Raw genomic sequence first — 57,671 nt, 5'->3', positions numbered from 1 at the left:
TGGTCAGTTTTGGAGGTTAGTTCCTTGGGGGTGTTAGCCGCACTCCCTTGGAACGCTTCGCGGCATCGGAATTAGCGATAATTGAGGCTACTATAGCTGGAAAAATTTTGCAAGCGTGTAGGGCGATCGAGAACGGATCAGCTCTGCTGGCCGCGCAGCTTGCGGAACGGTATCAAACTGGGTCAAAGACGATTAAGAAAACTGAACAATTCAGCATAACCACCCTGAGCAGTACATTATGCGGCAAGATTCAGCCTATTTACCGCTACGGGACATCATACGGAAACGTTCCGTAGCGGTAAATTGTTAGCCGTTTTAGGCTTCAGCCTCGCCCCCTGTGTCCCTCTTGAAAAAATGCTGGAGTTAAGCGACAAGCTCAAGCTATCGTGATAAACTGCTGCAAGATTATTTGTTCTTGCATGATGATGGCGAATCTACCCCACTTCATTCAATATCAAGGCAGCAAAAGGAATCTGGCGAAGCACATCCTCCAGTTTTTTCCAAAAAATTTCAATAGGCTGGTAGAGCCTTTTGCTGGAACTGCTGCGATTAGTGTTGCTACATCTGCAAGTCAAATTAGCCACAGTTTTTGGTTAAATGATCTGAATAAGCCACTAATCGAGCTACTAGAACTATCTATAGAAAGACCAGACGAAATAGCAGATTCTTACTTAGAGCTATGGAATGAGCAACATACTAATTCTGTGGCTCATTATTTTGAAGTCAGGTCAAAATTCAATAAAACTAATGATCCAAAATTGTTCCTCTACCTACTAGCAAGATGCGTTAAAGGTTCGGTTCGCTACAATTCTGAAGGATTGTTCAACCAAAGTTTGGACAAAAGACGCAAAGGAACACGACCTGAAACAATGAGAAAAAATATGGCAGGTGTATCTAGTCTGCTCAGAGGCAAATGCAAGTTTACGAGTTTAGATTATCGAGAAATATTAGAGCAAGTTCAGGAAGGCGATTTTATTTATATGGATCCTCCCTATCAAGGTGTATGCGGAAATAGAGATTCAAGATATCTGTCTGGCATAAATTTCGATGATTTTGTGTTGGCTCTTGAACGGTTAAACCGAAAAGGATCTGCGTTTGCTATCAGTTACGACGGTAAATTGGGTGATAAGGCTTTTGGCAAGGTTCTTCCTAAAAGCTTAAATCTTGAAAGAATCGAAATCGAAGTTGGCAGATCCTCACAGTCTACATTACTGGGCAAGGAAGAAGCTACAATTGAGTCGTTGTACTTATCGACAAATTTATCCAAAAGCTTAATGAATACTAAAATCTGTGATTTTAGCGATATTGGCAAGAAACCAAAGCAGCTAACCCTCTTGGAAAAGCATGGAGAATTCGCAGCAGCTACCCGATGACTTCTTGGAACTTTGTCGCTCTGTAACAGCAAAGAGGCCTAAAGCGGTCATTGATCACATCTTGCAACACGGATTTGTTACGACTGAGGAGTTGAAAGAAACCTATGGTTATAACCATCCTCCAAGAGCGGCTAGAGATGTCAGAGAAAATGGTATCCCGTTAGAGACTTTTCGTGTTACTGGAAGTGACGGCAGAAAAATAGCTGCATATCGATTTGGAGATATTAGCAAGGCAAGATTCACCCGTCTTTCTGGAAGAACAGGTTTATCCAAGCAGATTAAAGAGGCGCTGATTAGCAGATACGGATGTAAGTGTTTTATTTATGTCGAAGAGGTAGATGAACGCGAGTTGCAAATTGATCATCGTGTTCCTTTTGAAGTTGATGGTGAGCCAGATCTAGCCCCAGAGAACTTCATGTTACTTTGTGGCTCTGCTAACCGGGCTAAATCGTGGTCATGCGAACATTGCGAAAACTGGAACAGCATTAAGGATAAGTCTATTTGTCTATCCTGCTACTGGGCGTATCCAGAAAGCTATGAGCACATCGCAATGCGACAGGTTAGAAGAATAGATCTGCTTTGGGAAGGAGATGAGGTTGAGATTTATGAAAGGCTCAAGCAAAGGGCTGTCAGCGTGGAAAAGGAACTGCCTGAGTTTGTCAAAGAGATTATTGAGCGCGAGATCGAACGTAATGGCGACGGCTAACACTGCGTTGGTGCGGACGGAACGTAGGTTGTCGGTGAGAGTTCGAGGTTACCTGCCGCCGCTGATTTGAGCCGTTAGCTTCCAAATTTTTTAACTGAAACGCCGCTGAAATCGATCGATTCTGCGCGAATTACAGCGGCGACAAATAGAATCATCCCAGTAGTGCGATCGCCAACTTCCACTTCTGAATCAATCGATACTGAATTTGTTTACCCGATCGCACGTGTGAGCCGTTCCTCGCGCTACACCTATTTGCCTTAGTATTGCAGTGGTGGCTTGGGTTGTGCGCTATGCGATCGTTTTGGTCAGATCCGTATCTTTGGATTCATCTTGCAGGGGTGGCAGTGCTGCCGTTGACGCTGGAGCTTTGCCTGCTGGGGCTGGCGATCGGCGACCCGATTTTTCCGCCGATTGTTGAGCGGCTGATCGTGCTGACGATTGGAATTGTGCCGATTTTTTTAATGCAGTGGCAGCGGCCTTTTTATATTTTCAGCGTGTTGCTCGTCGCGATTCGGCCAGAGTATTTAACGATCGATCAGCGACGCATCCTCAAGCGCTTTAAGACTCTGGGGCATCAGATTTTGACGCTGCTGGTGGCGATCGGGTTGGGAGCAGTGCTGCTTCAGCTTTATCAAATTGCGCCGCTCGTGCTGCAACCTGCCGCGCAGTTTCCGCAATGGCGCGGATTAGGCTTGCTGATTGCCTCCGGCGGATTTTTGCTGAGCAATTTGTTTTTGCAGGTGTCGCTGAGCGTGCTGCGCGTCTTGCTGATTAAAGAAACGGAGTTTGCTTTGATCGATGTCTATCCGATCGAGCAGATTCGATCGAACTTCTCGATTTTCGGCTGGCAAATCAAGCAAATTGTGCCGCCACTGACCGAAGCGCAAACCTTGGCGATGGCTGCTGCTGCCGCTGCTGTGCCGTCTGCTGTTCCTGCTCGTCCGCCTTCAGTCGCCGCGCCCGTTTCCGCTGCCCAAACCGAAGCGATCGCAGAGCAAGCCGACCCTGCACCGTCCATTGCAACGGACGATGAGCCTGCGCTAGCCGATTTGGTTGCTGCCGAGTTGACAGAAACCGTGACGGAAGCAACTTCAACCGACTTGGAAGAAGCGATCGAAACAGATGCGATCGCCAGCGAAGCGATCGCCGCCAATGACCCAGCAACCTCTGACGCAACCGACCAGCCGGAACAGCCGATCGTGTAATGCAGCACAGCACCCAAAAAACCGCTGCGTTATGCTAAGGAAAAAGCTTTAGCGCTATTTGAACTGGAGTATTGAAAATGGTCTCTGTCACTTCTCATGATTCATCTGAAGCTGCGGTTTGGGACAGCCTGAAGCGAGCGATCGCCCAAAGTTCCGGCTTTCAACGCTGGCAGGCCGAGCGCGAAGAGTTCCTTGCCGTCCTCAGCCTCGATCAGCGCGTCCAGCGCTATTTGCGCGAAACGCTGGAAACGCTGGCCTACTAAGAGCTACTGTTTCGCGCTAAATTCCGATGCCTTCGAGGATGGGGGCGAGGCGATCGCTCAGGTCGCGAAGCTGGTTGTAAGCCTGTACGACTCGTTCGCCGTCGATGTAAACCTGCGGTGTGGGATAGTTGCGGACAACTTCAAGAATGCTGATGCGATCGTCATCGCTCGCGGAAAGGACAAGTGCCGATCGCAGTGCGGCAGGATCGGCAGAACCCGAAGGTGGATAGATCGCTTGCGAAAGCTGATCAAGCGCGGCTTCTCCAATCGGATTGTTGAGCAGGCGATCGAGCAGACGCGGACTGATGGTGAATTCTCGCGTTAGGGTTTGCCGAATTCGCTCTGGTTGTTCTCCAGAAATGCGAATATAGCGCTGTAAGGGTCGCGCCAGTTCGCCCGTTTCGGCAAATGCTTCCAGGTCAGAAACGGCGATCGATCGCTCCAAAACGCCGTATTTCAGCACCACTTGGTCAGCCGCTTGTGCCGCAGTGGAGGTGAAGACAAGCCCTGCAACGGTCAGCAGCACGGATGTCAACGCAGCCGATGTCAACGCAGTAAAACGTGAAGCCATAGGTTCCTTTTTGTGTTTAGAGTGCTTGACGGCGATCGGCTGTTTCTGGTTCTCGGCTGTCTCTGGTTCACTCTAGCGATCGAATTTTGAGTTGAGTTCTGTCGATCGACCGATTTGCACGGGGAACTGCGATCGCGTTTGGCGGGTCTGTTGCTGCATCACTGCTATACAATTTCTTCGGTATCGATCGCAACCGTATCGGGCTGTGATCGATCGCGCTCCTCTTCACTTTTGCGGCAACTCGAACTTATGAAATTTTCACATGCGCTCCAAGCAGGGTTCGCGGCTTCCCTGCTGCTGACTAGCTGTTTGCCGCTGGCTGCGGTTGCCGTGCCTGCTGGCTCGATCGAAGTGGCGCAAGTGCCGTCAACGGCTCCGGTGATTTACGTCAATTCCAGCTTGGGAACGGATGCGCCGACGGCGGGCGGCAGCGAGCAAAGTGCTTTACGCACGATCACCTATGCGCTGCAACGCGCTCAGCCAGGAACGATTATTCAGCTTGCACCCGGAAGCTACACGCGAGACAGCGGCGAAGTGTTTCCGCTGGTGGTGGGTCAAAACATTCGCTTACAGGGCGATGCGTCCACCAACGGCAGCAGGGTTTTGATTGCGGGCGGCGGCACGTTCAACAGTCCGACGTTTGGTGGACAAAATGCAGCCATTCGTGCGCTGAACACTGCCGAAATTCGCGGCGTCACCGTCACGAATCCGAATACTCGCGGCACGGGCATCTGGCTGGAAGTGGGCAGCGCGATCGTCCGCAACAGCACGTTCACCGACAATTTGCGCGAAGGCGTGTTTGTCACAGGCACAGCTAGTCCGACGATTCAAGACAATGTGTTTACCCGAAATCCGGGGAATGGCGTGTCGGTTGTGCGATCGGCCAGCGGCGAAATTCGCAACAACGTGTTTGACAATACGGGCTTTGGCATCGCGATTAGCGACCAGTCCACCCCGACCCTGCGCGACAATCAGATCCGCAACAACGTCGATGGCGTCGTAATTAGCAATTCTGCCCGTCCGATTTTGCGCGGCAACACGATCGAAAACAATACTCGCGACGGCATCATCGTCGTTGGCTCTGCCCTGCCCAATTTGGGGACAGCAGACAGTTTAGGCAACAACACCATTCGCAACAATGGGCGCTACGACCTGTACAACCAAACGCGCAGCAATCGAATTGTGGCGATCGGCAATACGATCGCTGCCGATCGCATTCAAGGCGATGTCGAGTTTGTCGCTAGTGCCGGAGGAAATTCTAACTTCCGCGATGTGGCTGGAAACTGGGCAGAAGGCTACATCACGGCTTTAGCAGAGCGCGGTGTGATCAGCGGCTTCCCAAACGGCACGTTTCGCCCGAACGATCCGGTTACGCGGGCGCAGTTTGCCGCGATCGTCAACCAGGCATTTTCGCCGCAGCCGAAGCGCGGAGTCGTCAACTTTCAAGATGTCGCTCCGAATTTCTGGGGGCGATCGGCGATTCAAACGGCGTATCGCGGCGGCTTTCTAACCGGATACCCTGGACAAATTTTCCGTCCCGATGAACGAATTCCGCGCGTCCAGGTTCTCGTCTCGCTAGTGAGCGGCTTGGAGTTGAGCAGCGAGAGCTTTGTGAATCTCGATCGCTTCCAGGACAATGCCGAAATTCCGACTTGGGCACGGGGGTCGATCGCTGCTGCCACCCAGCGCAGCATCATCGTCAACTATCCCAACGTCGCGCAGCTTGAGCCGAACCGCACCGCGACTCGCGCCGAAGTTGCGGCCTTTGTCTATCAGGCGTTAGTCAGCACAGGACAGGTGCAACCGCTGCCTTCGCCCTACGTGGTAGCGCCGTAGGTTTTAGAGGGCGATCGATCCCACCATCGATCGCCTCTCTGTTGCTTTACTACGGGCGATCGGCAGTTCCCAGGCAAGCAGCCTTCGATGCTAGTCTAGAGAAACGGTAATTTTCGTTTCAATTTTCAGCTTTAAGAGGTTGCGCCTCGATCGGCGCTTTGTTCTTCCACCTTCACGCATCGCTGCAACTGAATGACTGCGTCTAGCACCGCTTGGCAACATTGCTTCGTTGAAACCAATCGCATCCGCCTCCACTGCGTCACGCAGGGCGAAGGCGAACTCGTAATTCTCCTGCACGGATTTCCCGAATTTTGGTACTCGTGGCGGCATCAAATTCCTGCACTGGCAAAGCACTTCAAGGTCGTCGTGCCGGATTTGCGCGGCTACAACGATTCGGATAAGCCTGCGTCGGGCTACGACTTGGATACGCTCGGTCAAGATATTCGCGGCCTGATCGAAAACTTGGGCTATCGTCGCGCTCATCTGGTCGGGCATGATTGGGGCGGCACGATCGCCTGGCACGTTGCCCAAACCTTTCCGCATCTGCTCGATCGACTGGCCGTTCTGAACGCTCCACCGCCACAGCGATTTTTGCAAGAACTGGTCAGCAATGTCGATCAGGTGAGGCGAAGCTGGTATCTGCTGGCTTTTCAGGTTCCCGGACTTCCAGAATGGCTGATTCGGCAAAATCTCCGCCTGTTCGTGAAAAATTTGTTTCAAGAACAAGCCGTCCGCAAAGGTGCATTTTCAGCCAAAGATGCCGCAATCTATCAGGCGGCACTCGCCAAACCGGGCGTTCTCGCTGCTGCCTTGAGCTACCATCGTCAATTGCTTTCACCGCAGGCCTGGCTGCATCACCTTCAGCGTCCGGTTTGGGAAGCGGCTACGCCTGCCGTGACGGTGCCGACGCTGGTGCTGTGGGGCGAGGAAGATGCCTTGCTCAGTCGCAAGCTGACGGAAGGGATCGATCGCTGGGTGAAAGCTCCGCTATGCCTGAAAACCATTCCCGACTGCGGCCACTGGATTCAGCAAGAAGTTCCTCAAACCGTCAACCGCGAACTGCTCAATTTCTTACGCTGCTAATTCGTCAAGCTTCGCGCCCATCTGCTGCGGCGAGAATCTGCAAGATGCGATGAGCGTCTTCAAACTCACCGACAATGCGCCGGACGGGATGCGGCCAAGCTCTAAGCAGCGTTGGAGTCGCCGTTACCTGATCGCGCTCGGCTTGGTCGGGATGCTTATGCACATCGACCAGTTGCAGCGTGTAGGGCTGGCGCAGCAGATTTTCGAGCATTTGATGCAGATGTTGCAGCGTCTGCTCAGTGGCGGCACTTTGGCCGGAGACAAAGAGCCGAAACACATACCCTTGTGGGGCAGCAGGTTCGATCGCCACTGCTTGAGGTGGGTCGATACCGTTCCGGGGCGCCACGATCGACTGCTCATAGCGCAGCACCAGGTCGTGATCCTGCCAAAGCTGCGGAAACTGCTGACGATAGGCGATCAGCAAATCCGGATCGCACAGTTCTTTCGCGCGATCGATCGCTTGCCAAACCACATCCGTACCAAACAGGGCATTTAGCAGCGATTGATATTTGAGGACGAAGGGGCAGGCTTCAGCCACTGTTTGAAGCTGCTGTGTGTGTGGGTCAAGCCAGCGATCGATCGTTGCGCTGTAGCAGGGAACCAGGAAGTGCGGTGGTTCGCTGAGTCCCAGCGCTTCCTGCAAGGCAGCGCACAGATGCAGATGCCAGCGGCTTTGCTTTTGCTCATCGATGCAGTAGACCAGATCGCCCCCAGGCGTAAATAGGGCGATGCCTTTGAACACTTGGGGGAGCGGATTGGATGGCGATCCGGTACGGATCAGCTTTGCTGTGCGCGAGCTTGCGGAACGGTATCGATCCACGCTTTACACGCGGCCTCGCAGAATTTGCGCCATTTCGTTTGGCTTGGGTGAATGCTCTAGCGCGGTTTCCTCGGTAATTCGGCCTGCCTCGTACAGTCGGTAGAGCGACTGGTTCATCGTGATCATGCCGTCGAAGTTGCATCGGGGAATGATCGCGTCGATTTCGTCCAGTTCGCCTCGGCTGATGTAGTCGCGAATTGCGTCCGTATTCAGCATGATCTCATGATAGGCAGCGCGTTTGCCGTCCGTTGTGCGGCACAAGCCTTGCGCGACAACGGCAACGAGCGATTCCGCGATCGCCACGCGCATCGGTTGCTGCTGATCCGGTGGATAGAGATTTAAGATCCGGTCGATCGTCTTCACGGCGCTATTGGTGTGCAGCGTTCCCATCACCAAGTGTCCGGTTTGGGCGGCTTTGAGGGCGGTGTTAACCGTTTCCACATCGCGCATTTCCCCAATTAGGATGATGTCCGGGTCTTCCCGCAGCGAAGCTTTGAGGGCGTTGTCGAACTTGAGCGTGTGCATTCCGACTTCGCGCTGCTTGATCAAAGATTTGCGGCTGACGTGAACAAATTCGATCGGGTCTTCGATCGTAATGATGTTCTTGGGCATTTCCTTGTTGATGTAGTCCACCATTGCGGCCATTGTCGTGGACTTACCGGAACCCGTTGGCCCTGTCACCAGCACCAAGCCTTTGTGGTAGTGGCAAATGTCCTTGAGGACAGGCGGCATGTTGAGTTCTTCTAGCGTTTGAATTCTAAGCGGAATCAAGCGCATGACAAGGGCGGGACCACGCAGTCCGTCAAACAAATTGACCCGGACGCGAGCGAAATCGTATTGCGTCGCACCGTCAAAGTCGAGCGTGTTGCGGAAGCGATCGATCTCCTCATCCGTAAGAATTTCGCGCAGCCAGCTAAAGAAGGTTTCGGTATCGGTGACGGGATATTCGGTCGTGTCGATGTAGCCGCGATTGCGAAAGCGCGGTGCTTCGCCGACGCCAACGTGAACGTCTGAAAAACCTTTTTCGTAAGCTTCTTTGACCAGATGCGCCAGGGTGGGCGAGCCGTTGCTGAGGCGATCGCGCTTGGCCGCAGCAGCGGTGGGCGGCGGAGCGGCAGGGCGATGTCCGGCAGGCGCAGCAGGCGGCGCAGGTGGCTTTACCCCAGTCGGTGCGGAGGGTGGCAAAGGCATTGTCTGCTGCGGATTTTGCTGTGTAGCGCTGGTATTAAGGTTAGGACGAGCCGGAGGGGGCGGCGGCGGAACCCGTGAAGCCGAAGACGGACGTTGTGTTTCTGTCATAGACGCAGTTGGGCGGAGGTGAATTTAACAGAAGGGGAGGAAGGGAAAAACACCGTTCTTGGTCGATCGAAGGCCGTGAGCCGCGCAGGTTGTTTTCTTTATAACCTGATACCTGCTTGTCTTGTGAAACTTCTAGCGTAGATCGATCGCCTTGAGTTGGTAAATGGATCTTGTGTAGCTTGCCCAAAATTTTGAGCGGGGCGATCAAATGTTAGGTGCTTTGTGGCAGCGATCGAATCTTGATGCGATCGCGCTGACGGAAATTAACTCACATGCCTGCGGATTCTCACCGTCAAACCTCTCCCAAATTGGGTAGATGTCCCCAGCGAATTCTGTCATCGCGAACGAATTGGTTTCGCCGTTTGGATTAGAGTGAAAGATGTGCAACCTGCAACGACACGACACATAAAAGGTATTTCTCTATGCATCTGAGTGAATTGACCCACCCGAACCAGTTGCATGGTCTGTCGATTCACCAACTCAAGCAAATTGCCCGTCAAATTCGCGAGAAGCATCTGCAAACCGTGGCGACGAGCGGCGGCCATTTAGGGCCGGGATTGGGTGTGGTGGAATTGACCCTGGCCTTGTATCAAACGCTCGACCTCGATCGCGACAAAGTGGTTTGGGATGTTGGTCATCAAGCTTATCCGCACAAGCTGATTACCGGACGCTTCGATCGCTTCCATACCCTGCGGCAAAAAGACGGCGTGGCTGGATATCTCAAGCGCTGCGAAAGTGAATTCGATCACTTTGGGGCGGGACATGCTTCGACGAGCATTTCCGCTGCTTTGGGAATGGCGATCGCCCGTGACGCGAAAGGCGAAAACTTCAAAGTCGTCGCCGTGATCGGAGATGGCGCTTTGACCGGAGGCATGGCCTTAGAAGCGATCAATCATGCCGGACATTTGCCGAAGACGAATCTGATGGTTGTTCTCAACGACAACGAGATGTCGATCTCACCAAACGTCGGAGCGATTCCGCGCTATCTCAACAAAATGCGCCTCAGTCCGCCTGTGCAGTTCTTGAGCGACAACTTAGAAGAACAGTTCAAGCATCTGCCGTTTGTGGGCGATTCGCTCTCGCCCGATTTACATCGCTTCAAAGAAAGCATGAAGCGGCTCGCCGTTCCGAAAGTCGGAGCCGTCTTTGAAGAATTGGGCTTCACCTACATCGGTCCCGTAGACGGTCACAACCTAGAAGAACTGATCGCCACGTTTGAACTCGCCCATCAGCATCCTGGTCCCGTCCTCGTGCATGTCGCCACCGTGAAAGGCAAAGGCTACGAGATTGCAGAGCAAGATCAAGTCGGCTACCACGCGCAAAATCCCTTCAACCTTGCAACTGGAAAAGCCGTTCCTGCCAGCAAGCCGAAGCCGCCCGGATACTCGAAGGTTTTTGCCCACACGCTGACGAAGCTAGCGGAGAACGATCGCCGCATCATCGGCATCACCGCAGCGATGGCAACCGGAACCGGACTGGATAAACTGCAAGCGAAACTGCCCAACCAGTATATCGACGTGGGCATTGCCGAACAGCACGCCGTTACCCTCGCAGCAGGCTTGGCCTGTGAAGGAATGCGTCCGGTTGCGACGATCTATTCCACCTTCTTGCAACGCGCCTTCGATCAGATCGTTCACGATGTCTGCATCCAAAATCTTCCGGTCTTCTTCTGCATGGATCGAGCCGGAATTGTCGGTGCAGACGGCCCCACGCATCAGGGCATGTACGACATCGCCTATCTGCGCTGCATTCCCAACATGGTGCTGATGGCTCCCAAAGATGAAGCGGAACTCCAGCAAATGGTCGTGACGGGCGTGAATCACAACGGTCCGATCGCCATGCGCTATCCACGTGGCAACGGCTACGGCGTTCCTCTGATGGAAGAAGGCTGGGAAGCCCTGCCGATCGGCAAAGCCGAAATTCTGCGGCAGGGCGACGATGTGCTGATGGTCGGCTACGGTTCGATGGTCTATCCGGCCATGCAAGCGGCAGAAATCTTGAGCGAACACGGCATCGAGGCGACCGTGCTGAATGCTCGCTTCGCCAAACCGATCGACTCGGAACTGATCCACCCGCTCGCAGCTCAAATCGGGCGCGTCGTCACCTTGGAAGAAGGTTGCTTGATGGGCGGCTTTGGGTCTGCGATCGCGGAATCCCTCCTCGATGCCGACATCTCCGTACCCGTGACGCGGATCGGCGTTCCTGACAAGCTCGTGGATCACGCCACGCCCGACCAATCGCTGGCCGAGTTGGGCTTGATGCCGTCGCAAATTGCCGATCGCATCCTCAAGCTATTTCAGCGCAAACCGGAGCCTGTGAGCCTGTAAATCGATCGATTGGGGTGGCGCGAGTCACCCCTTTTCTGTGACGCGATCGCGGTAGGCTTTCCAGTTTTGCCAGTCATCTCCAGCCTGATCGATCGTCATCCTACGATTGCAGTTCGCATCGTAAGCAGCCCAGCCGTTTTGTTCACAAAGATGAAAAATTGCTGGCATCGGGTCGCCATTGCCTCGAATATCCCAAATCATGATGTTGATCGCGCTTTTTTCGCCAACTGAAAAATAGAGTCTGAAGCCTTCACCATAAAACGCGCCGTATGTTGGATCTGACCAATCAACATCGGGTAAAGCAGCGCTAATCGCCTGTCGGACGAAATTAGCATCGCCCATCGATTCTGGTAGCCAATCAGGAGCAACGTAATCTAGCGTAAGTGCTTCAGGCGCTTCTTTGTTGCTAATGATGATCACGTCCCAACTCATTTTTCACCTCAACGATCGCTCAAGCAATCGCATCCACTTCAGACAGGAGGCGATCGACGCTCGCATTCGGATCTAAGAAAGAAAACGAGTGGCGATAGCGAATTTTTCCGGCTCGATCGAGAACGAACTGGGCGGGAAGTGGTGCGCCGAGTGCCTGTCCGGTTTGGTAGGTGCGGAAGACGCGGCAGTTGGGATCGCTCAGGAGCGGAAGTTTGAGTTCGAGATCGCGGATGATCACCTGGCATTGACGCGGGTCGGTGCTGGCGATCATCAGCACTTCCGCTCCGCGTTTGACAAATTCACCGTATGACTCGTTGAGCGCTTTGATGTGGGGAAAGCACAGCGGGCAATATTGCTTTTCGGTGAAGATGCGCGTGAAAGCGAGGACGACCGGACGATTCCAGGCTTCCATGTCCTCCTGACGATTGCCCGTGTAGTCAGACAGACGTACCTGCTGGCCGCTGGCGACGTGCATCAGTTGAAAAGGCGGGGCGAGCGACCCGATCGAAAACTGATTGGTGGCCGGAATCGGCATGAAGCGATCGAAAAATCGCCGCGTGAACAGTCCGCGAAAATCCGTAGAAGTCAGCATCGTTCTGGCTCATCTGGGTCGATCAACGTGCTTTTATTGTGCCATTGATTCCCGGAGGCGATCGCTCAGGGTGCAGTCGTCGAAGCAGGCTGGGGCTGCACGAAAATGACTTGTCGCTGCTGCGGGTCAATGCGGCTGCTTTGCTCTTGCATGATCGCTTTCGACTGCTGCGGATCAAAATTGCGGCTGAAATCGGTTTGCAGGCGATCGACCCGCTCTTTGACGATCGACACTTCCGCATGAATTTCCTGAAGTTTCGTCTGCTGAGCAAACCCATACGGCAGCAGCTTCACCAAAGCCGTTCCTGCCGCGATCGTCAAAATCACATTTACGCTCAGCTTTGCACCCGTTTCGATCGCTCTGGCACGATACTTTGGCTGGCGCGAAATGCTGCGACTTGGCTTCGATCGAGTCGGGGATACTTTGCGCGGAGATTCGACGGGCTGCAAGTGACGAGAAGGTTGAAAAGCGTGCATGAGAAAAACCTGCGATCGAAGCGTTCAACAACAAATTGGCGCAATCAAAGCACCTCGCCCCAATATAGTTTGCTCAAGGATAAATTGATACTGTCTAAACAAGAATTTTTTGAAAAATTAGATGTTGCGTGTCGGCAAGAGTGAGGGGTGAGGCGAAGATGGGCAACACGAGAGACGCGGCGAGAAAGCCAATGCGTAGCGCCCATTGACCTTGCGAGTATGCCCTTGCGTAGGAGTGCAGAGGAGATGCAATCGTCCTCTGCTGGGGTTGGAGGTGTGGAGGAGGGGCAACCCCAACACTCCACAGGTTCGGATCAACAAGTAGTCTTGCTGCGATCGATCCCTTCACGAAGAGGAATTTCAACAAAAAGCAGCGTTGATCTTTTCGATCGACGCTGCTTTTGCCTCAAAAAAATGACCTACTTATACAGTTCAGTCGAGAGGCGCAAGGCAAGAATGCCCGGAATCAGCGCAACAACAAGCGCAATATAGACTTGAGTATCTGAAATCGTCATGTTCAAAACTCCAAAAACGCATGGACAGCCGATCGAAACAAACAGTCGATCGAAACAAATCGCTTGCCGTTTGCTCGATCGCAAAAAGATCGGTTGATGATCACTGTCGGCTAAATTTGGACAATGTGGAACAGGTTGTTACATGATGTAACAAGTAATGTGATCGAGCTTGCTGCGATCGCCCAAAAACTTTACTAGATTGAAGGAACCTTCAAAGTAGCGGCACGACAGATTTAACTTAACCATTCGTTGCTAAAGTTAATCTAAGTTCTTAGTGTGTCCATTGACAGAGGCATACGAGTATGCAGAAGTGATAGCCTACTCAAACCATACCTGCGATCGCTGCCGCTCCATCGAAGCCCTTGTCGCTTACCCATGCCGTCATTGCCCAAACGGTAGCCTATCTTGGATGTATCTCAACCGACTCGAATCCACTTTGAACGGCAAATTCGCCGCCTTCAGCGCGACGTGCTTCGCATGGGCGCACTCGTCGAAAATTCCTGCTGGCTTGCTCGCAAGGCGTTGTTCGATCGCGACCTCGAAGCCGCCCGCCACATCGCCATTCAAGACAAGCAAATCGACCAGTTCTATCGCCAGATCGAGCTAGACTGCGTGAACCTGATGGCGCTAGAATCGCCTGTCAGTCGCGATCTCCGCCTGCTGAGCGCGATCATGCAGCTTGTGCGCGATCTAGAGCGGATTGGCGACTATGCCGAAGATTTGGGCGAAATCGCAATCAAGCTGTTTCCCTATCCGGCTGATAGCTGCATGGAGCGCGTTTTAGCAATGTGCGATCGAATGCGATCGATGCTGGCGATGAGTTTAGCTGCTTTGTCTGACCTCAACGCCGAATATGGTTTAGCAATCAAACGCAAAGACGATGCGGTTGATGAAGACTACGCTACACTCTACAATTTGCTTGCCCATCAAACTAACGTTCAAGGCACAATTGAGCCGATCGTTTTGCTTGTTCTTGTGATTCGCCACCTTGAACGGATGGCCGACCACGCCACGAATATTGGCAAGCGAGTCGCCTATATTGTCACAGGTCAGCGTTAGTTTTCGATCGACAATCGGTCGAAATATGAATGAGCGATCGATCCTTAAGATTGCAAAACTTTACGTGAATAATTGACAGTTTTGCACGACATACGGAAGGATAAGAGCAATGGATTAAGGTGTAAAAGTAGCTGAACTTCAGATATTCAGCTTGAACACTTTGACAGGTTTCAGGTCGATCGCCAGCATTGCGTTTCTAGATATGCGATTTGCTTCCTGAATTTGTTGGAAGCGGTCGCATTCTAAAATATGGCGCATCGATCGGCAGCACGTCATCACCGCAGGCGGCGATTCAGTTGCAGCCTCGCGTAAAGCAAACGGTTTTAGGGCTTGCAGCAGCGCAATCTCATCGATTACTCGATCGCAACGGCAAGCTTGACAAACGATTCGATCACGCCTCGCACCATTCGCATTCACCGCAGGACAGTTTAAGGATTTATCGCTACATGGACTTCTCGATCGCCACACTCCTCGCTAACTTCACCGAAGACAAACTTGTTGCTCCCAAAGCGCTGGAAAAGAAATTAAACTGCGAAAATCCCGCTTGCATCCGCAGACTACAAATTGCCTTAGATGCGCTCGAAAAAATTGGCATTCTAGTCAAAGAGCGCGGCAAATATCGGCGCGTCCACGAAGAAGATGTCGTCGAAGGCAAGCTGCGCTGCTCCAGTAAAGGCTTTTGCTTTGCGATTCAAGACGGCGAAGGCGCAGAAGATATCTACGTGCGCGAAAGTCAGTTAAATACCGCTTGGAATGGCGATCGCGTCTTGATCAAAGTCACCAAAGAAGGCAGCCGCCGCCGCAGCCCCGAAGGAGCCGTCCGCCTGATTTTGGAACGAGCTAACAATTCCGTTTTGGCTCGCGTCAAGCAAACCGAAGAAGGCTTTCGAGCCGTTCCCCTAGACGATCGCTTGCTGTTTGAGCTTGACCTGAAATCCAACGGCCACAAACCAGAAGATGCCGTTGATCAGCTTGTGCATGTCGAAATCGTTCGCTATCCGCTCGGCCAGTATCCCCCGGTCGGTCGGATCGCGCAGGTGTTGGGAACGGACGCTCAGGCCGCTTCTGATATCGATATTGTGATTTGCAAGCACGATTTGCCGCGCCAGTTTCCTTCCCCTGTGATCGAAGCGGCAGAAGCGCTTTCGCCGATGCAGGAAGCTGACCTGAAAAACCGATTGGATTTGCGTCAACTGCCAACCGTGACGATCGACGGTCCCGCCACACCCACAGGCCCCGCGATCGATGATGCGCTCACGCTCGAAGCGCTAGAAAATAATTTGTGGCGCGTTGGCATTCACATTGCCGATGTGTCGCAGTATGTGCAGCCGCGATCGCCGCTTGACATCGAAGCGCAAAAGCGCGGCACGTCCGTTTACCTCGACGATCAGGTGATCCGGATGCTGCCGGAACCCTTGCACGATCGCTGTGCCCTCGCAGGGGGACAAGACCGCTTGGCGATTTCGGTTTTGGTGACGCTGAATGAAAAGGCCGAAGTGCAAGAGTTTGAGATTCAGCCGAGTGTGATCCGCGTCGATTATCGCTTGAACTATCAGCAAGTTCAGGTGATTTTGCAGCGCGAACATCCGCCCGAAGTCGCTGTAACTCCGGCCTATCCGCTGCCTGCGATCGAAGAGTTGCAAGAATTCGGTTCGGTGTTTGAAATGCTCGATCGCCTGTTTGCCCTTTCGCAGGCGGCGCGTGACCAGCGGCATTTGCGCGGCGCATTTGAACTCAATTTGCCGGAAAAAGTGTTCCCGGAAGAAAACAATCCGGAACTGAGCCGCTATATGTCCACTAAGTTTCAGTACGACGATGAAGGCGCGTTGGGTGCGATGGTCGTGTCGTCGTTGCTTCCGGCCAGGTCGATCGTCACGGAACTTATGCTGCTTGCCAACCAGCTTGTCGCCTCGCATCTAATCGCGCTTCAGGTTCCCGCGATCTATCGCGTCCATCGCGTCCCCGACCCCAGCGACGTGCAGGAATTGCTGAAGCTGGTGAGCAACATGGGCATCGACGCGCATCTCGAAGAAGAAGACCGCGTGCAGCCGCGCGACTATCAGCGACTCACCGAACAGTTTGCTCAGTCGAGCGAAGAGAAAGTGCTGACCTATTTGCTGCTTTCCACCTTCAAGCCTGCGGTTTACTCGACCACTCCGGGCGTTCACTTCGGGCTGGCTTTGGAGCAGGGCTATACGCATTTCACCTCGCCTTTGCGTCGCTACCCGGATTTGCTGGTGCATCGCGTCCTTCATGCCGTGTTTGAGCATGGACGCGATCGCCGCTCCAGCCGCGTCAAAGAGCGCGTCAATCTCCGTCACAGTTCTTGTCACGGCAAAATTAACTGGGGCGTTTTGCCCACCGAAGTTCAGTCGGAACTAGAAGAACATCTGAATTTGGTGGCCGTTCACCTCAGCGAGCGCGAAAAGCTGTCGCAAGAAGCCGAGGCCGACCTGGAAGGCTTGAAGAAAGCCGAATTCATGCAGCAGCACACCGGAGAAGTGTTTCACGGATTGATTACCGGAGTGCAGTCTTATGGCTTCTTTGTCGAGATCGAGGAACTGCTGGTCGAGGGCTTAGTTCACGTCTCGTCGCTCAAAGATGACTGGTACGAATATCGATCGCGCCAGCAAAAGCTCGTCGGACGCAAAAACCGCAAGCAGTATCGGTTGGGCGATCGCGTCGAAGTGCAAGTCAAGAGCGTCGATTACTACCGTCAGCAAATCGATTTAGTGGCAGTTGGTGGCGGCAGCGAGGCGACCGACGATGACCTAGAGGATGGTAACGGCTTCAACGGAGTCGAGCACCTTTCGCCCGATGAGCTAGACAGCGAAGAAACGGTTGCTGTTGATGTTGAGGCGATCGAAGACGATCAGCCGGACGAAGCGTATGATTAAGATATGTTACGCAACTCTAGCTTGGCGTGTCTAATCGACCTTTGATTCTTGGCATCACCGGAGCATCCGGCTTAATCTATGCGGTGCGAGCGCTGAAGTTTCTGCTGGCAGCAGACTGGGCGATCGAACTGGTCGCCTCGAAATCCGCCTTCATGGTGTGGCAGGCAGAAACGAATATCCGAATGCCCCTTGAACCCGAAGCGCAAGCGCAATTTTGGCGACAGCAGTGCGGCGTCGAGTCGGCGGGCAAGCTGCGCTGTCATCCTTGGGGCGACGTAGGCGCAAACATCGCTAGCGGTTCATATCGCACAGTCGGCATGGTAATTATGCCGTGCAGCATGAGTACGGTCGGTAAACTTGCCGCTGGCCTCAGTTCCGACCTGCTGGAACGTGCTGCTGACGTGCAGCTTAAAGAAGGCCGCAAGCTTGTCCTTGTCCCTCGTGAAACGCCGTTCAGCCTGATTCACCTCCGCAATCTCACGACCTTAGCCGAAGCAGGAGCGAAAATTGTACCTGCGATTCCCGCTTGGTATCACAATCCCCAATCGATCGAAGACCTAGTCGATTTTGTCGTTGCCCGTGCCCTCGATCAGTTCGATATTGATTGTGTGCCGCTGCGCCGCTGGCAGGGGCATTTGCGGGAAGAGTAGCGCACGCATCGATCAGTCGTTACGGTCGTGACGACTGCAAGCAAAATGGTTGGATCGATCGCACTGGCGGGTACAAATTTCAGGACACGGAAAAAGCCGTGAAATCAATTTCCGGCTGAAGGCGCAAACCCATTCAAATGAGTTGGTTTAGCGCTCTCAGTCGGTTTTGGGACTTGAGCTTTGGAAATTAATTTCCGGCTGCCAATACATCAGTCCTAGAATTTGAGTCGAGACGGAACGGCAACGATCGGCTGTGGTTCTTCCCCAAGAAACGGGACTTTTCGATCGTTGCGATCGCCGCAGTTTATCTTAGAGCTAGCAGAACTCGCCCCAAATCCTATGTCTTCCCTTCGTTCTTTGCTGCTTCTGGTCATCGTTTGCGGACTGGTGCTGTTTGTCATTCAGAACTGGACACCTGCTTTGCCGCTGGTGATTTTGGGGGTGCCAACGCAGGCAATTCCGCTGGCGTTTTGGATGATGGGCGCGATCGCCGCCGGAGCAATTACCACGATCGCAATTTCTGCGCTGTTTCGGATCACGGCATTTACGGCGGCTCCCCGTCCGTCAAAGCGCAAGGGGCGATCGAAGCCGTTTCCGCCCGACCCCGATCGCGGCATTGATCCAAGAGACGTGGATCCAAGAGACGTGCCGTATGGCGTGGCGGATTCACCGCGCACCCGAATTCAGTCGGATGACGACTGGGAACCGCAGCCGCGAGAAGTTTGGGACGATTGGGACGCTCCGGTAGCCAGCAGCAGTCGAGAAGAACAGCGCTATCGATCGGTGGAAGATCGGCCACCTGTTGATTTTCGGATGCGCGATCGAGAACCGGATCGCGTCGAGCGTATCGAGTATCGCTTTACCGACGAGGATCGATCGGAGGAGCGAGAGGGGAATTTTCCGGAGGAGGAACCTGAGTTCTATCGCGAACCCGATCCTGTACCGAATTTCGGCAATGATGAGCCGCCCGTGTATGACGCTGAATACAAAGTTTATCGTCCGGCCTATCGTCCGCTAGAGGAACCGGATGAACCGCCGTACACCGAGCCAGCCTATTCGGAACCAAACTACACTGAGCCGGACGATCGCGAGCCGGAGTACCGAGACCCAGACTACATTGAACCAGACTACCGCAACGAATATCCGCAACCGCCTTACACCGAGCCAGAGCGGGAAGTGTGGGACGACTGGGAAGAAGAGCCAGAACCGGAGCCACTCGCCCCGCCCGAACCCCAGCGCCCGATCGTGGAAGTGCAGCAAACGCCCAAATCGCAGTATCGATCGGGAACCGTTTATTCCTACAGCTATCGCGGTGAAGATGACCCAAAAGTCGATCGCGAACCGTCCGAACAAAATCGCCCCAACGAAAAATCGATCGACGAGTCAAAAGAGCGCATGATTGTTCCGCCTGCGCCTGCCGCTGACGATGATGAAGACTGGGGATTTGATGAAGACGAGGACGAAACCGATTCTCTACGGCGATCGAACCGCGACGACTGGTAGCTGCGATTATCTGGCAGAATGACAAAACGGAGCGCATTGCAGCGCTCAATGACGCAAACGATCGCAAAAACGAAGCAAAGACGCGATCGCAACCCAACCGACCTAATGGCAGACTTCTCCGATTTCTTAAACGGCAAAAACGCTGAAACCTCGCTTAACTCCCGCCTCAAAGGAACCAACCTCTACCTCATCGGCATGATGGGTGCAGGCAAATCCACGATCGGGCGGTTGGTTGCCAAGCAAACCAACTACCGTTTTTTCGACAGCGACACGGTGATCGAACGAGCCGCAGGCCAAACAGTCAGCGAAATTTTTGCCCAGTCCGGCGAATCAGAATTTCGCCAAATCGAAACGCAAGTGCTGGGTGAACTAGCCAGCTATCCGCGATCGGTGATTGCCACAGGTGGCGGCGTCGTTCTCGATCGCAAAAACTGGGGCTACCTGCATCACGGCGTTGTGATTTGGCTCGACGTTCCCATCAACGTCCTCTACACCCGACTGCAAGGCAACACAACACGCCCGCTTTTGCAAACCGACGATTTACAGGAGCGACTTTCAGCGCTTTATGCCGAGCGATCGCCCCTTTATGCCCTTGCCGATGTTCGCATCCCAATCTCCGCCGAAGATCTGCCCAACCGCGTCACCCAGCGCGTCCTCCAAGCCGTCAGCGATGCCTTGCGCCTCAATTAACAATCAAGATTCCAAGCAATCGCTCGATTCACCTCAAGAAATCCGATCGCCCTACACCAACCCTTCCCGCTTCGCCATCGTCAACATCAAATCGACGACCCGACAGGAATATCCCCACTCATTGTCATACCAGGCCACCACCTTAAAGAAATTCGGATTGAGTTCGATCCCTGCCTTCGCATCGAAAATGCTCGATCGCGCATCCGTCGTAAAATCGCTCGACACCACTTCCTCATCGGTGTAGCCTAAAATTCCGGCCATTGATCCTGTTGCCGCCTGCTGCATCGCCGCGCAGATTTCCGCATAGCTGGTCGATCGCTCCGTCCGAAACGTCAAATCCACAACGGAAACATCCGGCGTCGGCACGCGAAACGCCATCCCCGTCAGCTTCCCCTTCAACTCCGGCAAAACCAGCGTTACCGCTTTTGCTGCGCCTGTCGAAGCCGGAATGATATTTTGTCCCGCTCCCCGTCCGCCGCGCCAATCTTTTTTGCTGGGGCCATCGACAGTCGGCTGCGTCGCCGTTGTCGCATGAACCGTCGTCATCAGACCTTCCGCCAAGCCAAAATTATCGTGAATCACTTTGGCGATCGGCGCAAGGCAATTCGTCGTGCAGCTTGCATTCGAGACGATCGCATCCGTGTCAGGATTAAACTTGTCCGCATTCACACCGATTAGCAGCGTCGGCACTTTGTCCGGATCTCTCGTCGGTGCAGAGATGATCACCCGCTTCGCGCCCGCCGTCAAATGATTCGCCGCGCCCGCATAATCAGTAAACAATCCGGTCGATTCCACCACATAGTCTGCGCCCAGCTTGTCCCAAGGCAGTTCAGCCGGATTCCGCATCGCCACACAGGGCACAAACTCGCCATCGATCAAAATGCCATCGTCTTTCGCTTCGATCGCACCGTTATAGCGGCCATGCGTCGAGTCATACTTGAGCAGATACGCCAAATTATCCGGCGGCACGAGGTCATTGATTCCCACAATCTGAATATCGGGATGCTTCACGCCAGCGCGAAACACCAAGCGGCCAATTCGCCCAAAGCCATTAATGCCAACTTTAACCACCATTTTTGAAAACTCCTTGTCATGCGATCGCAGCCAAATAGCCTAGCGGATTTCCCCATGCGAAACAGACAAGCTGAAAACAGTTTTTCAGGTGATTTTGCAGCAATGGCTACCAGTTTCCATCGACTGCGGGAGTGGCAAACGAAAGCAAGTGTTTTATCCTATACACAGCAGCTTCACATTGCTTAAAACTTATCTCACTTCCGATGGAGTTTCAAAACTTGAAATCTACGCTAATCGATCGCCAAATTACTCTTCCCAACTGCCGCATCTTCTATAAACAAGGCGGAACCCATTCTGCTTCAACGCCAATTTTGTTTTTGCACGGCTGGGGCATTTCGACCGAACCCTATCAAGAGATTTTAGAACTAATTGCTCAGCAGCACTGCGTCATTGCGCCCGATCTGCCGAGCTTTGCGCGATCGAACTATCCTAATTTGATTTCCGACTACGACACCTACGCCAAACTATTAGTTTCCTTTCTAGATGCCTTGAATTTAGAACAGGTGCATTTGGTTGGACATTCGATCGGGGGTGGCATTTCGATTGCGATCAATTCGATCGCAGTCGATCGCGTCAAAAGCTTAGTTTTAGTTGGCAGTACCGGAGTTCCAAAAGTTACCTTTCCTGAAATTATACCTGTGCGGGCGATCGAAATGACCGCGCAAATCTCGCTGCCCAAACTGAAACTCCAGCTTGTGGATATTCCCCAAGTTTTTTCGCAAAACTTGCTGTTTAATACGGGAAACGTGATTCAGGCTTTGCTGCTGTCTTTAGAAAAAGATTTGAGGCCGCTTTTGCCTTTAATCAAAGCACCTTGCCTGCTGCTTTGGTCAGAAAAAGATTTAACAATGCCGCTCGATTCCGGTCGTGAAATGGCTGCGCTGATTCCACATTCAACCTTAGTTACGGTTGAGGAAGGCTATCACGAATGGGGACTTTGGTATCCCGAAAAATTCACTTCGATCGTGCTGGATTTTGTGCAGCAAGTTGAATTGAAGTAGGGCGATCGCTTCCCCACCTTCAATCTTCGGCAAAAGCGTCAAGACTCGATAGGATAGAATTATGAGTCTGGTTGAAACATTTTTTAAGCTGGAGAGACTGCATGGATCTGGTCACACTTCAGAACTGGCTGGATAACGCCTCGTTCGCCGTTCTGTTTGTCACCATGCTGATTTACTGGGGCGGCGTGGCGTTTCCCAACATTCCAACGCTGGCAACCTTGGGCACAACGGGCATGGCGATCGCCAACCTGTGCATCGCTGCCCTGCTCGGCGCACGCTGGCTGGAAGCTGGATACTTTCCGCTGAGCAATCTTTACGAATCTTTATTTTTCCTCGCTTGGGGCATCACCGCAGTTCACCTCGTTGTGGAGAACATGAGCCGCAGCCGTTTGGTCGGGGCAATCACGGCTCCGGTTGCAATGGCGATCGCCGCCTTCTCGACGCTCTCGCTGCCCGCCCAAATGCAGCACTCGGAACCGCTCGTTCCCGCCCTCAAGTCCAACTGGCTGATGATGCATGTCAGCGTCATGCTGCTGAGCTATGCGGCTCTGCTGGTCGGGGCACTGCTGGCGATCGCCTTCCTAATCGTCACACGCGGACAGGCGGTGGAACTGCAAGGAAGCTCGATCGGCACGGGCGGCTATCGACTGCGGAAAGGCGATCGCGAGGCGATCGAACCTGCGGCCTTGAGCATCGACAGCGGCAGTACAGCGGTTTTAACTTCGGTTGCGACTGCTCCACCGCTTTCACCTCAACGTCTCAGCTTGGCCGATACGCTTGATAACGTCAGCTACCGGACGATCGGGCTGGGCTTTCCCTTGTTGACGATCGGCATTATTGCTGGCGCAGTTTGGGCAAACGAAGCTTGGGGTTCCTATTGGAGTTGGGATCCGAAGGAAACTTGGGCGCTAATTACCTGGCTGGTCTTTGCCGCTTATCTTCATGCCCGCATCACTCGCGGCTGGCAGGGTCGCCGTCCGGCAATTTTGGCGGCAACGGGTTTTGTCGTCGTCTGGGTCTGCTACTTGGGCGTGAATCTGTTGGGAAAAGGACTACACAGCTACGGCTGGTTCTTCTAAATGAAGCATTCCAAGTAATTTGCAGGCGGTCAGTAAATTACTGGCCGCTTTGCTTTATTGAATCTTGATTTCGCGGTCACGATCGCCCACTTCCACTTGGGAATCATAAGCGAGATGATTTTTGTCACTTCGTATGAAATTCGCTTCTTGGGTGCTGGCCTCAACGGTTTTGTTGAGTGCGATCGCGCCATCTGCTCACGCTCAAACTGCAAACCAGTATCAACACCAACTCAATCGCGCCGTCTGTTTGAACAACTGGACTGAAGCCCTGAGTTTTGTGCGTCTGCTGATCGGCTCTGAGCAAACGACTCCTCAGCAGCGTCAGCAGCTTGTCACCTTTCGCAATCAGCTTGAGAACTATCGAGCCAGCAATGCCGTGTTCGATCACAGCGGTGATCCGAATTGTGCTGCCGCGATCGCCGCTGCCCCACGCGAAGCCGCCGCACTGCAAGCAATCAGCCCTCCACCTCGTCGTCCGGTTCAATCTGCTGTTGTGAATCGGCCTGCTGCCAGTGCTGCGGTTGCTCAACCTGCTGCGAATCCCTCGATCGCTGCTACGCCTTCGTTTATCGCCAATCGTCCAGTCCGGGTTGATCCAAGCTTGATTGTTTTTGTGAGGAGCTACTGTCAAGCCCGAAGAAATGGCGTAATCCACGACATTGCCCTTCCAGAAGGTGTTAGAGCCTATCAAGAAGATTTGGTCAGTCGCTACGGTGCTGCTAGAGCGCAGGAGTTTCGGCAAGCAGTTGGCAGCACTCGCTGGAATCAGGAATTGGCTGGCGCTTTGCTAGATGAGTGTCCTGAAGTTTTCGATTGAAATAAGAGCATTGGGGAGTGAGAAATAGCACAACCCTCCCCAATGCTCTTATTTCTAAAGTTCATCGAGTCTAGGATAGTCTGCTGCACTCAGCTCGCTTGCGATCGGTTTATTGTTAGCTTGGTAACACCTGACAAGCGGCCACAATGATGAACGACGATTTTGAGTTTCGAGTCCTCAACCCTGACGAAGTGCTGTTCGTCAATGCGGGGCGCGTGTTGATGAACAATCCCACGTTTAAGGTGGGAGAATTTCTCGATGCCTTGGCGCAACTGGTGAGCGATCGCGAACCTGACTGGTCAGACGAGCAAGAAGACTGGTTTCGCGACGGATTGGACTGCGAAGCCTTGCGGTTTGGCAATCAGGGCTGGCAGCGCGGACGAGTCCGCATTCGCCTGGAGTTTTGCCCTGCCCCGCCGCCGAAGTTGCTCAACGAAGGACGACGTGAACGCCCAATGCGAGAAATCTATGTGCAGCCTGACGATCGCTTTCTCGACGAAGACGATCCCGAAGACTTCATCAGCGACTACTAAATCAGATGCACGGCGACTGGACGGACTTGCACGCTCGCCTGCATCGATCGCTCCATCAGCGGCAACTGCTTCCCACTGGTGAAAAGCTGCTGATTGCGGTTTCGGGCGGGCAAGATTCGCTGTGTTTGCTGCGGCTTTTGATCGATTTGCGATCGCACTGGCACTGGCAACTGGGAATTGCCCACTGTAATCATCGGTGGCGATCGGACAGTGACGCGAACGCCCATCATGTGCAGGCGATCGCTCAAACCTACCAGCTTCCTTTCTACGGGGCGATCGCAACTGAAGCGCAACAGAGCGAAGCTGCCGCCCGCGATTGGCGCTACAGCGTCCTGACCGAAATTGCTCAGCAGCACGACTATTCAGCGGTCGTAACTGGACATACGCAGAGCGATCGCGCCGAAACGCTGCTTTATAACTTGGTACGCGGCAGCGGCATGGACGGACTGCAAGCTTTAACCTGGAAGCGGAAACTGGGCGATCGCTGGCTGGTGCGTCCGCTGCTGAACGTGACGCGATCGGAAACTGCCGAGTTTTGTCTGGCGCAAAAATTGCCCGTGTGGGAAGATTGCACGAATTTCGATCGCCACTATGCCCGCAATCGGATTCGCCAAGAGCTTTTGCCGTATCTTCAGCAGCACTTTAATCCGCAGGTCGATCGCGCCCTCGCCCAAACTGCCGAACTGCTCCGCGCCGATGTCGAATTTCTCGAATCTGCGGTTGATGCGTTGTGGCCGCAAATCGTAGATTCAAGCCGAGTGAACCGCCGATCGATCGCCACTGCCCCTGTTGCGCTTCAGCGTCGCCTCTTCAAACGCTGGCTAGCCGAATTACTGCCAACTGCGCCCAACTTTGAGCAAATCGAAAAGCTGCTGATGCTGATTGATGCACCAAATCGATCGCAGACCGATCCGTTTCCGGGTGGTGCGATCGCTCGCGTCGAAGCCGACTGGATTGTGCTAGAGCGCTAGTGTGCGGCAAATTCCGGAGTTGCGCCTTGGAGGTGCTGTTGAATTTCTGCGATCGCCTGCTGCTGCTGGTCGCCCACTTCCTGAAACTGATGCGTCAGTCCCGAAACAGCTTCGAGCTTTTCGCGCAGACCGTTGAGGCTGTCTTGCATGGGCTGAAGCGTGTCCTGGTAGGCATTCACCTTGCCCCAGAGTTCGGCTGCACTGGACTTTTGGGCTTGCCACTGCTGCTCGAATTCTTCGATCGCCCGCTGTTCGTTTTCGTGATCGCGGACTTGCTGATCGATCGCGCCCTGAGCCTGATCGATCTCCGTTTGCCGCTGCTGAATTTGGACTTCCAGCATTTGCAGCGTTTGCGCCTGCTGCTGCCGAAGGAATTCAAGCTGATTGGCAACGCCGTCAAACTCTGATCCGGTTTTTGCTTCTGGCTCTGGGAGACCTTGCTTGCGAGCGAGAACGACCTGATGCTGATGCAGCACTTCTTCGCGCTCGTGCAGATTGCGTCGCTGACCGATCAAGGTTTGATCCAGCATTTTGTAGCGGTCTTGCTCGTCGCGCAGTTCCGCTTCGATCGCCGCTCGATCGTTGCCGCTTTGCTGAAGTTTGGCTCGCAGTTCATCGACCGTTTGCTTTTGCAGCGTCAATTCTTCCTCTTGTCCCTGCACAAACTTCGAGCTTTTTTCAAAATCGCGCTGAAGCTCTTGGACGGCGGCTTGCAGTTCCTGGATCGATTTTTGCTCGATCGCCTCAACATCAACTTTGGGACCGACTCTCACGCCTGCCGACTCAGCCAAAGTGCGAATTTGCTGCTGAAGCGATTCGTGCGTTTGCAGTTGAGCGCTGATGGTTTGTGCCTGTTGCTGCTCGATCGATTGCAGGCTTTGCTTCACCGAAAGATCAATGCGGCTTTGCGCGATCGCCGCTTGCTGCTGCTGCCACTGCTGTTTGCGATCGAGCAGTTCTTGCGCTTGGCGATCGACGGTTGCCTGCAACTCGTGGGCAGAATTGCGCTGCTGCTCTAGATTGTGCCAGTGATAGTTCAGCGTTTCTTGCTGCTGCGTCAGGATGGCGAATGCCTGATCAAGCTGTTCGCGAACGGCGGCGGTGGGGGCGGCGGCAGAAAGGCGATCGATAATGGCTTGAAGCTGCTGCGCTTGTTCTGCGTTCAATCCGGCACTGGCTGCCTTTTCCTCAAAGCGATTCATTTCGCCTTGCAGATGTGCCCATGCGCCTTCAAGCTCTTGGCTTTTGCGCTCAAACTCTGCTCGCATCTGCTCGGTTTCAGCCCGAAACGTTTCAAACTCTTGCTTTTGCTGCTCTAGCTTCTCAAAGTCTTCCTCCATCTGCTGAATTTGTTCTTCGCGAGCTTCCATCTCCATCTCGCGGCGATTGAGTTCCTGACTTTGGTAGGTCAGCGACTCCTTCCACTGCTCAATTTCTTCTTCCTGCGTCTTAAATTTCTCTTGCAGCCGCGAAAAATTTTGCAGAATGCTGACCAGTTGCCGACCCGCTTCCGAGTGCCGCTGCACCTGTCGCGCCCCGCTAATTTCCACCATCACCAATGCCCCAGCATTGTACATGGCATCATCCGGGGCAGGAACCGTCGGCTCCTCAGCAGGAACAGCGCTCCAGCTTTGCTCATTGCGCTGACAGGCAAGCAGCTTCAATTCTGCTCGTCCACCGCCAATCACTCTTGTTTTTCTCTGTACTTCGGCTAAATACAGCACGCTGCTTTCCTCTTCGCCATCTATGCCCCATTGAAACAGAGTATTCCCAATTTTGCTGCTCGCTCGGTTGAAAACACTTCATCAGCACAGCAATTTTTCACGCTAATGCTTCAACAGACAAGTAGATTAATAGTAACTTCAAGATCGCAAAATCGATCGAATCCGAATCCGTCAACTGTAATTCTTTCAATAAGAAGCGATCGCCCAGCGGGAAAGCGAGCAACACTCAAGTCGCAGACGAATCACCCATGCAAAGACCACATTCGCGCCCGTATGTGTGACCTTTGGGAGTTTCAGGGGAAACCCTAGATCAGGGTTAGAGGGCTACAGGAAGGGCGTTGCCCCTAGGCCGTGTTTCAAAACCGCTTGATCCTCCCCAACCCTCCTTAGCAAGGAGGGAGTCATCCTCAAAGTCCGGGTTCTCAAGGGGACAGGGGGATCTCAGTCGAGCAATCTAACCACCAGGAGGTTTGAAAACACACCCTAGCCTCCACTAACTCGGAAATCAAAAGTAATCCCAAAGGCGATCGCGGAGCGCTGTCCGTAGGAATCGCGAAGCGCTGTCCGCAGAAATCGATCCTTGTAACCTTCAGCTTTTCCCAACTTGGCGAAAACCCTGAATTCTCCTGCACAACCGCAAGACAAGGTTATAGTTGTAAATCAGAACTCAATTTAGATTTACTCGATTGCTACCATCGAGCCATTAACCTCGCCTCGCACCAGTTAACCTCCATCGATCGATCCGGTGCCAGTTCTTCTCAGGAGCGCATTCACGCCACCATGCAGGGCAAGCTAAACGAAATTGACATCCGAAGCATTCTGCAACTGGTCGAGCTAGGTCAGCGCACCGGAGAACTGTTTGTCGAAGCTTACCCTGCCAGTGAAACTCTTTTATCTCTCAAGCGACGCACCGCGATCGATCAATCCTGGTTCGTCTTCTTCCTTAACGGACGCATCATTTATGCTGGCGACAGTCGCGGCAACCTCGGTCGCCTGCGCGATCATCTGCGGCGCTACAAGCGCGAATCGGCGATCGATTCAATTGGTGTGAGTGCGATCGCCACCTTCAACGCTCCGGAATACGGCTACCTGTGGGCACTGCTCGAAAATCACACGCTCACTCCCGCCCAAGGCCGCAGCATCATTCAAAGCTTGGTGCGCGAAACGCTCTTTGATTTGTTCACGCTGCATCAAGGCTCATTCATCTTTGAAGTCAGTCCTGCCCTTTCGCCGCAGTTGACGACGCTAGAAATCAATCCGCTCACAACCAGCATCATCAAGCAGGTGCAGGAGTGGAAGCAGTTTCATCCGCACATTCAAACGCCAGATCAGTGTCCGGTTCTGACCGACCCGCAACAGTTGCGATCGACTCTGCGCGAGAGCACCTTCAAAACGCTGGAACAGTGGGTAGACGGCAAAACCTCAATTCGTCAGATTGCTCGCTATCTGGGTCGCGATATTCTCACTGTCGCTCGCGCCATTTATCCTTATGTGCAGCAAGGTTGGGTGCAATTAGTGTATCGTCCGTCGATCGCCCTACCCGATTTCACGTTCGCTGACAAAATTCCGCATGTTGTTTGCATCGAAGATTCGGCAACGGTGCGGCAGGCGGTCGAAGAAATTTTGCATCAGCACGGTTACGAGGCAACCACGATCGCCAATCCGCTCGAAGCGCTCAGCCTTGTGTTTCAACTGAAGCCAGATTTGATTTTGTGCGATATCTCAATGCCGGAACTAGATGGCTACGAAATCTGTGCAATGTTGCGGAAATCAACGGCCTTTCGGCAAACACCGATCGTGATGCTGACCGGACGAGATGGATTTATCGATCGCGTCAAAGCCCGCATGGTCGGAGCAACCGACTATCTCACCAAGCCGTTTGGTGAAAGCGAACTGCGAATGCTGGTTGAGAAATATGTCGGCGTTGGACAGCCGCAAAAATTGCAGTCGCTCAGTCATCATTTAGCCGCCGAATTAGAGCTTGAAATTGACGAAGCTGCTTCGACTTCCTAGCCGCCTTTTCTCAAAGCACAATTTGATTTTACGAAAAGCGTGAATTTTGATCGGCGCGATCGCCTCAATTTGTCAGAATTCAACTTTCCTAAGCCACAATTAAAGCAGTTCAATTGATAAAGTTTTTTTACACTGCAAAGTTGAAGAAAACGTTTGGATGCAGTCTATTCAGATGAGAAGTCCGCAATTTCTCTGGCTACGATGGATCGCTTAGCGCTTTTGTTTTAGTTTTTGCCTGTCATCAGGGTACATTCTAGGAGATAAGCGCTTCCATTCTTGAAAATTGCGATCGGCAAAGGTTAAGCACGATGAGTACCGTTCTAGTCGTTGAAGATAGTGTGACGCAGCGGGAGATGATTACCGACCTGCTCAAGGCCAGCGGCTTAACCGTTACCGCTGCCAGCGACGGCGTTGAAGCACTAGAGCAAATCCAAGGTCGCCGTCCGGATTTGGTCGTCTTGGACATTGTCATGCCGCGCATGAACGGCTACGAAGTTTGCCGCCGATTAAAGGCCGATCCGAAGACACAGAATGTTCCTGTGGTAATGTGTTCCTCCAAAGGCGAAGAATTCGATCGCTACTGGGGCATGAAGCAAGGTGCAGATGCCTACATCGCCAAACCGTTTCAGCCCACCGAACTCGTCGGCACAGTGAAACAACTGCTGCGAGGCTAGCGAAAAGGGAAAGACAACTTCTATGATCGGCAATCCTGATTTTCTCACTGGCACAGGCCAAGACCAAGCCCCGGAATTTCAAGAACTTGAAAGCCCCGAAGGTGAGCTACATTTGCGCTTTTATGTGCCGTCTGGTGATGAATTTGCCCTGCCCGCAACGGGAATTCGCGAGGTCATTTCTTCTCCGCCCGATCGCATCACGCCGATTCCCAACGTTTCACCTTTGCTGCTGGGAACGCTCAACGTGCGCGGTCGCGTTATCTGGGTGGCCGATCTGGGTCAATTTTTGGGCGATCCCACGCCGCTGAGCACCGATCGCCCGGATATTCCAGTGATTGCCATCGAAGAGCAAGACGCTATGCTAGGCTTAGCGGTTGACCGAATTGTGGACATGGACTGGCTTGACGTTGAAGAAATGCAGATGCCAACCAACGTTCCCGACAGCATGGCTCCTTTTTTACACGGTGAATGGTCGATCGATGGCGATCGCAATCGGTTCTTAAGGCTGCTCGATCAAATTGCAATTTTGCGATCGGCACGCTGGGCAGCATAGACAGCAGCAACAATTGAGCGAGCAGTAATCGGATCACGGTCAGGAGTAAGGCAAATGGGATCTAGCACACAGTACGCACAAGACTATCAGCAGGCCGAACGCGCTTACATGCAGGGCAACTACGAACAGGCGGCGCAAATTGTCGATCGCTTGGCCGAAGAACACCCGTCCGACCCGAACGTGCGGCTTCTGCGCGGACATGTCTACTGCTATGGCCTTCAGCAATATGGCGTTGCCAAAGAGCAATATGAAGCGGTATTGAGCTTGACTGCCGACCAAGAATTTATCGATTACGCCAACAACGGCTTGGAATATGCCAGCCAGTTTACTGTAGCAGAAGCTTCTGGGGAAGGAAACGGGGCGATCGCTGACTTTGATGCGGATGGCCTTGCCGAAGACGATGCGATCTTCGATTCATCCGCTAACTGGCAAGATGTTCCCGCCGATGACAGTGAAGAATTTGACTTCGCCAGCTTTGACCTTGATCCGTCGGAGTCGCCAGTAGAGTCATACATCCAGATGCCGCCTGTGGATCAGCGACCACAAGCTTACGCCGATCCGTTTGCTCCGGCTGAACCTGCAACCGATGCGTTTGCCGATGCCGACGATCCGTTTGGCTCCGATTTTGATTTTGATGCGGCCAGCTTCGAGCCACCGATCGAAGAACCGACTCCATCTCCAGCGCGATCGACCGAAGACGAAACGCTGTTCATGATGAACGACGATTACCATATAGCGGCAGAATCGGCCAGCTTGGGCGATGCAGATTTTGGCAGCTATGACGAGGCAGACGATCGCACGCTCGCTTCATCAAATGGCTTTGCTAGCGGCTTTAGCGAAAATGACTTCGACACCAGCGAAGAAGCTCCGATCGATCACGGTGCACCCACAGCCGGAAGCAACATTGATTTTCTCGATGAGTTTGACGAATTCGACGATCTAGGCAGCCTGCCCGACTTTGATATGTCGGAGAATTCTGCTGGATTTACCAGCCCGTCGATCGGCTCACCTTATGCCAGCGGCTCAATTCCGCCCAGCATGACCAGCGATTTCGGCTTTACGGTGGGCGATAGTGGAGATTCATCGCTCGTTCGTGAAGAAGAAATTTTCAGCATCTCCGGAACGAACGATTCGCTGCCGACCTTTGCTCAGTCCGACAGTCGCAGCGTTGAACCGGATGTCAACGTTGAGCAAGGATCGCTCGCTTTCCTTGAAAATGCACCGCTGAGTCAGAAGAACTGGTGGGTAGCTGGAATTACCGGAGTCGCTGCGACGATCGCCGCTGCTGCTGCTGGATTTGCCTTAACAGTAACGGCTCCTTCCCAAAACCGCGAAGTCGTCGTTTCGCAATTTTGGCGCACCGGGCTTCCCGTCAGCGTCGCTTCAGGACTCGCTGGATTTGGAACTGCTCTGGCGCTCAGCGGCGTTGCCACCCGTCAAATCAAGCGCACGGCAGACGACCTTCAGTCGCAATTCGACGCTGTGACGCAAGGCAATTTCGGCACACGCGCCACCGTTTATTCGCAAGACGAATTCGGCCAACTCTCTAACGGCTTCAATCAGATGGCGCGAGTTGTCCTGACAACCACGAGCGAAGCGCAGCGCAAAGCCGAAGAGCAAGAGCAAGCCAAGGAAGACCTTCAGCGGCAGGTGATTCGCCTGCTGGATGATGTAGAAGGCGCAGCCAGAGGCGACTTGACCGTGCAGGCCGAAGTGACCGCAGACGTACTCGGAGCCGTTGCTGACTCGTTTAACTTAACGATTCAAAACCTGCGCGAAATTGTGCAGCAGGTGAAAATTGCCGCTCGACAGGTGAACAAAGGCTCGGCTGAAAACGAGATTTTTGCTCGATCGCTTTCCTCCGATGCGCTGCGCCAAGCCGAAGAACTCGCCGTCACGCTCAACTCGGTGCAGGTGATGACCGACTCAATTCAGCGTGTGGCCGAAAGCGCCCGCGAAGCTGAAGAAGTTGCTCGTTCCGCTTCGGCTACCGCTCTGAAGGGCGGCGAAGCAGTCGAACGCACGGTGTCTGGTATTCTCGAAATCCGCGAAACCGTTGCTGAAACGACGCGCAAGGTGAAGCGACTGGCCGAATCGTCGCAGGAAATCTCCAAGATTGTCGCCTTGATTTCGCAAATCGCTTCGCGCACGAACCTGCTCGCCCTCAACGCCAGCATCGAAGCGGCCAGAGCCGGAGAAGCCGGACGCGGATTTGCGATCGTAGCCGATGAAGTGCGCCAGTTGGCAGACCGAGCTGCTAAAGCCTCGAAAGAAATCGAGCAGATCGTGCTGCAAATCCAAAGCGAAACTGGCTCTGTCATGACCGCAATGGAAGAAGGCACGCAGCAGGTGATCGAAGGGACACGACTGGCAGAGCAAGCGAAGCGATCGCTTGAAGATATCATTCAAGTCTCGAATCGAATTGACGTGCTGGTGCGATCGATTACCGCTGATACCGTCGAGCAAACTGAAACCTCGCGAGCGGTCGCCCAGGTGATGCAGTCGGTTGAGCTGACGGCGCAAGAAACGTCGCAAGAAGCTCAGCGCGTGTCGGGTTCGCTGCAAAATCTGGTCGGCGTAGCTCGCGATCTGCAAACTTCAGTGGAGCGCTTCCGCGTTGATCCCAACGATCACTATCCAACTTCGAGAGAGAATCGCAATCCCTGACACATCAATGTTGCAGACGATTTTCATAGAATTGGGTACATTGAATCAAAGCTGTGCAAACACTCGATCTGTCCGGTTTCACTTCGATCGACTTGCTGCTTTGCTAGGCCATAAACGGTTGCTGAATTCAGAGGAAGACCTATGCTGTCGGAACAACAACAGCGGATCATGGGCTACTTCATTGAAGAAGCCAAAGATCACCTCAACACGATCGAGCAGGGACTGCTGAATCTTCAAGCAACGATCGCCGATTCGGAAATGGTGAGCGAAGTTTTTCGAGCTGCACACTCGGTCAAAGGGGGTGCGGCGATGCTTGGCCTTGACAGCATTCAGCACACGGCGCATCGCCTTGAAGACTACTTCAAAGTTCTCAAGGAATGCCCCATTCAAGTTGACCAGAAGCTTGAAACGCTACTGCTGCGCGTGTTTGACTCACTGCAAGAACTACTAGAGCAATTGCAGGGGCCGTTCGGCCTGACGGAAGATAAAGCCGCCGCAGTCATGACCGAAGCCGAACCTGTCTTCGCGCAACTGAATCAGCACCTGAGCAATCTCGTTCGTCAAAGCGGTAGCACGCCTCCTGACGATGTGCAGCTTCTGCCGCCGACTGCTCCGACGGTTGAAACGCCTGCCGCTGCTTTTAGCCGCGAAGTACCCGCCCGTCTGCGCGAAATGCTCGCCCAGTTCAAACAAGCTGATACTGCGGCTACTCGCGAACAGCTTCAAGAAATTTGTCGATCGCTCGGTCGCTTGGGTGAACGCTTTAGCCTGCCGCAGTGGAGCGAACTGATTGCCTTGGCACAGCAGGCGATCGCACATACCGACAACAGCTACCGCTCTCTTGCGCCTGTTTTGATCAAAGACATCAAGCAAGCGTATGAATTGGTTTTGGGCGGACGAGCGATCGAGATTCAGCCGAGTGCTGATCTGCAAGGACTTGTGCCTGTCGTCAGTGCGGAACCGGATCTGCTCGACCTGCTCACGCCCGACGAAGCCGCAATGTCTGCGCCGCTGTTTGACTTTGAGCCGCTGCCCGATTCTAGCGACCTGCTGCCTGTGGATGAAGCAGCAACAGACTGGTTCGCCGCCGCAGACGACCGCACGAATGGCGTAGCCGACCTCGCCGACAACTTTGACAGCCTTGGCAGCAGCGCTTCTCAAACAGGCCCCGAAGTCGGATTGTCAGAACTCAACAGCCTTGCCGATCTGTTTGAAGGCGAACTGCCTGACTTAGGCTTGAGCTGGCAAGAAGAAGTGATTGGCGATGAAAACGGCGCAGCCGAATCACTCGATCTCGACAGCAGCAGCGATTTTTCTGACCTGCTATTTGACCAGTCTGAGCCGACAACGATTCCAGCCGAAGATGAAGACCTCTCTGGCTTACTGAGCAGCACTGACGATTCTGAATCAGACTCGGAAGATTTGTCGTTTGATCTGTTTGCCGCGCCTGCTGGAGAAGCAGAATTAGATTTATCGGGACTCGCGTTTACCGATGCGATCGAGCCTGCACGCCCGGAAGCACTCGGCGATCTCAACGGTTTGTTTGCCGACATCGAAGCCGAAGCGCCTGACAGCAGCGATGCGGCTGCGCTTGACGATCTGTTTGGTGATGATGCGGATGGACTGTTTGCTGTAGAAGGTGAACCAGAAGGCGAACCGACGTTTGGCGATGCGTTTGCTGGGTTGGATCTCGATGCGGATGCGTCTGCTGAATCGATCGATCTTGACGATCCATTTGCTCTGCCTGCTGGCGATGCTGCCGAGTCATCGGATGCTGATCTCGATGTAATGCTAGATGGCATCGCCGCAAGCGACCCGCCGGAACTTGCTGCCGCTGATGCTCCCTGGCAAGATGCAGAGCTGACGAGCGATTTGTGGGACAGCAGCAGCTTGTCGCTGGGAGAAGTAGCCGCGTTTGATGATGCCGTGTCTTTAGAACCGTCTGCGCCTGAGCTGTCCGCTGACCTGTTTGCCGAACTGCCTGCTGACGCCGACTCGGTTGATATCGAAGCGTTGGGCTTTGATCGGTCTGGTGATGACTCGATCGCCACTGATGACCTAGGCCTTGAACTGACGCCAACCACTGAATCGACGGATGACCTGCTCAATTTCGATCAACTCACATCTACCGAGGAGGCGATCGCAGAGCAGCCGTTTGACCTGAATGATCTGCTGGGCGACTCGGACGCACCAGCCTTGGAACCAGAAGCGACCGGAAGCTTGGATGAAGTCATCTTCCTGCCGAATGCAGGCGCGATCGATGCACCCTTGCTAGAAGATGCCAGTCTCGATGCTTTGTTTGTCGATGATTCTGATGCTGCGATCGCAGCCGACGCCGTTCTTGCAGATTTGCTGACGCCCGCTGAAACGGCTGGATCAGAAGCCAGTGACTTTGATTTCCTGCGAGAGGAACCTGCATCGATCGAGCTAGATTTGTCGCTTGAACCTGCGGAGCCGACCGAATCAAGCGATTTCGATTTGCTGGATTCAGAAGATTCCAGCTCGATCGACGCCGATCTGTTTGACTTGATGCAGGCTGATTCAGCAGCGGATGAATCGAACTTGCGGTTTGAGCAGTCGGACTCGATCGAGGCTGACCTGTTTAACCTGACCGCAGACAGCGCACAATCTGAACCCTTTGATTTGCCACAGTCTGCGGAATCCGCCTTGGACGCCGATTTCCTGAACCAAATCGCAGCAGACGATTCCTCAGATGAATTTGATTTGTTGGAACAGCCAGAATCGGATTTGACCGCCACTGACCTGTCTAATCTAACCTCAGCCGATCGCGCCGAATCTGAAGAGTCCAACGACTTAGTGCTGTTAGAGCCGCCGGAAGTCGAATTGGAAGATGACTTCTTCAATTTAGCCGCCGCAGATAGCGCCGAATCGATCGCCACCGACGATCTGTTTGGCTTGAGCGCAGAATCAACAGAATCAAATGCGATCGCCACCGACGACATAGACGATCGATTTGATCTCACGGCAGAAGCATCTGACGCGATCGCCACCGACGATCTGTTTGGCTTGGCCGCAGAGGATTCTGAAACGCCGCTGTTTAATCTGAATGAATCTGATCTGAGTGCTGATGTACCAATCGATCGAGAACTGCTGGACGCGATCGAAACTGACAGATCTCTAGAAGATGCGCTCTTGGCGCTTGACCTGGATGTGGCAGATGCCTCTGATCAGGCCGAGCAGTCACTCACTGATCTGCCCCCGGTTGAAGCAATCGATCCGGTCATGCCACTGCAAGCTGACCAAATGGCCGATTCGGAATTAGAATTTGACCTCAATATGCTTGAGTCCGAAAACGCAGCCGTCTCAGCCGAAGAACTGTCACCCGAAGAACTGTTTGACCTGCCGCCTGCGGATGAAGCGATCGTGTTTGACCTTGGTGCGATCGAATCATCCGTCGAGGAAATTGAACCGTTCGACCTCGATGCGGCCTTGATGGAAGAGGCGATCGCGCCATCCAACGAGCAAACTACGGATGCGTTGGCTTCAGACAATCTTGACGATCTGTTTGCGCTGGAGGAAGCTGCGCCGACAGAATCGATCGATGCAGATGCTTTAGATCTGCTGCTGAGCGCAGAAGCCGAAACGCCTGACCTCACGCTAGCCGATCAAGATGCTGCCTTGGCAGATCTCGATGCGCTGCTGATGTCCGAAGCGATCGAAACGCCTGAACCCACTGCTGAGGAGATTGCGATCGCGCCGGACGACTTTGACGCCGCTTTCGATTTGGATCTCGCCCCACCATCAGCCGAAATCAACGATTTGGATGATCTGCTGACAGCGCAGCCCGGTGAAGCTGAGTTTGATATGCTGCTTGCAGATGACTCAATCGCTGAAGCATCCGCTGAGCCAGAAGATTTTGCCGACCTCGAAGCAATGCTCGATTCGCCGATCGATGATTCGGCAAGCAGCACAGATGATTTTGCAGATCTTGCCGCTCTGCTAGAACCGGAAACGGAACCTGCGATCATCTCTGGCTTCTCAATTGAACAGGACGCAATTTCAGGATTTGCAGAAGACACAGATGAGGAATTTGCCAGCTTGGATGTGCTGCTGAGCGACGCACCTGCTGCCCAAACCAACGAATTTGATGATCTCGAAAAGCTGCTGGAAAATGCCGATCAAACCTTGGGCGGCTCGCCGAGCGAACGAGGTGTGCGGCGACCGTCACTGACACCGAAGAAGCGATCGCCCGGTGTCCTCAAAGACCAAAACATGCGGGTTTCAGTTAAAAACCTCGACAATCTCAACAACCTGGTCGGGGAACTGGTCGTCAACCGCAACAGCTTGGAGCAGACGCAAGAGCGCGTCCGGCAGTTTCTTGACAATCTCGTGTATCAGGTGCAGCAGCTTAGCGATGTTGGTCAGCGAATGCGCGATCTGTATGAGCGATCGCTGCTGGAAAGTTCGCTGCTCTCTAGCCGCCGCAGCTACCAGCTTTCACAAGGTGGAGTGCCCGCTCCCGCCAGCCACTCGACCGGAATGAGCTTTGATGCGCTGGAAATGGATCGCTTTACAGGATTTCACACGCTGTCGCAAGAGATGATCGAGCTGATCGTGCGCGTGCGCGAATCCGCTTCGGACATCGATCGCATGGTGGACGAAAGCGATCAGATTACCCGCATGTTCCGCCAGGTGACAACGCAGCTACAAGAAGGGCTGACGCGATCGCGCATGGTTCCTTTCGACCAAACTGCGGCTCGTCTGCCTCGTGCCGTCCGCGATATTTCGCTCAAGTGCGGCAAGCAGGCGGAACTGGTGGTTGAAGGCAAGGAAACTCTAATCGACAAAATGATCTTGGAGCAGCTTTATGACCCGATGACGCATTTGGTCAACAATGCGATTACGCACGGCATCGAAACGCCTGCCGATCGCCAAGCTGCCGGAAAGCCGCCGACCGGACGCATTACAATTCGCGCCTTTCATCAAGGCAACCAAACCGTCATTTCTGTCACAGATGATGGTGCGGGAATCGATCCAGAAGCCGTGAAGCGCAAGGCGATCGAGAAAAACCTGATCACGCCTGCCGAAGCGAGAGAGATGACGCGGCTGGATGTGTATGATCTGCTGTTCCTGCACGGATTTAGCACGCGCGATCGCGCTGATGACTTTGCGGGGCGCGGCGTTGGCATGGATGTCGTCCGCACGAGCCTCAACGAAGTGCGCGGAACGGTGAACATCGACTCTACGATCGGACGTGGCACAACTTTCACGATTCGCCTGCCGCTGACGCTGAGCATCTCAAAAGCGTTGTGCTGCATCAGCAATCGTGCCCGCATCGCCTTCCCAATGGACGGCGTGGAGGATATGTTTGACGTGCCAAGAGAGCAAGTACAAACCGATTCGGAAGGCCGCGCTTGCATTCAGTGGCGCGATACGCTGCTGCCGTTCCAACCTTTGGCCGACCTGCTGCGCTACAGCCGCAATCTTGGACGAGGCAGCGTTTACGGCGGCAATCAGGATGAAGATATCGTCTCGGTCGTCGTTCTACGCAGCAATGCTGGCAGCTTCCTCGCCCTGCAAGTCGATCAGGTGTTGGGCGAGCAGGAAATCGTGATCAAACAGCTTGAAGGTCCGGTTCCCAAGCCTGTTGGTGTGGCAGGAGCGACTGTGTTGGGTGACGGCCACATCATGCCGATCGCTGATGTGCTGGAACTCATTGACCTGTCGCAAGGCCGCATCCGCCGCGAACCTGGAAGCTCGCTGTGGGAAAAAGCCGACGGCCAATCGCCGATCGAGCCACCCGCGACCAAGGCCGAACCAACTGTGCTAATCGTAGATGACTCGATTACCGTGCGCGAACTGCTGTCGATGACGTTTAACAAAGTCGGCTATCGGGTTGAGCAAGCTCGCGATGGTCAAGAAGCTTGGGAAAAGCTGCGATCGGGTCTGCCGTGCGATCTGGTCTTCTGCGACATCGAAATGCCGCGTATGGATGGACTGGAACTGCTCTCGCGCATTCAGAAAGACCCGAATCTCAACCATCTGCCGATCGCAATGCTGACTTCACGCGGAGCCGATCGCCACCGTCAGATGGCGGTTCAACTCGGTGCAAAAGGCTATTTCACCAAGCCTTACCTGGAAGAGTCGCTGCTGGATGCGGCAGGCCGGATGCTCAAGGGTGAAGTGCTGGTCAACTAAATCAAGTCAGTCCAGAGCGTTTCCTTGAGGATGACGATTCTTCCACGTTGGCAATGCAGGGTGTGATGAGGCACGGTCTTTGCACCCCCTAAAAGTTTCGTTCTCAATTCAATCGGGATCGATTATCAGAAGGCTCAAATTGAGAACAGAAAATCCCTGTCATCTCTAGTAATGGCTACCCGATTTGCGGTGGTGAATCGCGGTTTTGCCTTCAGCATTGAGAACCTGGCCGCGATCGATCGTCGCGTAGATCACCCAGTGATCGCCGCATTCCATTCGCGTTTGCACACAGCATTCGAGATAGGCCAAAGCGTCTTTAAGAATGGGCGAATCATTGTTTGCCGTTTCGGTTTCAACGTTGGCAAAACGGTCTTCACCGGGCGCAAATGGCTTGAGGAAATGCTTCATCAGGCCGAGATGTTTTCCTTCTTCAAGAATGTTAAGAACGAACGTGTGTCCGGGATACATCAGCGATTCGATCGCGCGATCTTTGGCAATGGCGATCGTAATTCCGGGCGGCGTAAACGTAGCTTGAGATACCCACGAAGCCAACATTGCCCCGCTCACTTCACCCTGTTTAATTGTAACGATGCAGAGAGAACCAACGATACGACCAACCGCCTGTTCAAGACTCGTTGCAGGCTGGCGCGGCGTGCGAACTTTTTTCGCTTTTTTCAGGGCTTGAGCGAAATCGGTTCCGGCTTCTTCGCAGGCTTTTAATGTTAGCTCGGTTGGCTTAAATTTGACGCGAATCGGCTCGAATTCAAAACGATATCCGGCGTCTTTCAGTTTACTTTCGAGCAGATCGATCGCCTCACCGCTCCAGCCAAACGAGCCGAACACGCCCGCAGGTTTATCGGTTGGAACGGACGAAAGCAAAATTCCTAAAGCGGTTTGGATCGGCGTCGGTGCGTGCCCGCCCAAAGTCGGAGAGCCGATGATGAAACCGCTGCACTTCTCGACGATCGCTTGAATTTCGCTCGGTTCCGTCACTTCACAGTTAATCGATTCCACTGCAACGCCAGCCTTGGTGATGCCGCGAGCGATCGCCTGCGCCAGTGCGGTCGTATTGCCGTAAGCCGAAGCGTACAAAAGGGCAACGGTTTGGTCTTGCGATCGCTGCGCCTGACTCCAATCTCGATACGACTGCGTTAATTCGGTTAATCCGTAGCGGACAAGCGGACCGTGTCCGGGGGCGTAGAAGCGGGCAGGGTAGTCGGTGAGCTTTTCGATCGCGCTCGATACCTGCCTTGCGTGCGGAGCCATCAGGCAGTCGTAGTAGTAGCGGCGATCGTCTTTGAGCGATGTCCAGCCTTCATCGAAGACTTGATCGCCGCAGATATGCGCCCCGTAAAGTTTGTCGGTGTAAAGAATTTGCGTTTTGGGATCGTAGGTGCAAAGGCTGTCTGGATAGCGCGGCGTTGGGACGGGAATAAATTGCAGTTGGTGGCCGTTTCCTAAGTCGAGAACTTCGTCGGAACTGCCGCGCATAACAATTATTTTGAGCGGCTGATCGGGGATGGCGTTGCGAAGAGCGATCGCTCCCGGATTCGAGCAAACAAAGGTGATGTTCGGCATAATTTCTAACATCGCCTTCAAGGTTTCCGCTCGGTTTGGGTTGACGTGACCCAAGATCACATAGCGGACGCGATCGAGATTAAACCGCTGCTTTAGTGCATTCAAATAAACTTCAGTAAACGATTCTCCCGGCGGATCAATAATCGCTTTTTGTTCAGCAGAAATCACAAATGAATTCGCGGTTGTGCCACGCTCTAAAGCATATTCAATCTCGAAGCGCAAACGATTCCAACTGCGCGATCGCACAATCGTTGTTTCAGGGGCGATCGGCAAAATCTGCACGTCACGCGGTTTAGTTAAAGTTGCAATCATTGAATTCACCTGCTTAACTTTGGTCGGAATCAATTCCCATCGCTCTGAGTTGTTCGGCAAGGCGATCGGCGCGTTGGCGCTCTTCATCTGCTTGCTGCCGTGCTTGTTCTGCCCGCAGTTCTGCCTGCTCTACCCGCAGTTCTGCCTGCTCGGCACGTTGACGTTCTTGCTCGGCACGTTGACGTTCTTGCTCGGCACGTTGACGTTCTTGCTCAGCGTGCAGTTCTGCCTGTTCTGCTTGTTGAGCAATTTCGGCATAGGTCAGAAATGGTTTGCCATCAGGATGAAAGAGCAGCAGTTTAAGGTCGGTGAGGCGAAAGCGAATTTGCAGTCGCGGGCTTACCCAATCGGCGATCGATTCGATCACTTCGAGAAATTCTAAGTCTGCGCTGCGCTGCCAGCCGCTCAGTTCGTTGCGATCGGGGTCATAAAGGTAATATTCCTCAACGCCATAGTGATAGTAAAACAGCAGCTTGCGGTTCATCTCGGCTTTGGTATTGCTTGGAGATAAAATCTCGAAGACCACTTGGGGCGGAATGTTTTCTTCCTTCCACTGCTGATAGGAACCGCGCTTGCCTTTCGGTCTGCCAAACGCCACCAGCACATCAGGAGCAGTACACAGTTTGTTGTTTCCCTCAACCGGATACCAAAGCAAATCGCCCGCTACAAAGACATCGGCACGATCGGCAAACAGCCAGTCCAGATTTTGCTCGATCGTCACAATCCACTGAAACTGCTCGGTATTGTCGGCCATCAATCGCCCGTCGCTGTCAGGATAAATGATTTCTGTATTGGAAGCAGACTGGGTTTGAGAAATCATTGCTTCATTCCATGAACAAGTGTTCTAGAAACAACCTAACGCGAATTGCGACGGGCAAAACGAACTTAGGATCACGGATTCATTAAAATCAGATTTTTATTTTTGGAAAGTGCGGCATCGCCCTGTTCAAAAATAAGTCTTGGGTTTTATTTAATTCACGATCCTTAGTAGTAGTTTCCGACTTTGCGATGGTGAACGGCAGTTAGGGCATCGGGATTTGAGACTTTGCCTTCTGTTGCAGTGCAGTAGACGATCCAGTGATCGCTGCACTCCATCCGGCTTGTCACTTCGCATTCGACGTAGGCCAAAGCGTCTGCCAAGATGGGCGAACCGTTTTCGGCGGGATAGGTTCTTACACCCGAAAAGCGATCGGCTCCCGGTGCAAATCGCTTTAAAAAGTGCTTCATCAAAGCGTTGTGGCTGCCTTCTTCCAGGACGTTGAGGACGAAGCGATCGCCCACCTGCATCAAGGATTCGATCGCCCGATCTTTCGCCACAGCTACCGTAAAGCCAAGCGGCTTAAAGCTGGCCTGCATTACCCACGAGGCGAGCATTGCTCCGTTGCGGTTGCCTTTGTGGGCGGTGAGGATGTAGAGGCCGCTGCTGATGCGTCCCAAGGCTTTTTCAAGGTCGGCATCGATCGACTTGAGTTCCTTGACGTTGCGGTTGCGCGTTAGCCACTGGCCTAAGTCGGTTCCGGCTTCTTCGCAAAGCTGGTAAGTGGTTTCGGTTGGCGTGTCTTTGACGCGAATCGCGGGAAATGCTTCGTTTAAGCCTAAATTGCGGAAGCGGTTGAGGAGGGGATCGATCGGTTCGTCGTCGCCGCCGTAGGATTCAAATAGGCCGATCGCCTGCTTGCCATTTACAGCCGAGAAAATCGTGCTGAGGGCGGCTTTGATGTCGTCTTTGCCTTCGGTGGGCGGAGTGGCGATCACGACTCCGGCAGCACCGCTGACCAGTTCGCTGACCTCCTGCGGATCGGCGGCGCGGAGGTTCATCATTTCGACTGCAACTCCGGTTTTGGTGATGCCACGAGCGATCGCCTGCGAGAGTCGATCGCTAAATCCGTAGTCGGAAACGTAGAAGACGGCAACGGTTTTTTCGCCTTTCGTCTGCGTCTGACTCCACTGGCGATAGCGGGTTGTCCACTCTTCGACGTTGTGCTGCAAGAGGGGGCCGTGTCCCGTTGCGATCGTCCCGATTTCCGGCAGTTCGCCCATCCGCTTGAGGGCAGAGAGAACCGATCGCGCATTCGGAGCCATCAGGCAGTCGTAGTAGAAGCGGAAGTCGGGTTCGATTTCGCTGAAGTTGTCGTCGAAGGTGCGATCGTTGCAGTAGTGCATTCCGAACGCATCGCAGGTGAAGAGAATCTGCGTTTTGTGGTCGTAGCTGAACGAGGTGTCCGGCCAGTGCAGATTCGGGGCGATCACAAATTCGAGTTCATGGCCTTGGCCTAAGTCGATACGATCGCCATTCTTGATAATTTGCCGCTGGAACGGCTGATGCACCAAATCTTCGAGAAATTGAATCGCCACTTTCGAGCCAACGACGATCGCCTGTGGCGCTAGGGCAAGCACGTCGCGCACGAGGCCGCTGTGGTCAGGTTCGGTGTGGCTGATGACGAGGTAATCGATCGACTTGGGATCAACTTGTCCCAACAGCGTATCGAGGTAAAGCTGGCGGAATTTTTCGTGGGAAGTGTCAATCAGCGCAGTTTTGTCGGCCTGAATCAAAAAGGAGTTGTAGGTTGTGCCGTTTTGCAGGCCAAATTCGATGTCAAATCGATCGCGATCCCAATCGAGCGATCGCAAAGTTGTCGTGTTTTCGGCAATTTCAACCACCTGCATCGATAGGCGGCGTTGTGGACGTTCAACAGCGGCAACCATAGCAATCTCCCTTTTGTTAAGTATTTATAACTATTGTAACAAATGATCGGGCGATCGTGGATTTAGTTTTGTTGATGCGATCGATTAACTCCCACCCAAATCCTCAAAGTCCGCCAGTCATGGGGGATTTAGGGGACCTTCCCCATCAACTCGTCATCGAACCGATCGCATCTAAAAGTCGATCCAGTTGTCGATCCCAACTCCAGTCTTGCATGAATTTCGCGGCGGCTGATCCCCGACATTGCGCTTCTGCCCGATTCGCGTAAATCGATTCGAGAACCGCGAGAATTTCTTCAACATCCGATTCGCCCCAGTCCTCGTAGCTCAGATGTGCGCCAATTCCCTGGACGGGCGATTGATTTCGCAGCGGATAGCAGTGATCCCCAATCAAATCGAGATGTCCGGTGTTGGCCGAAAGCACAGTCGGAACGCCGCAGGCTAAACATTCCATTGCCGCCAAATTCGTGCCCCCTTCGCAGCGATTCGGAAATAGGGCAACATCCGCCTCGCGCAAAATTTGCGGCGTCAGGGAATTGGGGATCACGCCCAAATCGATGAATGCGGTTGCAGGAACGCCATTCGCGACCAGCCATTCGGCAAGCTGGAGTTTTCCATCGGGTGTGACAGTGGGAATGCCGGAGACGTGGCCTGCTCGATCGATCCCTTCGATCGTTTTTGCCCAAAAGTTATGCCAAGCTGTCACCAAAAGCGCATCGGGATGGCGAGCATGGAATTCTCGAAACGTCCGCACGACAATATCTTGCCCTTTGCGATATTCCAATTTGCCGCCGGAAAAGATGACGAAGCGATCTTTGAACTGTCCCGACTTGGGAGCGGGATGAAACAGCGTCGGGTCGATTCCCTGCAAGACGGTGTAAACGCGAGTCAGTCCATGATGCCGCATGACCGAAGCATTCCAGCTTGATCCGGCGATCAGGGCGTCGTAGGAGTGGGCGCGGGCGATCGCATTTGGCGAAAACTTGGCATCCTCAAAGAAAATCACGCCGATCGAATGGCTACCTTGAATGCGATCGATTTCAGGAGCCGTGCCAAACTGATTGCCCAATCCCTTGAGAATCGGAAAGTCGAGACGAGTCGGAAATTTGGCAGGACGATTCGCGAAAATCGGCTGTAAAAGCGCTTGCTGAAGCGGATTGAACGGCGCACTTGTTGCAGGCGGCAGCAGCAAAACAGGCTGATAGTGAGAATTTTGCTGAAGGTGAATTGCCAGATTTGTGCCGTACACGCCCCATCCAGTCGCTGCGCTAAGCTGCCAGCCGATCGCCAACGGCTGCATTTTCTGCACTGGCTCGATCGCCTTTACCGAAACGGCTTCGCCTAATTTCTGTCGCAGCGCGATCGCCACGTTTGCAAACACCGTTTCCCAGTCTCCCGGTTTCGTTTGCCGGAAAAGTCGAGCGGTTGGATACCAAGGCGAATCAGTGCGATCGCGCAGCGCTGCCGTTACGGACTCGCGCAGCGCTGCCGTTACGGACTCGCGCATCCATCGCCAATCGGGATCAAAGCACAGCAGCACCCAGACAGGTTTGCCCAATGCTCCAGCTAAATGTGCGACGGCAGTATCGACGGTGATCACGAGATCAAGTTGAGCGATCGCACTGGCCGTATCCGCAAAATCACCAAGCTGGAGGTCAAGATTAATGATTCGCTCGTCCGCAACTTCCGCGCCTTTTTGCAAACTGTAGAACGCGATCCCAGGAATTTCGAGCAGAGGTAAGAAGCGATCGATCCCACAAGACCTGTAGCGATCGCCGCGATTAGTTGGACTGCCTGCCCAAGCGATCCCAACTTTTAAGCCTGTGGATTCGGGGAGGGCGATCGAACTTGCTGGCGGCTGAAGGTAAGGAATTTCAGCCGGAGCAGTCTGGATTGAAGTGCCAAACCGATGCGGCAAACTCAGCAGCGGAATCTGGAAATCGAATTCGGGTAAAGGTTCACCTCTGGGAATAACCTTTTCGATTCCTGATACCGTTTGCAGCAGACGCACCAAAGGCGGCTGACACTCGACAATTACGCGCCCGCCTTTTGCCGCGACTAAGGGCGCATAGCGGATGAACTGAATCGTGTCGCCAAAACCTTGTTCGGCATACAGCAGAATCGTTTTGCCTGTCAGATCCGAGCCGTCCCAGCGCGGTTGCGGCAACGGTGGACGCGGCCACGCATAATTCTCGACGCGCCAGCGCCATTCGTTTTCAGCAAATCCATTGAGCCAATCGCCTGCCTGCAAGAGTGCCTGACCAAGATTATTGTGAGCGCTGGCATTTTGGGGATCGATCGCCAACACATGCCGATAGCACTCGATCGCCTCCGCCAATTTTCCCTGCGCCTTCAGCGCATTCCCCAAATTCACCCAAACGTTCGGTTGATTCGGTTTGAGCGCGATCGCCAATCGATACTGCTCGATCGCCCCCATCAAATCATCTTGATCCTTGAGCGCATTGCCCAAATTGAATCGCGTATCGACGTAGCTGGGGTTCAGCTTCAGAGCTTGCTGGTAGCAGGCGATCGCGCCCGCTTGATCTCCACACTGCCGCAGCGTGACACCCAGATTGTTAAAGGCAGTTGGTTTGGGAGAAAGGGCGATCGATTGACGGTAAGCGGCGATCGCCTCCTGCAATTTGCCCTGACGACGAAGCGCATTGCCCAAAGTCAAAAAGTCCGAAGCTTGAAAATCACTGCTTGATCTTGTTCTCGATCGCCACTGCTCTAGCGCAGTTTTTGCCTGTGAAATTACGCTTGCCCAATCGCCCGGAGCAGGTTGGCGAAACAGGCGAGCGGTCGAATACCAAGGCGAATCGAGCCTGTCGCGCATCCAGCGCCAATCGGGAGCAAATGAGAGCAGCACCCAGACAGGTTTTCCCAGTGCGCCCGTCAAATGCGAAACGGCAGTATCGACGGTGATCACGAGATCAAGCCGAGCAATGGCGGCGGCAGTATCGGCAAAATCGCGCAGATGTTCGCTCAAATCAGTAACGCCGCTAACTGCTTGCAGGTCGATCGATCGCTCCCCTTTTTGCAAACTGAAAAACACGATCCCTGGTACGTTCAACAGGTCAGCAAATGTCTCGAACGGGCAAGAACGCTGGCGATCGTTGGCATTATCTGGACTGCCCGCCCACACAATTCCGACTTTGGGCGATCCTGTCAGTTGCAGTGGTGCAGCTTCAGGCGGCTGGAGATACGGGGTTTGACAGGGAATCGTTTGAAGCGAGGTGCGGAATCGATCGGGCAAACTCAGCAGCGGCAGATGTACGTCAAATTCCGGCAGCGGTGATCCGGCAGGAATCACCTGAGCGATCTCCGGTACGGTTTGCAGCAGACGCGCTAGGGGCGGCTGGCATTCGACAATCACGCGCCCACCTTTTGCCGCGACTAAAGGCACATAGCGAATGAACTGAATCGTGTCGCCAAAGCCCTGCTCAGCGTGCAGCAAAATCGTTTTACCTGTCGGATCTGAGCCGTCCCACAGCGGTTGAAGAAACGATCGCATTGGCTTAAAGTTCTTGCCCTTCACCTGCCAGCGCCATTCGTATTCTTGAAATCCGCGCTCTAAATCACCAGCCGCTAACAGCGACAGCGCCATGTTGAGGTGTGCGTCGGGATAGTTTGTTCGCAGTTCGATCGCCTGCTCATAAACCGCGATCGCCGCCTCCAGTCGCCCCAATTCATACAGCACCAAGCCGAGATTGTTGTGCGCTTCGGCGTGGCGAGGAGCCAGCTCGATCGCCCGCTGATACACCTTCACGCAGTCGGTGTAGCGAGTGAGATCCTTCAGGGCGTTGCCCAGGTTGTAGTAGGCATCGGGGTAGTTGGAATCGAGCGTCAAGGCTTGCTGATAGACGGCGATCGCTTCCGCGCTGCGTCCCAAGTCCTGCAAGGCCGCTCCCAAGTTGTTGTAGTAGCTCGGTGCAGGCTGCCGGGCGATCGCGGTTTCGTAGTGCGGAATCGCTTCGGCAAAGCGATCGAGCTTTTGCAGCGTGTTTCCCAAATGATTGTGCAAATCTGGATTGTCTGGATGCAGCGTCAGCAGATGACGGAAGTGCTCAGCCGCCGCATCCAGCTTGCCCTGCTGCATCCAAACTTGTCCGAGGCTAGCCTGCGCGTCAAGGTAGTTCGGTGCAAGGTGAATTGCTTGCTGATAGGCGGCGGCGGCTTCGTCGAGCCTGCCTTGCTGCTTGAGCAGATTGCCCAAATTGTTGTATGCGCCTGCTGATTGGGGATCAAGCGCGATCGCCTGACGATAGTGCTGTTCCGCTTCAGTGAGATTGCCCTGCACCTTGAGCGCCACGCCGAGATTATTGTGCGTCTGCACGTCCTGAGGCCGCAGCTTCAGCAGATTTTGATATTGCTCGATCGCACCCGTCAAATCGCCCGCCTTGTGCAGCGACATTGCCAGCAGATGCAGCGCGGCGGCATTGCGAGGCTGCTGTTTGAGCAGTTGGCGGCAGTGCAGGGCAGCTTCGGCATAGCGTTTTGCCTGATGGTGCTGCTGCGCGATCGCAAGCGGATGCGTTTTCATTCCCAAAACCAAGCGGCAATGGGACGATTTTAGCGTTCAAGAGAAGTCAGAAGGCAGCGGCCAACGAGGACGGTTTACGCCCTGCCTCAGTGTGACGTTCACTGTCCCAGCGCTTGCCAGTCGGCGATCGCCTGCTCTGTCCACAGCCAGTTGTCCATGCGGGCGAGTGCGTTCGGCTGGAACTGCGCGGCGTCGGCACTAATCACCATCTGATAGAGCTTGTCGGCTTTGCTTTGCAGATCGTCGCGCTCTGTTGCGCCAAAGTGAGCCGAGGCTTTTTGCAGCGCGATCGCCATGCCTGCGTATGCCGTCAGCGCGTCGTGATTTTGCATCAAATCAACAGCGGGATCTTCAGCTTTGATCAGGTCGATCGATTTTTGCCAAGCGGCGATCGCGTCTCGCGTTCTGCCCTCGGCATAAAAGGCAAATCCCAAGGCGCGATGATAGTCAGGACGGTTGGGCTGCTGGCGAATTGCCGTTTCCCAAAAGCGACGGGCATCGCTGACGCTGTAATCTCGACTGCCGCCCGCGATCGCCTGCCACGCCAAACGACCGCTCAAAAAGCTGATTTGCGGATCGTCGATGCGATCGGGCGGCACAACGGCAAGCGCACTGCGGGCTTGATCGAGGGCGTTGCGATCGAGCAGTTCGATCGTGCCCTGTTCGCCCGCTTGCCAATTTTTCTGATTGAAGGCCGTAATAGTTGCTGCCGACAAGTCTGGAGTTTCCAGTCGCGTCAGGTCGGTCGAGTCGCCGCCAGCAGGAATCACGCTGGACACATCGCCCAGCCAGCTTGTGTCGTCCCGATTCACCTGCGTTCCCAGCCAAAAGCCGCCTGCCGCCAGCAGCAGCACGCCCGCCGCGCCAACCGGAATGAGCCACTGCTGCTTAAACTTAGGAAAACGAAACGGCTGGCGCGATCGCACCGGAGCCGCCAGCGGCACAGGCGTGGAAATTGGATCAGGCTCGATCGGTGCAGTGGTGACGGTGGCAGTCGGTGCAGCAGATTCGGTTAGTTCCTGCAAAATGCCGGAAACTAAGGCGCGATCGTCTTCTTCATCCAAATCAAAATCGTCGTCGTAGTCAATCTCGTCAAGCTGCAAATCATCGCTCGACAGCGACGCTTCCGAAATTGTCCAGCTTGCTTCTTGACGACTGGCGGGAGCGAAGTGCGGCAGGCGAGCCAAGCTGTCAGCCGGATTGTCGAGGCTGCGATCGCCCGTCGTCAAATAGCCGTCGCAGTCCGGATTGAGATACAAAATCGGCAGTGCCCAGTAAAGCTGATCGGAGCCGTAAGCCGAGATTAGACCTTGGCGAGCGCGGCTGAGGCTGAGATCGATCGGATAGCCCTGCTTGAGATTGCGATAAAACAAGCGCGTCAGCGTTAAGGCCACCTCATCGGGAATGCGCTCGGCCATTGCAAGAACGGCGGGAATGCCGCGATTGACAAGCGCAGCGGCGAGGTTGCGATCGGCAGCGGGCGCAGCGGATTCGCTCGTACTGGCAGCGGAATGAACGCCGCGACAGGAATTGAACACAGCCATCGCAATGTGATTGTTTACCAGCAGTCCAGCCAAATCGTCGCCGCTCAGCGTTTCTGTCAGTCCGGTGCGGTGGTTGACCAGATACAAACTGCCGCCGGATGCGCCCAAATCGCTGTGTCCAGCAAAGTGAAAAATTTGGTAGTGGCCTTGCTCTAGCGCCTGCGTCAGTTGTTCGCGTCCGGGCTGTTCAAGAATCGTCACCTGCAAATCCGGCAGTCCGATCGCGCCGCCTGCCTTGAGTTCTTGCTGAAGCAGATGCGCTTCGCGCTGCAAGTCAAGCTGCTGCTGATCGGATGGAGCAGCGATCGCCATCAAAATTCGCACGGTTCCAGGCGATCCGGCACTGGTGGACGCGCCGACGTTCGGCTGATAGCGCGAAAACAGCACGTCGGTTCCGGTTGCCAAGGGTCGCGCTTCGATCGCCACATCATTTTGCAGCACTTCCCAAGGCAGCAGCGGCAGCCGCATTCCCTTCAGACCGAGCCTGAGCCTGAGCGCTTCACCTCGGTGCTGCGCGACTCCTTGCGCGGTTAGCCAGCTATCGCGCAGGGTAGCTTGAAACAGCGCTTGATAAAGCTGCCGCCCCAATTCCACTAAGGTCATTGTCGGCTGAACGCCAGCATCGCTCGGCGGTTCAAAGCTGCCGATGCGCGGATTACCCTGCAAAAGCCCGTTGAGCGGGTCATCCATTAGCGGCTGCGCGATCGCCAGCCAGTCGTCGATCGGCCAGACGACTTGTTCTTCGGCCAGCGGCACTCCGGGCGCGACTCGTTCGGTTCGCACCAGGTATGTATCATTGCCAACTGGGGTTACAGAGATGTGGAACTCCTGCGTCACCGTTCCCGATTCTCCTCAAGTAGGTAGTTTGCAGTGTGAATCTCGATCGCGTCAAAGACCCAAGCTGTTTGTACTGTTCAAGCGTGCCCAAACCGAATCCGGCGAGTTTGCCAGCAACCTAGCAGCGATCGCGCCGCTCGATCCGATCGAATATGTAGACGATCGATCGGATCGAAAAGTTACAGCCGCTGGCATGTTGCCTAAATTTTGACCCCTACTGCTACTTTGCCGCAAATTTTTCCGGATGACAGGTCGATTGCATGGAACAAGGGAGTGGTAGATGCACCCTGATTCAATTCCCCGGCACTCACTGAGCGTTGGGGAATTTTTTTTGCTCAAAATCGAGCAGGCTGGCCGATTTGCGATCGCACTAAGCTGGAAACTGCTGCTGTGAGCGCATCGGGGTCGGTTTGACGAGATGCGGCTGAAAGCCGACTTGCTGAGCGCGTAGCTGATCGAACTGCGAAGCAGCGGCAGATGCGCGACCCCAAGCGGAATTGAGACGTGAAAGCTGTACCGCGATCGAGTGCCGCTGACGCGATGGAAGCGATCGATTCAGGTGAATCAACCTAGTTCAACTGAGCGAAATTGAACGGCGCAGTGAAGTTGTTGTAGCGAATTCGTAGCCGTCGATCGAACTGTTCATCGAGTTGTTCAACCAGTTCGCTAAACAGTGGTTCTGTCTCGCCCGAAATTAAATAGGCACAGTTGTAAATCATCGCTTTGGAGAGCAAATCATTTTCGACGACTTCAACAGCGAGTGGATTGAGCATTGCTTGAAATGCCTGAATAATTTGCTGCTGGCGAATCTGCATAGCGCGTTCGATCGCCTGTCCGATCCGAATTGTTTCATCGCTGCTGAGGGTTTTGCCTTTGAGCGCATCGCGATCGACTCGCAGCGATTCATTTTCGGCCAGCAGCATCTCCAGTTCTGCTTGCGGTTCCCAAAAAAGCTTAATGCTGACTTCGCGCCGTCCGCTCAGTTTGTCAAATAGCTGGATGAGGCGATCGCTTTTCGCGTCAAGCAACTGCTCACGGACGCTTTGCCAAGTGTCGATCGTCAGGCCAAACTGAAGCGGCAAAATCGGCTCAAATCCCGCTTCCATTGCTTGTTCTAAAACGCGCTCATGGCCGAGCAAATTGCGGCGACTGGCGACATAGCGCGATTGTTGCGCTTCGGAATACAGGAAAACAAAATCATCGACCTGCTGCGTTTGCACAGGCTGCTGATCGAGTCCCTGTAGCGCTAGGTCAGTGGCAGGGGCGGGAACGATGCCATAAAGGTAGATTGACATGAGCTTTAGATCGCTTGAGAGGTTAGGACAAGACGGAGTTTGGCGTGAATCAAATTCAACTGTGCTAGGCCGAGGTCACATCGCCTTCTAGAACAATGCCTGTATGAAGAAGGCGATCGAGCAGTTCCAACATCGAAGGATTTTGAGAAGTTTCACCCGGATAGTACCCACCTGCTGACGGTAATAACGTGCCAATCGCGCCCAAATCGATATTGAGATCAGCCGGATCGAGTTCAAAGACGTGGCACAGTTCAACCGCTTGTTCCTCTAACTTGCGGAGGCTTTCAGCAGCGCGATCGAGTTCTGCATCACTCAGCAGATTGGCGTCCGCAAGCATGGCGGCAAATTGCAGGCCAAGCGCTGCCGGGAATCGACGAAATGCTCGCCCTGCTCAACGGGATCGATCTGCTTGCAACCAACAGCCAAAATTTGATCATTCTCGACACTGCTCCAACCGGACACCTGCTGCGATTTCTAGAAATGCCAACTGCGCTGGCCGACTGGATTGGCTGGATTTTTAAGCTGTGGCTGAAGTATCAAGATGCTGTGGGCGAACTGCTTTGATGGAGCGGTTGCGGGCTTTACGGCAGCAAGTGGTGCGATCGCAACGCGGCCTCAAAGATTCCCAACGCACCGAATTTATCTCGGTGTTTCGTGCCACATCTGCCATTCTTGCCAAAACCGATCGGCTGGCACAGGCACTCAATCACCTCGAAATCCATCAGCGCTATTCGATCCATAATTGCTACGAGAATCAAGACTTTGCAGCACAAAGCAGCACAAATCCGGCGATCGTCCGCCTGCCCCGCTTGCCTTCGATCGCGCCGATTGCTCAGGTCTGCTGTTTTGAATCGCCCGAATTAGTTTCGTATTCCAACTGCCCAATCGGGTCGCAATTGCCTTGCTCCTCTGAGATAAGGATGGTGAATGGGCGGAGCCACTTCGGGCGTGTTGATGTGGATGAGGAAGCGAATGCAGCGATCGAGACTGCCCTCAACATGCATTTGCTGCACATCAAGCAGCGGCACATTTTGCCAGTGGGCACGTTCACGGGCGATCGCAGCGGGAAAAATTGCGTCCAAATCGCGGGTGACAGAAAACGTGGCGCTGACAATTTCGTCCGGATCGATCGAGTTGCGGCTTTCGAGTTCATCTAATAGTTCGGTCACAGCTTCGCGAATGGCCGCGATCGAATTGTCGGAAACCGTCGTTGCGCCTCGAATTGCCCGAACTTTCCAGCCCACGTTGTTTGCCTCCTCAAGATTAGCGAAGTGTGCCTTTCGCTATCCTACGCGAATCCGAGTGTGGGTCGGAAGGACAATCCACGCGCAAATCTTGACGATGACTGACTTTCACAATTTTCCAGTCCAAACTTTACCAAAAGTCGATCGCGTCAGCGCTCTCGGTACGGTATCGCCCACTCAAGGCCGATACAGCCAAAGCGGAAGCCCGCTGGTGGATAGCTCAAACTCTAGCCAGTCGGCTCCGGTTTTGAATTCCGCAGCAATGCTTTGTTGCAGGCTTGATCCGCCGAAGAAGCGATTCACAACGCTTTTGCGCTCCTCAAACGTATAGGTTTCGGCCTTATCGGGGTCGAGTCCGGCCAGTTCCGCAGCCCAGCGACGCGCATCTTCTTCGGTGCCCAGTCGATCGACCACGCCCAACTCCAGCGCTTGCTGTCCGGTAAAAATCCGTCCATCGGCAAAGCTTTTCACCGTCTCAACCGGAAGATTTCGCGCTTCTGCCACCGTCCCGACAAACTGGCTGTAACTCACGTCAATCAGTTCTTGCAAAATATGCTCTTCCGGCTCGGTAAGCTGGCGATCGAACGCCAAAATATCTTTGTATGGCCCGGACTTGATTACCTTGAACGACACGCCCACCTTGTCAAGCAGTCTTTCTAAATTATTACCGCGCAAAATCACGCCGATGCTGCCCGTAATCGTACCGGGATTCGCCATGATATGCTCTGCGCCCATGCCAATGTAGACGCCGCCTGATGCTGAAATATTGCCGAAGCTGGCGACAATTTTCACTTTGTCGCGCAATCGCTTGAGCGCGCTGTAAATTTCTTGCGAGTCGCCCACTGTGCCGCCCGGACTGTCGATGCGGAGCAACAAGGCAGGAAATTTGCGCTCCTCGATCGTTTCGAGCGCTTCCAAAACGCGCTTGCGGGTTTGTCCAGCGATCGCCCCGTTGATCTCGATGCGGGCAATTTGTTTGCGGGAGCGATTAAAAGGCCAAATCATGGTCACACTCAGCAAAAGGGAATCTAGATCTAGTGTGCCTTATTCGATCGATCATCGGCTGACAAGCGATCGCATTGGCATTTCACTATACTTCATATAAATATACAATTTGTTTAAGATAGTCACAGTCCCGCATCCACCGTCCCTCAGAGTTTTCCAGCCGTGCCGCAACAACCGACTGAAGCCAAACTGCCCTTTGCTCCCCTGCTGCTGATCGCTCCGTTCTTCCTGTGGGGAACGGCAATGGTCGCAATGAAAGGCGTGGTGCCACACACGACGCCGCTGCTGATTGCCAGTGTGCGATTGCTGCCTGCGGGTCTGCTGATTTTGGGCAGCACAATGTTGATGAATCGGCCTCAGCCGAAAAGCTGGCAGGCGTGGCTGTGGATCGCGCTGTTTGGCTTGGTGGACGGCACACTATTCCAAGGATTTTTGGCCGAAGGCTTAGTCCGCACGGGAGCCGGACTAGGCTCGGTCATGATCGACTCGCAGCCCTTAGCGGTCGCACTGATGGCGCGGTTTCTCTACGGCGAACAGGTCGGGCTGTGGGGCTGGCTCGGCTTGGCGTTTGGCGTCGTCGGCATCAGCTTGTTGGGCTTGCCGGAAGGCTGGATCGTGAATTTGCTGCACGGCAACTTCAACGCAGTCGTTGACTCAGACTCGATCGCCGCACTTTTCCAGAACGGTCAATGGCTGATGCTGCTGGCTGCTTTGTCAATGGCGATCGGAACGGTGATGGTTCGCGCTGTTAGTCGTCATGCCGATCCGGTTGTGGCGACGGGCTGGCACATGATTGTTGGCGGGCTGCCTTTGCTGGCTCTGTCTGGCCTGTTTGAAACAAATCAAGTAACGAATTTGCAGCTCACCGACTGGATAGCACTGAGCTATTCGACGATTTTCGGCAGCGCGATCGCCTACGGACTGTTCTTCTACTTCGCTTCATCTAGCAGCTTAACCAGCCTCAGTTCGCTGACATTTCTCACGCCGATTTTTGCCTTGCTGTTTGGCAATCTATTTCTAGCAGAAGTGCTCAGCCCGCTTCAGTGGATTGGCGTCAGCTTAACTCTGGTGAGCATTTACCTGATCAATCAGCGCGATACCCTCGCTGCACAAATCAAAAATTGGCGGCTTGCCAAACTTGCATCGGAAACTTTTGAGCCAGTGCGATCGTCACAGCCGCCAGAATCGGATTTTGCGATCGCCTCGGTGGAAGTTGCTGAACCCAAAGCAAATCAGCTCATTCAAGATTAAGCAACACGCCTGCCTAGTTCAGCTTGCTTTATTCAGCTTTCGGAAAATTTTTCGGAAAATTAGGCAAGCTGCTCGACTGTGTCACAGCACAATTCAACTTCTGTGCATCGCAATTCAGGTTCGATCGCGGCCAATTTACCCGTCTGAGCAGATTTTCAGATAGTCTCTAGATGTGATCGGCCTCGATCGCGATGTTCGGTGCGAGCTATCTTTTAGCATCCTCTTCACTTCACATGCTCCATCGTCTTGCACTACTGCTGCTTGTCTGCACGCCTGCGTGGAGTGCAGCGCCGTTTTTCAGTTCTAGTGCAGCGTCGTGGAGCCATGCCATTCAGCCTGCTTCCGCGACGACAATCGCGCCGTCTGCACCTGCGGCAAATTCATCTGCCGCTCCGGTTTCGCCCGTGAGCCATCGCTGGGTGCTGTTGCTGATTACGCTGGGCATTGCTGGAGCGCTGTATTTCATCATCAGCAGACGGCAGCCTCGATTGGCCGCTGTGACTGCTGGGGCACCACAGGCGACAGTTTCAGAAGGCCTAGATGGGAACAACATGATGCAGATGAATGGGCATCGCGATCGCACCTCAGAGGCGATACCCTGCGGGGAGCGCTTCGCGATCGATTCTGAATCAGCCGTTCCGGAAACCACGCGCTTGCCCAAATTTGATTTGGCTGCCGAACTGCTCAAAGATCTGCACAGTCCTGATCCGATGCTGCGCCGCAAAGCAATTTGGGAACTCGGTCAGCGCGGCGAGTCGCAGGCAATCCAGCCGCTGGTGGATCTGATGATCGATTCAGATTCGCAGCAGCGCAGCTTAATTTTGGCAGCGATCGCCGAAATCGGTTCGCGGACGCTCAAACCCATGCAGCAAGCACTGATGATTTCTTTGCAAGACGAAAGCGCCGACGTGCGAAAAAATGCAATTCGCGATTTGACACGGATTTACGACTCGATCGCCCAAACCAGCCAGCTTTTAGCTCATGCTGTCAATGATAGCGATGCGGAAGTGCAGGAAACGGCTCGCTGGGCAATCAATCAACTCAACCGCATCCATAGCGCAACCGCACCAGAAGATGCAACCGTGTTGCTACAAAATTCGGTGTCTGAATCCGTTTTGGGCGATCGATCGACTTCACCCTGATAAAACTCTATTAACTTCTATCCTTACCATTGGTAATTCATATTGTCATAACCAATCGTAATGAGAAAACTTAAAGTCAACGGTAGAATCACGGTTCTAGCAATTTTGCATTTTAAGTTTTGAGAAGAAAATAGAAGATTATAGATGAACCTCGCAATACTCCATAGAGCAAGTTGCTGATAAGTTGCTATTTTTCGACTGTAAAAGCTGATACTAACAACCAAACTTATTACCTCTATTTAAGAATCATTTTATTTTCCTATTGCTAGCGACCCGGAAGACTGTAATACTTACCCATTAAGTCGAGTAAATCATCGACTGCAAACAATTCACTCACAAGTATTCACTCAATTTCTATACTGCTCGCCTGCCTTACTTCGCACCTTTGCGTAAGTTCAGAGTTCTAGTGAGTGTCGATGGTTTTTTGCATATTTTTTATTGCATCAAAACCGGGTTGATTTTGTGCTGCTTGAAGTTCGCTCTTTTGCTTGTTTTGAGGGGGTTTTATGTCGTTTTCTCAGTATTCTCGTCGGAAATTCTTGGCAACTGCTGGCGCATCCGTTGCAGGCTCCGTTTTGCTCAAGGGCTGCGTTGGCAATCCGCCTTCGGACACTGACAGCGCCGCGCCTACCAACAATGCTGCGGCTCCCGCTGT

Annotated in this window: 46 protein-coding genes (1 of these 46 only partly in view); 27 read left to right on the top strand and 19 right to left on the bottom strand. The window is 53.7% G+C overall.

The annotated features are described in order from the left end of the window. The first annotated feature begins 419 nt into the window (after positions 1-419). The 4 genes from H6F67_RS06100 (at position 420) to H6F67_RS06085 (ending at position 3,547) form a co-directional block, all read left to right on the top strand. Entirely contained in the window at positions 420-1,373 is a 954-nt protein-coding gene (locus H6F67_RS06100; RefSeq protein ID WP_242020525.1) for a DNA adenine methylase, read from the top strand. Next, on the top strand, positions 1,345-2,079 hold the full coding sequence (locus H6F67_RS06095) for an HNH endonuclease (RefSeq protein WP_190764365.1): 735 nt from the start codon (positions 1,345-1,347) through the stop codon (positions 2,077-2,079). The genes H6F67_RS06100 and H6F67_RS06095 overlap by 29 nt, the downstream gene beginning before the upstream one ends. 290 nt (positions 2,080-2,369) lie before the next feature. Then, positions 2,370-3,284, top strand: coding sequence for a low-complexity tail membrane protein (locus H6F67_RS06090; RefSeq protein WP_190764363.1), 915 nt, complete (start codon positions 2,370-2,372; stop codon positions 3,282-3,284). A 77-nt stretch (positions 3,285-3,361) separates the two neighbouring features. After that, positions 3,362-3,547 carry a hypothetical protein gene (locus H6F67_RS06085; protein ID WP_190764361.1) on the top strand — a complete coding sequence of 62 codons (186 nt, stop codon included), beginning with the start codon at positions 3,362-3,364 and terminating at the stop codon, positions 3,545-3,547. Positions 3,548-3,563: 16 nt separating this feature from the next. Here H6F67_RS06085 and H6F67_RS06080 read toward each other — a convergent pair whose 3' ends face one another. Beyond that, positions 3,564-4,118 (bottom strand): alpha/beta hydrolase, encoded by a 555-nt coding sequence (locus H6F67_RS06080; RefSeq protein WP_190764359.1) that lies wholly within the window; start codon positions 4,116-4,118, stop codon positions 3,564-3,566. 249 nt (positions 4,119-4,367) lie between these two features. Between H6F67_RS06080 and H6F67_RS06075 the strand changes: the two genes are divergently transcribed. Both H6F67_RS06075 and H6F67_RS06070 read left to right on the top strand, forming a co-directional pair. Beyond that, the gene (locus tag H6F67_RS06075) at positions 4,368-5,954 is read left to right on the top strand and encodes a DUF1565 domain-containing protein (protein ID WP_190764357.1); all 1,587 of its coding nucleotides are present in this window, start codon (positions 4,368-4,370) and stop codon (positions 5,952-5,954) included. Between the two features lie 192 nt (positions 5,955-6,146). After that, complete coding sequence (locus H6F67_RS06070; protein WP_190764355.1) at positions 6,147-7,037, top strand: alpha/beta fold hydrolase; 891 nt, start codon at positions 6,147-6,149, stop codon at positions 7,035-7,037. Between the two features lie 4 nt (positions 7,038-7,041). On the opposite strand, the gene H6F67_RS06065 is transcribed toward H6F67_RS06070, so the two are convergent. Further along, positions 7,042-7,857, bottom strand: coding sequence for a circadian clock KaiB family protein (locus tag H6F67_RS06065; RefSeq protein WP_396797654.1), 816 nt, complete (start codon positions 7,855-7,857; stop codon positions 7,042-7,044). Positions 7,858-7,860: 3 nt separating this feature from the next. Next, positions 7,861-9,156, bottom strand: coding sequence for a type IV pilus twitching motility protein PilT (locus H6F67_RS06060; protein ID WP_190764353.1), 1,296 nt, complete (start codon positions 9,154-9,156; stop codon positions 7,861-7,863). A gap of 422 nt (positions 9,157-9,578) precedes the next feature. On the opposite strand from H6F67_RS06060, the gene dxs reads away from it, so the two are divergent. After that, entirely contained in the window at positions 9,579-11,483 is a 1,905-nt protein-coding gene (dxs, locus tag H6F67_RS06055) for a 1-deoxy-D-xylulose-5-phosphate synthase (protein WP_190764351.1), read from the top strand. A 24-nt stretch (positions 11,484-11,507) separates the two neighbouring features. Here the strand turns inward: dxs and H6F67_RS06050 are convergent, their stop codons facing one another. From H6F67_RS06050 to psaM, 4 genes are all read right to left on the bottom strand, one after another. After that, complete coding sequence (locus H6F67_RS06050; RefSeq protein ID WP_190764349.1) at positions 11,508-11,915, bottom strand: hypothetical protein; 408 nt, start codon at positions 11,913-11,915, stop codon at positions 11,508-11,510. 19 nt (positions 11,916-11,934) lie between these two features. Beyond that, a complete protein-coding gene (locus tag H6F67_RS06045) occupies positions 11,935-12,507 on the bottom strand; it encodes a peroxiredoxin family protein (protein ID WP_190764347.1) in 573 nt (190 codons plus the stop codon). A 65-nt stretch (positions 12,508-12,572) separates the two neighbouring features. Continuing rightward, positions 12,573-12,983 (bottom strand): hypothetical protein, encoded by a 411-nt coding sequence (locus tag H6F67_RS06040; protein ID WP_190764345.1) that lies wholly within the window; start codon positions 12,981-12,983, stop codon positions 12,573-12,575. A gap of 419 nt (positions 12,984-13,402) precedes the next feature. Then, positions 13,403-13,498: a photosystem I reaction center subunit XII gene (gene psaM, locus H6F67_RS06035; RefSeq protein WP_190764343.1), complete on the bottom strand. Its 96-nt coding sequence runs from the start codon at positions 13,496-13,498 to the stop codon at positions 13,403-13,405. A gap of 405 nt (positions 13,499-13,903) precedes the next feature. Here psaM and phoU point away from each other — a divergent pair, with 405 nt between their 5' ends. The 5 genes from phoU to H6F67_RS06010 all read left to right on the top strand — a co-directional run bounded on the left by phoU (position 13,904) and on the right by H6F67_RS06010 (position 20,297). Then, entirely contained in the window at positions 13,904-14,557 is a 654-nt protein-coding gene (gene phoU / locus H6F67_RS06030) for a phosphate signaling complex protein PhoU (protein ID WP_190764341.1), read from the top strand. Positions 14,558-15,003: 446 nt separating this feature from the next. Beyond that, positions 15,004-17,454, top strand: a complete 2,451-nt coding sequence (locus tag H6F67_RS06025) for a ribonuclease R family protein (protein WP_190764868.1) — start codon at positions 15,004-15,006, stop codon at positions 17,452-17,454. 26 nt (positions 17,455-17,480) lie between these two features. Continuing rightward, on the top strand, positions 17,481-18,104 hold the full coding sequence (locus H6F67_RS06020; RefSeq protein ID WP_190764340.1) for a flavin prenyltransferase UbiX: 624 nt from the start codon (positions 17,481-17,483) through the stop codon (positions 18,102-18,104). 339 nt (positions 18,105-18,443) lie between these two features. Continuing rightward, positions 18,444-19,607 carry a hypothetical protein gene (locus tag H6F67_RS06015; RefSeq protein WP_190764339.1) on the top strand — a complete coding sequence of 388 codons (1,164 nt, stop codon included), beginning with the start codon at positions 18,444-18,446 and terminating at the stop codon, positions 19,605-19,607. Positions 19,608-19,655: 48 nt separating this feature from the next. Next, positions 19,656-20,297: a shikimate kinase gene (locus H6F67_RS06010; RefSeq protein ID WP_242020524.1), complete on the top strand. Its 642-nt coding sequence runs from the start codon at positions 19,656-19,658 to the stop codon at positions 20,295-20,297. Between the two features lie 51 nt (positions 20,298-20,348). On the opposite strand, the gene gap is transcribed toward H6F67_RS06010, so the two are convergent. Then, complete coding sequence (gene gap / locus H6F67_RS06005; protein ID WP_190764338.1) at positions 20,349-21,371, bottom strand: type I glyceraldehyde-3-phosphate dehydrogenase; 1,023 nt, start codon at positions 21,369-21,371, stop codon at positions 20,349-20,351. Positions 21,372-21,589: 218 nt separating this feature from the next. Here gap and H6F67_RS06000 point away from each other — a divergent pair, with 218 nt between their 5' ends. The 5 genes from H6F67_RS06000 (at position 21,590) to tilS (ending at position 25,772) form a co-directional block, all read left to right on the top strand. Continuing rightward, entirely contained in the window at positions 21,590-22,372 is a 783-nt protein-coding gene (locus H6F67_RS06000) for an alpha/beta fold hydrolase (protein WP_199304260.1), read from the top strand. A 101-nt stretch (positions 22,373-22,473) separates the two neighbouring features. Continuing rightward, positions 22,474-23,451, top strand: a complete 978-nt coding sequence (ccsB, locus tag H6F67_RS05995) for a c-type cytochrome biogenesis protein CcsB (protein WP_190764334.1) — start codon at positions 22,474-22,476, stop codon at positions 23,449-23,451. 133 nt (positions 23,452-23,584) lie between these two features. Beyond that, positions 23,585-24,268, top strand: a complete 684-nt coding sequence (locus tag H6F67_RS05990) for a hypothetical protein (protein ID WP_190764332.1) — start codon at positions 23,585-23,587, stop codon at positions 24,266-24,268. Between the two features lie 146 nt (positions 24,269-24,414). Beyond that, positions 24,415-24,801, top strand: a complete 387-nt coding sequence (locus tag H6F67_RS05985; RefSeq protein WP_206753890.1) for a KGK domain-containing protein — start codon at positions 24,415-24,417, stop codon at positions 24,799-24,801. A 5-nt stretch (positions 24,802-24,806) separates the two neighbouring features. Next, entirely contained in the window at positions 24,807-25,772 is a 966-nt protein-coding gene (gene tilS, locus H6F67_RS05980) for a tRNA lysidine(34) synthetase TilS (RefSeq protein WP_190764329.1), read from the top strand. On the opposite strand, the gene hmpF is transcribed toward tilS, so the two are convergent. Further along, entirely contained in the window at positions 25,769-27,496 is a 1,728-nt protein-coding gene (gene hmpF / locus H6F67_RS05975; protein ID WP_190764327.1) for a pilus motility taxis protein HmpF, read from the bottom strand. The genes tilS and hmpF overlap by 4 nt on opposite strands. Before the next feature lie 780 nt (positions 27,497-28,276). Between hmpF and H6F67_RS05970 the strand changes: the two genes are divergently transcribed. The 5 genes from H6F67_RS05970 (at position 28,277) to H6F67_RS05945 (ending at position 39,562) form a co-directional block, all read left to right on the top strand. Beyond that, a complete protein-coding gene (locus tag H6F67_RS05970; RefSeq protein ID WP_190764326.1) occupies positions 28,277-29,509 on the top strand; it encodes a response regulator in 1,233 nt (410 codons plus the stop codon). 308 nt (positions 29,510-29,817) lie between these two features. Beyond that, a complete protein-coding gene (locus H6F67_RS05965; protein WP_190764324.1) occupies positions 29,818-30,183 on the top strand; it encodes a response regulator transcription factor in 366 nt (121 codons plus the stop codon). 22 nt (positions 30,184-30,205) lie between these two features. Next, positions 30,206-30,736 carry a chemotaxis protein CheW gene (locus H6F67_RS05960; protein WP_190764322.1) on the top strand — a complete coding sequence of 177 codons (531 nt, stop codon included), beginning with the start codon at positions 30,206-30,208 and terminating at the stop codon, positions 30,734-30,736. Between the two features lie 54 nt (positions 30,737-30,790). Next, entirely contained in the window at positions 30,791-33,403 is a 2,613-nt protein-coding gene (locus H6F67_RS05955; protein ID WP_190764320.1) for a methyl-accepting chemotaxis protein, read from the top strand. Positions 33,404-33,544: 141 nt separating this feature from the next. Beyond that, positions 33,545-39,562, top strand: a complete 6,018-nt coding sequence (locus tag H6F67_RS05945; RefSeq protein ID WP_199304259.1) for a response regulator — start codon at positions 33,545-33,547, stop codon at positions 39,560-39,562. Positions 39,563-39,727: 165 nt separating this feature from the next. Here H6F67_RS05945 and H6F67_RS05940 read toward each other — a convergent pair whose 3' ends face one another. From H6F67_RS05940 to H6F67_RS05920, 5 genes are all read right to left on the bottom strand, one after another. Then, positions 39,728-41,452: a diflavin flavoprotein gene (locus H6F67_RS05940; RefSeq protein WP_190764864.1), complete on the bottom strand. Its 1,725-nt coding sequence runs from the start codon at positions 41,450-41,452 to the stop codon at positions 39,728-39,730. A 13-nt stretch (positions 41,453-41,465) separates the two neighbouring features. After that, positions 41,466-42,272, bottom strand: coding sequence for a Uma2 family endonuclease (locus H6F67_RS05935; RefSeq protein WP_190764318.1), 807 nt, complete (start codon positions 42,270-42,272; stop codon positions 41,466-41,468). A gap of 164 nt (positions 42,273-42,436) precedes the next feature. Then, a complete protein-coding gene (locus H6F67_RS05930; RefSeq protein WP_190764316.1) occupies positions 42,437-44,158 on the bottom strand; it encodes a diflavin flavoprotein in 1,722 nt (573 codons plus the stop codon). A 145-nt stretch (positions 44,159-44,303) separates the two neighbouring features. Further along, a complete protein-coding gene (locus H6F67_RS05925) occupies positions 44,304-48,698 on the bottom strand; it encodes a tetratricopeptide repeat protein (protein ID WP_190764314.1) in 4,395 nt (1,464 codons plus the stop codon). A gap of 98 nt (positions 48,699-48,796) precedes the next feature. After that, positions 48,797-51,025 (bottom strand): CHAT domain-containing protein, encoded by a 2,229-nt coding sequence (locus H6F67_RS05920; RefSeq protein ID WP_396797649.1) that lies wholly within the window; start codon positions 51,023-51,025, stop codon positions 48,797-48,799. 34 nt (positions 51,026-51,059) lie between these two features. On the opposite strand from H6F67_RS05920, the gene H6F67_RS05915 reads away from it, so the two are divergent. Continuing rightward, positions 51,060-51,290 carry a hypothetical protein gene (locus H6F67_RS05915; RefSeq protein ID WP_190764310.1) on the top strand — a complete coding sequence of 77 codons (231 nt, stop codon included), beginning with the start codon at positions 51,060-51,062 and terminating at the stop codon, positions 51,288-51,290. A gap of 159 nt (positions 51,291-51,449) precedes the next feature. On the opposite strand, the gene H6F67_RS05910 is transcribed toward H6F67_RS05915, so the two are convergent. From H6F67_RS05910 to gvpJ, 3 genes are all read right to left on the bottom strand, one after another. Beyond that, positions 51,450-51,647: a hypothetical protein gene (locus tag H6F67_RS05910; protein WP_190764308.1), complete on the bottom strand. Its 198-nt coding sequence runs from the start codon at positions 51,645-51,647 to the stop codon at positions 51,450-51,452. Position 51,648: 1 nt separating this feature from the next. Beyond that, positions 51,649-52,374: a GvpL/GvpF family gas vesicle protein gene (locus tag H6F67_RS05905; protein WP_190764305.1), complete on the bottom strand. Its 726-nt coding sequence runs from the start codon at positions 52,372-52,374 to the stop codon at positions 51,649-51,651. 64 nt (positions 52,375-52,438) lie between these two features. Further along, the gene (gene gvpJ / locus H6F67_RS05900; RefSeq protein WP_396797647.1) at positions 52,439-52,711 is read right to left on the bottom strand and encodes a gas vesicle protein GvpJ; all 273 of its coding nucleotides are present in this window, start codon (positions 52,709-52,711) and stop codon (positions 52,439-52,441) included. On the opposite strand from gvpJ, the gene H6F67_RS27290 reads away from it, so the two are divergent. Then, positions 52,678-52,938 (top strand): ArsA-related P-loop ATPase, encoded by a 261-nt coding sequence (locus tag H6F67_RS27290; protein WP_396797717.1) that lies wholly within the window; start codon positions 52,678-52,680, stop codon positions 52,936-52,938. The genes gvpJ and H6F67_RS27290 overlap by 34 nt on opposite strands. Before the next feature lie 296 nt (positions 52,939-53,234). Here the strand turns inward: H6F67_RS27290 and aroH are convergent, their stop codons facing one another. Together aroH and sppA are read right to left on the bottom strand one after the other, a co-directional pair. Then, positions 53,235-53,618 carry a chorismate mutase gene (aroH, locus tag H6F67_RS05890; RefSeq protein ID WP_190764304.1) on the bottom strand — a complete coding sequence of 128 codons (384 nt, stop codon included), beginning with the start codon at positions 53,616-53,618 and terminating at the stop codon, positions 53,235-53,237. 177 nt (positions 53,619-53,795) lie between these two features. Continuing rightward, positions 53,796-54,623, bottom strand: coding sequence for a signal peptide peptidase SppA (gene sppA, locus H6F67_RS05885; protein ID WP_190764302.1), 828 nt, complete (start codon positions 54,621-54,623; stop codon positions 53,796-53,798). A 162-nt stretch (positions 54,624-54,785) separates the two neighbouring features. On the opposite strand from sppA, the gene H6F67_RS05880 reads away from it, so the two are divergent. From H6F67_RS05880 to H6F67_RS05870, 3 genes are all read left to right on the top strand, one after another. Then, positions 54,786-55,874, top strand: coding sequence for a DMT family transporter (locus H6F67_RS05880; RefSeq protein ID WP_190764300.1), 1,089 nt, complete (start codon positions 54,786-54,788; stop codon positions 55,872-55,874). Between the two features lie 233 nt (positions 55,875-56,107). Continuing rightward, positions 56,108-57,016, top strand: coding sequence for a HEAT repeat domain-containing protein (locus H6F67_RS05875; protein WP_242020523.1), 909 nt, complete (start codon positions 56,108-56,110; stop codon positions 57,014-57,016). 506 nt (positions 57,017-57,522) lie between these two features. Beyond that, on the top strand, positions 57,523-57,671 hold the 5' end (the start) of the coding sequence (locus tag H6F67_RS05870; protein WP_190764296.1) for a CmpA/NrtA family ABC transporter substrate-binding protein. It continues 1,213 nt past the right edge of the window; 149 of the gene's 1,362 nt are visible here — the first part of the coding sequence; its start codon is at positions 57,523-57,525; its stop codon lies beyond the right edge, outside the window.

Origin of the sequence: Microcoleus sp. FACHB-1515 (assembly GCF_014696105.1) — a bacterium.
Taxonomy (GTDB): Bacteria; Cyanobacteriota; Cyanobacteriia; order Elainellales; family Elainellaceae; genus JAAUTJ01.
This window is presented reverse-complemented; position numbering and strand designations above follow the sequence as displayed.

Bases quoted from the DNA above. Each gene is read 5' to 3' on its own strand.
- H6F67_RS06025 (WP_190764868.1), top strand. From the start codon at position 15,004: ATGGACTTCTCGATCGCCACACTCCTCGCTAACTTCACCGAAGACAAA.
- psaM (WP_190764343.1), bottom strand. From the start codon at position 13,498: ATGACGATTTCAGATACTCAAGTCTATATTGCGCTTGTTGTTGCGCTG.
- H6F67_RS06090 (WP_190764363.1), top strand. From the start codon at position 2,370: ATGCGATCGTTTTGGTCAGATCCGTATCTTTGGATTCATCTTGCAGGG.
- H6F67_RS06040 (WP_190764345.1), bottom strand. From the start codon at position 12,983: ATGCACGCTTTTCAACCTTCTCGTCACTTGCAGCCCGTCGAATCTCCG.
- H6F67_RS05875 (WP_242020523.1), top strand. From the start codon at position 56,108: ATGCTCCATCGTCTTGCACTACTGCTGCTTGTCTGCACGCCTGCGTGG.
- H6F67_RS06060 (WP_190764353.1), bottom strand. From the start codon at position 9,156: ATGACAGAAACACAACGTCCGTCTTCGGCTTCACGGGTTCCGCCGCCG.
- H6F67_RS05905 (WP_190764305.1), bottom strand. From the start codon at position 52,374: ATGTCAATCTACCTTTATGGCATCGTTCCCGCCCCTGCCACTGACCTA.
- H6F67_RS05930 (WP_190764316.1), bottom strand. From the start codon at position 44,158: ATGGTTGCCGCTGTTGAACGTCCACAACGCCGCCTATCGATGCAGGTG.
- H6F67_RS05985 (WP_206753890.1), top strand. From the start codon at position 24,415: ATGATGAACGACGATTTTGAGTTTCGAGTCCTCAACCCTGACGAAGTG.
- H6F67_RS06015 (WP_190764339.1), top strand. From the start codon at position 18,444: ATGTCTTCCCTTCGTTCTTTGCTGCTTCTGGTCATCGTTTGCGGACTG.
- H6F67_RS05935 (WP_190764318.1), bottom strand. From the start codon at position 42,272: ATGATTTCTCAAACCCAGTCTGCTTCCAATACAGAAATCATTTATCCT.
- H6F67_RS06010 (WP_242020524.1), top strand. From the start codon at position 19,656: ATGACGCAAACGATCGCAAAAACGAAGCAAAGACGCGATCGCAACCCA.
- H6F67_RS05960 (WP_190764322.1), top strand. From the start codon at position 30,206: ATGATCGGCAATCCTGATTTTCTCACTGGCACAGGCCAAGACCAAGCC.
- H6F67_RS05955 (WP_190764320.1), top strand. From the start codon at position 30,791: ATGGGATCTAGCACACAGTACGCACAAGACTATCAGCAGGCCGAACGC.
- H6F67_RS05990 (WP_190764332.1), top strand. From the start codon at position 23,585: ATGAAATTCGCTTCTTGGGTGCTGGCCTCAACGGTTTTGTTGAGTGCG.
- H6F67_RS05925 (WP_190764314.1), bottom strand. From the start codon at position 48,698: ATGAAAACGCATCCGCTTGCGATCGCGCAGCAGCACCATCAGGCAAAA.
- H6F67_RS06080 (WP_190764359.1), bottom strand. From the start codon at position 4,118: ATGGCTTCACGTTTTACTGCGTTGACATCGGCTGCGTTGACATCCGTG.
- ccsB (WP_190764334.1), top strand. From the start codon at position 22,474: ATGGATCTGGTCACACTTCAGAACTGGCTGGATAACGCCTCGTTCGCC.
- tilS (WP_190764329.1), top strand. From the start codon at position 24,807: ATGCACGGCGACTGGACGGACTTGCACGCTCGCCTGCATCGATCGCTC.
- gap (WP_190764338.1), bottom strand. From the start codon at position 21,371: ATGGTGGTTAAAGTTGGCATTAATGGCTTTGGGCGAATTGGCCGCTTG.
- H6F67_RS05915 (WP_190764310.1), top strand. From the start codon at position 51,060: ATGTGGAACTCCTGCGTCACCGTTCCCGATTCTCCTCAAGTAGGTAGT.
- H6F67_RS06085 (WP_190764361.1), top strand. From the start codon at position 3,362: ATGGTCTCTGTCACTTCTCATGATTCATCTGAAGCTGCGGTTTGGGAC.
- H6F67_RS06095 (WP_190764365.1), top strand. From the start codon at position 1,345: ATGGAGAATTCGCAGCAGCTACCCGATGACTTCTTGGAACTTTGTCGC.
- dxs (WP_190764351.1), top strand. From the start codon at position 9,579: ATGCATCTGAGTGAATTGACCCACCCGAACCAGTTGCATGGTCTGTCG.
- H6F67_RS06070 (WP_190764355.1), top strand. From the start codon at position 6,147: ATGACTGCGTCTAGCACCGCTTGGCAACATTGCTTCGTTGAAACCAAT.
- H6F67_RS06100 (WP_242020525.1), top strand. From the start codon at position 420: ATGATGATGGCGAATCTACCCCACTTCATTCAATATCAAGGCAGCAAA.
- H6F67_RS06050 (WP_190764349.1), bottom strand. From the start codon at position 11,915: ATGAGTTGGGACGTGATCATCATTAGCAACAAAGAAGCGCCTGAAGCA.
- gvpJ (WP_396797647.1), bottom strand. From the start codon at position 52,711: ATGCTTGCGGACGCCAATCTGCTGAGTGATGCAGAACTCGATCGCGCT.
- H6F67_RS05940 (WP_190764864.1), bottom strand. From the start codon at position 41,452: ATGATTGCAACTTTAACTAAACCGCGTGACGTGCAGATTTTGCCGATC.
- H6F67_RS05945 (WP_199304259.1), top strand. From the start codon at position 33,545: ATGCTGTCGGAACAACAACAGCGGATCATGGGCTACTTCATTGAAGAA.
- H6F67_RS06045 (WP_190764347.1), bottom strand. From the start codon at position 12,507: ATGCTGACTTCTACGGATTTTCGCGGACTGTTCACGCGGCGATTTTTC.
- H6F67_RS05970 (WP_190764326.1), top strand. From the start codon at position 28,277: ATGCAGGGCAAGCTAAACGAAATTGACATCCGAAGCATTCTGCAACTG.
- H6F67_RS05965 (WP_190764324.1), top strand. From the start codon at position 29,818: ATGAGTACCGTTCTAGTCGTTGAAGATAGTGTGACGCAGCGGGAGATG.
- H6F67_RS06075 (WP_190764357.1), top strand. From the start codon at position 4,368: ATGAAATTTTCACATGCGCTCCAAGCAGGGTTCGCGGCTTCCCTGCTG.
- sppA (WP_190764302.1), bottom strand. From the start codon at position 54,623: ATGATTTGGCCTTTTAATCGCTCCCGCAAACAAATTGCCCGCATCGAG.